This is a genomic window from Mesorhizobium sp. M7A.F.Ca.MR.148.00.0.0, assembly GCF_003997735.1.
Taxonomy (GTDB): Bacteria; Pseudomonadota; Alphaproteobacteria; order Rhizobiales; family Rhizobiaceae; genus Mesorhizobium.
Window position 1 is genome coordinate 57,343 of sequence record NZ_RZTB01000004.1, and the last position, 57,671, is coordinate 115,013.

At 61.7% G+C, this 57,671-nt stretch carries 47 protein-coding genes, 1 tRNA gene and 1 pseudogene (1 of these 49 running past the window's edge); 26 read left to right on the forward strand and 23 right to left on the reverse strand.

The window, feature by feature from the left end; genetic code table 11:
* The first annotated feature begins 3 nt into the window (after window positions 1-3).
* The gene (locus tag EOB49_RS02695) at window positions 4-432 is read left to right on the forward strand and encodes a SufE family protein (RefSeq protein WP_127292519.1); all 429 of its coding nucleotides are present in this window, start codon (window positions 4-6) and stop codon (window positions 430-432) included.
* Window positions 433-599: 167 nt separating this feature from the next.
* Here EOB49_RS02695 and EOB49_RS02700 read toward each other — a convergent pair whose 3' ends face one another.
* Together EOB49_RS02700 and EOB49_RS02705 are read right to left on the reverse strand one after the other, a co-directional pair.
* Window positions 600-1,025 carry a MucR family transcriptional regulator gene (locus EOB49_RS02700; protein ID WP_013532660.1) on the reverse strand — a complete coding sequence of 142 codons (426 nt, stop codon included), beginning with the start codon at window positions 1,023-1,025 and terminating at the stop codon, window positions 600-602.
* Between the two features lie 443 nt (window positions 1,026-1,468).
* The gene (locus EOB49_RS02705; RefSeq protein ID WP_127380100.1) at window positions 1,469-1,837 is read right to left on the reverse strand and encodes an SH3 domain-containing protein; all 369 of its coding nucleotides are present in this window, start codon (window positions 1,835-1,837) and stop codon (window positions 1,469-1,471) included.
* A 180-nt stretch (window positions 1,838-2,017) separates the two neighbouring features.
* On the opposite strand from EOB49_RS02705, the gene EOB49_RS02710 reads away from it, so the two are divergent.
* The 3 genes from EOB49_RS02710 (at window position 2,018) to EOB49_RS02720 (ending at window position 5,325) form a co-directional block, all read left to right on the forward strand.
* Complete coding sequence (locus EOB49_RS02710; protein WP_127380070.1) at window positions 2,018-4,141, forward strand: S9 family peptidase; 2,124 nt, start codon at window positions 2,018-2,020, stop codon at window positions 4,139-4,141.
* On the forward strand, window positions 4,138-4,764 hold the full coding sequence (locus EOB49_RS02715; RefSeq protein WP_127380071.1) for a LysE family translocator: 627 nt from the start codon (window positions 4,138-4,140) through the stop codon (window positions 4,762-4,764). Before EOB49_RS02710 ends, EOB49_RS02715 begins: the two co-directional genes overlap by 4 nt.
* Before the next feature lie 156 nt (window positions 4,765-4,920).
* Window positions 4,921-5,325: an SET domain-containing protein-lysine N-methyltransferase gene (locus EOB49_RS02720; RefSeq protein WP_127321379.1), complete on the forward strand. Its 405-nt coding sequence runs from the start codon at window positions 4,921-4,923 to the stop codon at window positions 5,323-5,325.
* Here EOB49_RS02720 and EOB49_RS02725 read toward each other — a convergent pair.
* The 4 genes from EOB49_RS02725 to EOB49_RS02740 form a co-directional block, all read right to left on the reverse strand.
* Window positions 5,322-6,272 (reverse strand): cytochrome c, encoded by a 951-nt coding sequence (locus EOB49_RS02725; RefSeq protein ID WP_127380072.1) that lies wholly within the window; start codon window positions 6,270-6,272, stop codon window positions 5,322-5,324. The two genes, EOB49_RS02720 and EOB49_RS02725, sit on opposite strands and share 4 nt — an antisense overlap.
* A gap of 9 nt (window positions 6,273-6,281) precedes the next feature.
* A complete protein-coding gene (locus EOB49_RS02730; protein ID WP_127269954.1) occupies window positions 6,282-6,719 on the reverse strand; it encodes a cytochrome c in 438 nt (145 codons plus the stop codon).
* A gap of 157 nt (window positions 6,720-6,876) precedes the next feature.
* Entirely contained in the window at window positions 6,877-7,476 is a 600-nt protein-coding gene (locus tag EOB49_RS02735) for a superoxide dismutase (RefSeq protein WP_013532667.1), read from the reverse strand.
* Window positions 7,477-7,582: 106 nt separating this feature from the next.
* Window positions 7,583-8,461: a branched-chain amino acid aminotransferase gene (locus EOB49_RS02740; RefSeq protein ID WP_127269956.1), complete on the reverse strand. Its 879-nt coding sequence runs from the start codon at window positions 8,459-8,461 to the stop codon at window positions 7,583-7,585.
* A gap of 157 nt (window positions 8,462-8,618) precedes the next feature.
* Here EOB49_RS02740 and EOB49_RS02745 point away from each other — a divergent pair, with 157 nt between their 5' ends.
* Both EOB49_RS02745 and EOB49_RS02750 read left to right on the forward strand, forming a co-directional pair.
* Window positions 8,619-9,281: a haloacid dehalogenase type II gene (locus EOB49_RS02745; RefSeq protein ID WP_027035819.1), complete on the forward strand. Its 663-nt coding sequence runs from the start codon at window positions 8,619-8,621 to the stop codon at window positions 9,279-9,281.
* A 170-nt stretch (window positions 9,282-9,451) separates the two neighbouring features.
* Window positions 9,452-10,276, forward strand: a complete 825-nt coding sequence (locus EOB49_RS02750) for a L,D-transpeptidase (protein ID WP_127269960.1) — start codon at window positions 9,452-9,454, stop codon at window positions 10,274-10,276.
* 160 nt (window positions 10,277-10,436) lie between these two features.
* On the opposite strand, the gene EOB49_RS02755 is transcribed toward EOB49_RS02750, so the two are convergent.
* Window positions 10,437-11,147, reverse strand: a complete 711-nt coding sequence (locus EOB49_RS02755) for a FadR/GntR family transcriptional regulator (protein WP_127269962.1) — start codon at window positions 11,145-11,147, stop codon at window positions 10,437-10,439.
* A gap of 284 nt (window positions 11,148-11,431) precedes the next feature.
* Here EOB49_RS02755 and EOB49_RS02760 point away from each other — a divergent pair, with 284 nt between their 5' ends.
* The 5 genes from EOB49_RS02760 to EOB49_RS02780 all read left to right on the forward strand — a co-directional run bounded on the left by EOB49_RS02760 (window position 11,432) and on the right by EOB49_RS02780 (window position 16,617).
* Complete coding sequence (locus tag EOB49_RS02760; protein ID WP_127269964.1) at window positions 11,432-12,535, forward strand: substrate-binding domain-containing protein; 1,104 nt, start codon at window positions 11,432-11,434, stop codon at window positions 12,533-12,535.
* Window positions 12,536-12,702: 167 nt separating this feature from the next.
* A complete protein-coding gene (locus tag EOB49_RS02765; protein ID WP_245472416.1) occupies window positions 12,703-13,743 on the forward strand; it encodes an ABC transporter permease in 1,041 nt (346 codons plus the stop codon).
* Entirely contained in the window at window positions 13,700-15,298 is a 1,599-nt protein-coding gene (locus EOB49_RS02770; protein ID WP_245472418.1) for a sugar ABC transporter ATP-binding protein, read from the forward strand. Before EOB49_RS02765 ends, EOB49_RS02770 begins: the two co-directional genes overlap by 44 nt.
* A complete protein-coding gene (gene attM / locus EOB49_RS02775) occupies window positions 15,295-16,083 on the forward strand; it encodes an N-acyl homoserine lactonase AttM (protein WP_127268346.1) in 789 nt (262 codons plus the stop codon). Before EOB49_RS02770 ends, attM begins: the two co-directional genes overlap by 4 nt.
* Before the next feature lie 57 nt (window positions 16,084-16,140).
* Window positions 16,141-16,617: a nuclear transport factor 2 family protein gene (locus tag EOB49_RS02780; protein ID WP_236382862.1), complete on the forward strand. Its 477-nt coding sequence runs from the start codon at window positions 16,141-16,143 to the stop codon at window positions 16,615-16,617.
* 89 nt (window positions 16,618-16,706) lie between these two features.
* On the opposite strand, the gene EOB49_RS02785 is transcribed toward EOB49_RS02780, so the two are convergent.
* On the reverse strand, window positions 16,707-18,254 hold the full coding sequence (locus EOB49_RS02785) for a helicase HerA-like C-terminal domain-containing protein (protein ID WP_127319087.1): 1,548 nt from the start codon (window positions 18,252-18,254) through the stop codon (window positions 16,707-16,709).
* Between the two features lie 328 nt (window positions 18,255-18,582).
* On the opposite strand from EOB49_RS02785, the gene EOB49_RS02790 reads away from it, so the two are divergent.
* The 4 genes from EOB49_RS02790 to EOB49_RS02805 all read left to right on the forward strand — a co-directional run bounded on the left by EOB49_RS02790 (window position 18,583) and on the right by EOB49_RS02805 (window position 22,823).
* Window positions 18,583-20,025, forward strand: coding sequence for a methylmalonyl-CoA mutase subunit beta (locus EOB49_RS02790; protein ID WP_127327180.1), 1,443 nt, complete (start codon window positions 18,583-18,585; stop codon window positions 20,023-20,025).
* Window positions 20,022-22,145, forward strand: coding sequence for a methylmalonyl-CoA mutase (scpA, locus tag EOB49_RS02795; RefSeq protein ID WP_127380073.1), 2,124 nt, complete (start codon window positions 20,022-20,024; stop codon window positions 22,143-22,145). The genes EOB49_RS02790 and scpA overlap by 4 nt, the downstream gene beginning before the upstream one ends.
* A gap of 70 nt (window positions 22,146-22,215) precedes the next feature.
* Window positions 22,216-22,437, forward strand: a complete 222-nt coding sequence (locus EOB49_RS02800) for an AbrB/MazE/SpoVT family DNA-binding domain-containing protein (RefSeq protein ID WP_127319081.1) — start codon at window positions 22,216-22,218, stop codon at window positions 22,435-22,437.
* Window positions 22,434-22,823, forward strand: coding sequence for a type II toxin-antitoxin system death-on-curing family toxin (locus tag EOB49_RS02805; RefSeq protein WP_127380074.1), 390 nt, complete (start codon window positions 22,434-22,436; stop codon window positions 22,821-22,823). Before EOB49_RS02800 ends, EOB49_RS02805 begins: the two co-directional genes overlap by 4 nt.
* Here the strand turns inward: EOB49_RS02805 and greA are convergent.
* Window positions 22,820-23,293 (reverse strand): transcription elongation factor GreA, encoded by a 474-nt coding sequence (greA, locus tag EOB49_RS02810; protein WP_127319077.1) that lies wholly within the window; start codon window positions 23,291-23,293, stop codon window positions 22,820-22,822. The genes EOB49_RS02805 and greA overlap by 4 nt on opposite strands.
* A 120-nt stretch (window positions 23,294-23,413) precedes the next feature.
* Here greA and EOB49_RS02815 point away from each other — a divergent pair, with 120 nt between their 5' ends.
* Window positions 23,414-24,790, forward strand: a complete 1,377-nt coding sequence (locus EOB49_RS02815) for a TIGR03808 family TAT-translocated repetitive protein (protein WP_127380075.1) — start codon at window positions 23,414-23,416, stop codon at window positions 24,788-24,790.
* Here the strand turns inward: EOB49_RS02815 and EOB49_RS02820 are convergent.
* Both EOB49_RS02820 and EOB49_RS02825 read right to left on the reverse strand, forming a co-directional pair.
* Entirely contained in the window at window positions 24,783-25,787 is a 1,005-nt protein-coding gene (locus EOB49_RS02820; protein ID WP_127380076.1) for an asparaginase, read from the reverse strand. The genes EOB49_RS02815 and EOB49_RS02820 overlap by 8 nt on opposite strands.
* Window positions 25,788-25,812: 25 nt before the next feature.
* Window positions 25,813-26,979 (reverse strand): acetyl-CoA acetyltransferase, encoded by a 1,167-nt coding sequence (locus EOB49_RS02825; RefSeq protein ID WP_127267966.1) that lies wholly within the window; start codon window positions 26,977-26,979, stop codon window positions 25,813-25,815.
* A 202-nt stretch (window positions 26,980-27,181) separates the two neighbouring features.
* Between EOB49_RS02825 and betI the strand changes: the two genes are divergently transcribed.
* Genes betI through betB form a run of 5 tightly spaced genes read left to right on the forward strand, consistent with a single transcriptional unit; the run spans window position 27,182 to window position 33,464 of the window.
* Window positions 27,182-27,772, forward strand: coding sequence for a transcriptional regulator BetI (betI, locus tag EOB49_RS02830; RefSeq protein WP_127322783.1), 591 nt, complete (start codon window positions 27,182-27,184; stop codon window positions 27,770-27,772).
* A complete protein-coding gene (gene betC / locus EOB49_RS02835; protein WP_127380077.1) occupies window positions 27,769-29,298 on the forward strand; it encodes a choline-sulfatase in 1,530 nt (509 codons plus the stop codon). Before betI ends, betC begins: the two co-directional genes overlap by 4 nt.
* Window positions 29,298-30,299 carry a threonine/serine dehydratase gene (locus EOB49_RS02840; RefSeq protein ID WP_127380078.1) on the forward strand — a complete coding sequence of 334 codons (1,002 nt, stop codon included), beginning with the start codon at window positions 29,298-29,300 and terminating at the stop codon, window positions 30,297-30,299. Before betC ends, EOB49_RS02840 begins: the two co-directional genes overlap by 1 nt.
* Window positions 30,292-31,944: a choline dehydrogenase gene (gene betA / locus EOB49_RS02845; protein WP_127380079.1), complete on the forward strand. Its 1,653-nt coding sequence runs from the start codon at window positions 30,292-30,294 to the stop codon at window positions 31,942-31,944. Before EOB49_RS02840 ends, betA begins: the two co-directional genes overlap by 8 nt.
* Window positions 31,945-32,000: 56 nt before the next feature.
* Window positions 32,001-33,464 carry a betaine-aldehyde dehydrogenase gene (betB, locus tag EOB49_RS02850; protein ID WP_127380080.1) on the forward strand — a complete coding sequence of 488 codons (1,464 nt, stop codon included), beginning with the start codon at window positions 32,001-32,003 and terminating at the stop codon, window positions 33,462-33,464.
* A gap of 7 nt (window positions 33,465-33,471) precedes the next feature.
* Here the strand turns inward: betB and EOB49_RS02855 are convergent, their stop codons facing one another.
* Window positions 33,472-35,712 (reverse strand): mannose-1-phosphate guanylyltransferase/mannose-6-phosphate isomerase, encoded by a 2,241-nt coding sequence (locus tag EOB49_RS02855; RefSeq protein ID WP_127380081.1) that lies wholly within the window; start codon window positions 35,710-35,712, stop codon window positions 33,472-33,474.
* Between the two features lie 11 nt (window positions 35,713-35,723).
* The gene (locus EOB49_RS02860) at window positions 35,724-37,244 is read right to left on the reverse strand and encodes a phosphomannomutase/phosphoglucomutase (protein WP_127380082.1); all 1,521 of its coding nucleotides are present in this window, start codon (window positions 37,242-37,244) and stop codon (window positions 35,724-35,726) included.
* Between the two features lie 200 nt (window positions 37,245-37,444).
* Between EOB49_RS02860 and EOB49_RS02865 the strand changes: the two genes are divergently transcribed.
* From EOB49_RS02865 to EOB49_RS02885, 3 genes are all read left to right on the forward strand, one after another.
* Window positions 37,445-37,521 (forward strand) — tRNA-Pro (locus EOB49_RS02865).
* Window positions 37,522-38,521: 1,000 nt separating this feature from the next.
* Entirely contained in the window at window positions 38,522-38,965 is a 444-nt protein-coding gene (locus EOB49_RS37285; RefSeq protein WP_245472421.1) for a hypothetical protein, read from the forward strand.
* Between the two features lie 226 nt (window positions 38,966-39,191).
* Window positions 39,192-39,536: a hypothetical protein gene (locus EOB49_RS02885; protein ID WP_127380084.1), complete on the forward strand. Its 345-nt coding sequence runs from the start codon at window positions 39,192-39,194 to the stop codon at window positions 39,534-39,536.
* Window positions 39,537-39,569: 33 nt separating this feature from the next.
* On the opposite strand, the gene EOB49_RS02890 is transcribed toward EOB49_RS02885, so the two are convergent.
* The 4 genes from EOB49_RS02890 to EOB49_RS02905 all read right to left on the reverse strand — a co-directional run bounded on the left by EOB49_RS02890 (window position 39,570) and on the right by EOB49_RS02905 (window position 45,000).
* A complete protein-coding gene (locus tag EOB49_RS02890) occupies window positions 39,570-41,189 on the reverse strand; it encodes an ABC transporter ATP-binding protein (RefSeq protein ID WP_127380085.1) in 1,620 nt (539 codons plus the stop codon).
* Between the two features lie 16 nt (window positions 41,190-41,205).
* Complete coding sequence (locus tag EOB49_RS02895) at window positions 41,206-42,327, reverse strand: ABC transporter permease subunit (protein ID WP_127380086.1); 1,122 nt, start codon at window positions 42,325-42,327, stop codon at window positions 41,206-41,208.
* Window positions 42,320-43,243, reverse strand: coding sequence for an ABC transporter permease subunit (locus EOB49_RS02900; RefSeq protein WP_127322904.1), 924 nt, complete (start codon window positions 43,241-43,243; stop codon window positions 42,320-42,322). The genes EOB49_RS02895 and EOB49_RS02900 overlap by 8 nt, the downstream gene beginning before the upstream one ends.
* 164 nt (window positions 43,244-43,407) lie before the next feature.
* Window positions 43,408-45,000, reverse strand: a complete 1,593-nt coding sequence (locus EOB49_RS02905; RefSeq protein ID WP_127380087.1) for a peptide ABC transporter substrate-binding protein — start codon at window positions 44,998-45,000, stop codon at window positions 43,408-43,410.
* A 412-nt stretch (window positions 45,001-45,412) separates the two neighbouring features.
* Here EOB49_RS02905 and EOB49_RS02910 point away from each other — a divergent pair, with 412 nt between their 5' ends.
* Both EOB49_RS02910 and EOB49_RS02915 read left to right on the forward strand, forming a co-directional pair.
* Complete coding sequence (locus EOB49_RS02910) at window positions 45,413-45,826, forward strand: TadE/TadG family type IV pilus assembly protein (RefSeq protein ID WP_185928987.1); 414 nt, start codon at window positions 45,413-45,415, stop codon at window positions 45,824-45,826.
* The gene (locus EOB49_RS02915; protein WP_027035852.1) at window positions 45,827-47,608 is read left to right on the forward strand and encodes a TadG family pilus assembly protein; all 1,782 of its coding nucleotides are present in this window, start codon (window positions 45,827-45,829) and stop codon (window positions 47,606-47,608) included.
* 11 nt (window positions 47,609-47,619) lie between these two features.
* Here the strand turns inward: EOB49_RS02915 and EOB49_RS02920 are convergent, their stop codons facing one another.
* The 6 genes and pseudogenes from EOB49_RS02920 to glgB form a co-directional block, all read right to left on the reverse strand.
* A complete protein-coding gene (locus EOB49_RS02920) occupies window positions 47,620-49,242 on the reverse strand; it encodes an alpha-glucosidase family protein (protein WP_127380088.1) in 1,623 nt (540 codons plus the stop codon).
* Window positions 49,229-51,229 (reverse strand): glycogen debranching protein GlgX, encoded by a 2,001-nt coding sequence (glgX, locus tag EOB49_RS02925; RefSeq protein WP_127380089.1) that lies wholly within the window; start codon window positions 51,227-51,229, stop codon window positions 49,229-49,231. Before glgX ends, EOB49_RS02920 begins: the two co-directional genes overlap by 14 nt.
* Before the next feature lie 208 nt (window positions 51,230-51,437).
* Window positions 51,438-53,066, reverse strand: a complete 1,629-nt coding sequence (locus tag EOB49_RS02930; protein WP_127380090.1) for an alpha-D-glucose phosphate-specific phosphoglucomutase — start codon at window positions 53,064-53,066, stop codon at window positions 51,438-51,440.
* Window positions 53,067-53,069: 3 nt separating this feature from the next.
* Window positions 53,070-54,515 (reverse strand): glycogen synthase GlgA, encoded by a 1,446-nt coding sequence (gene glgA / locus EOB49_RS02935; protein ID WP_127380091.1) that lies wholly within the window; start codon window positions 54,513-54,515, stop codon window positions 53,070-53,072.
* 3 nt (window positions 54,516-54,518) lie between these two features.
* A pseudogene (gene glgC / locus EOB49_RS02940) lies at window positions 54,519-55,792 on the reverse strand (glucose-1-phosphate adenylyltransferase).
* A gap of 35 nt (window positions 55,793-55,827) precedes the next feature.
* A protein-coding gene (gene glgB / locus EOB49_RS02945) for a 1,4-alpha-glucan branching protein GlgB (protein WP_127380092.1) crosses the window boundary here: on the reverse strand, window positions 55,828-57,671 show its 3' portion. It continues 370 nt past the right edge of the window; 1,844 of the gene's 2,214 nt are visible here — the last part of the coding sequence; its start codon lies beyond the right edge, outside the window — the gene reads right to left on this strand; its stop codon occupies window positions 55,828-55,830.

A 57,671-nucleotide genomic window follows, 5' to 3' on the forward strand; every position in this document is an offset into this window, starting at 1 on the left:
ATTATGACCACCACGATCCAGACGATCCGCGACGATTTTTCGTTCCTCGAGGAATGGGAAGACCGCTATCGCTATGTCATCGAACTCGGCGAGGCGCTGCCGCCATTTCCCGACGAGCAGCGCAGCGCCGCCAACAAGGTGCCGGGATGCGTCAGTCAGGTCTGGTTGACCACCGAACGCGGGGCTGGAGCCGACCCAGTCATCACCTTCACGGGCGATTCGGACGCTCACATCGTGCGTGGACTGGTTGCGATCATGCTGGCGCTGTTTTCCGGCAGGACCGCCAGCGAAATCCAGCAGACCGATGCGGAAGCGACATTGAAAGAACTCGGCCTCGACGAACATCTGTCGCCGCAGCGCGCCAACGGCCTTCGCTCGATGGTCAAGCGCATCAAGCGCGACGCCGAGGCAGCGCTCAAGCAGACCGCCTGACACCTTCATACCGGATCCGCGCCTCGCGGCGCAAAAATCAAACGGCGCCCGAAGGCGCCGTTGATGTCGATCCGATCTGGCTTATTTTGACGCAATTCCCAAGGGAGAGCTCTATGCGCTTTCCCGGGAAAACCGTTTCACTTTTCCTTGAATTGCTCTGGCAGCGATTACCGCGCTTTGCGCTTGCGGCCGAGGCCCATCTTCTTGGCAAGCTGTGACCGGGCAGCCGCATAGTTGGGTGCAACCATCGGATAGGTCGGGTCAAGGTTCCACTTTTCGCGATACTGGTCCGGTGTCAGGTCATAGTGGGTCATCAAATGGCGCTTCAGCGACTTGAACTTCTTGCCGTCTTCAAGGCAGACGATGTAGTCGTCATGAACCGACCGCTTCGGGTTGACCGCCGGCTTCTGCTTGTCGGCAGGCGGCTGTTCGGCGGTTCCGCCCACACGCCCGAGCGCAGCATGGACATCGGATATCAGGTTCGGCAATTCGCCGACCGGCACGGGATTGTTACTGACATAGGCGGCCACCACATCGGCGGTCAATTCGATCAGCGCATCGCTGTTTCTGGAAGGTGTTTCGACAATATCCATGGTCTTCGGGCCCCAACAAGAGTTACATCGATCTGCGCCCTTTTTTACAAGCAGGGCATCGCACGAATTTTGTGCAGGTAGAGTTTCTACGATTCGTGTCGCGGGCACATCAATGAGCGCCCAGACCAAGTAAGTCAATTCGGCCCTTACGCTATATTGAACGATATTGATCAATTATTCCGCGATCAGCTTCAATCTTTCGTGCATTGTGTAATTTATCGATATTTCGTGCGCTCGCCGGCAACGGCTGACGCAACGTCAGCTCACCGTTACATTCGCGGCATCTCACGAAATGGGTTTTAATGTTTGATTTTGCTTGGCTATCGCCGGGCAATATTGGTTGTTCGCATTCGTCCACAAAACCACAGGTTGCCGCGGTCATACGTAAGCAATCAGGCGACATGCCTGTCATCCTGCGGATCGGCTGATTGCTGCCGGATCAATCAATGCGGCGTGATGTATTTACCATACGCCCAGCCGGTGACGAATTTGCCGTTCTGGGCCGGATCATGCCAGACTTCGCACCAGCGAAAACGAATCTTTTGTTCCTGCTTCCATGCCGGCTGGTTGGCGATGTCGAGCAGGTTAATTCCGCCGGTGCATCGCCCGGTCATCTGCAGAACGGTCCCGTTCGGATATGCGGCCTGCTTCTGGGATGCGCCCGAAGGGTATTTGCGCACATTGAGCGTGTCGCCGAACGGCACATTGGCCACTTGCCAAGCCGCAAATACGGTCGCATGAGACTGGCCGGCAAAGGCCAGAGTTAGTGAAGCAACGGCGAAAGCCGCAGCAGTCCGAGGCCAAATAGTCATCATCTCTCCTCCCGGCTCATCTCCTGGAGCCGACACAATCCATACGCTGTGGCTCTTGAACCTGCCCTGAGCGGCGTGTTCATTCGCCGTTCAAGATATTTCTCCATTTGAGATGGTCCATTCAAGATACTGGCCTATTCAAGATACTGGCCCGTTCAAGATACTGCAAAGCGAGACGCAATGACCAAGACATCCATATTTCCGATCGTCAGCCCGCCTACGCCCGAGAAGCGGCCGGTTTCCGACACGCATCACGGCATCACGCGAACCGACGACTATGCCTGGCTGCGGGCCGACAACTGGCAGGAAATGTTTCGCGACCCGTCATTGCTCGATACCGGGATCCGCGCAGAACTCGAGGCGGAGAATGCCTACCAATCAAAGCTGATGGCCGACACGGTCGAACTGCAAAAGCAGCTTTTCAAGGAGATGAAGGGCCGTATCAAGGAAGACGATTCTTCCGTACCGATGAAGGACGGACCCTATGCCTACGGCTCGTCCTTCAAGCTTGGTGGCGAGCAGCCGCGCTATTTCCGTATGCCGCGCGACGGCGGTGCCGAGCATATCCTGCTCGATGGTGACGCGGAGGCCGCGGGCGAGGCCTATTTCCGTCTTGGCGGCGTCGACCATTCGGCCGACCACGCAAGGCTGCTGTGGGCATTCGACGACAAGGGCTCCGAATTCTACACGCTTCGCGTGCGTGACCTTGCCGACGGCAGGGAGCTTGAGGACCAGATCCCCGACACCGGCGGTTCAGGTGTCTGGAACGCCGGCAATGACGGCTTCTTCTATACACGTCTCGATCCCAACCACCGCCCGTCGAAGGTGCTGTTCCATGCGCTTGGCGACAGCCCGCAAAGCGACCGGCTGATCTATGAGGAAACCGATCCCGGCTTCTTCATGAACGTCGACGGCACCCGCAGCAACGAGTGGATCATGATCGGCATCAACGATCACGAGACCTCGGAATACCGCCTGATGCGCGCCGACGATCCGTTTGCCGAACCGAAACTGGTGTCGCCGCGCGAGATTGGCCTTCAGTACGAGTTGGAAGAAGGCGGCGATATCTTCTTCATCCTGACCAATGCCGACGGCGCCAAGGACTTCAAGATCATGACGGCACCAGCGGGCGATCCCGTGCGCGCCAACTGGCAGGAACTGGTGCCGCACGAGCCCGGCCGGCTGATCCTGTCGGTGATCGGCTTCAGGGACCACATGGTCCGGCTCGAACGCAAGGAGGGCCTGCCGCGCATCGTCGTGCGCGACCGCAACAGCGGCGAGGAGCATCTTTTGTCCCTCGACGAGGAGGCCTTCTCGCTCGGCCTGTCGGGTTCCTATGAGTACGACACCGAGATCATGCGCTTTTCCTACTCGTCGATGACGACGCCGGCGCAGGTGTTCGACTACAATATGCGCACCCGCGAGCGGGTATTGCTGAAGACCCAGGAAGTGCCGTCCGGCCATGATGCGAACCACTATGTCACGCGGCGGCTGATGGCGCCGGCCAGCGATGGCGAACTGGTGCCGATCTCGCTTTTGCACCATCGCGACACGCCGCTGGACGGATCCGCACCTTGCCTGCTTTACGGCTACGGCTCCTATGGCATCACCGTGCCCGCCGCCTTCAACACCAACTGGTTCTCGCTGGTCGACCGTGGCTTCGTCTTCGCCATCGCTCACGTTCGCGGCGGCAAGGACAAGGGCTATGGCTGGTACGATGACGGCAAGCGGGAGAACAAGATGAACACGTTCACCGATTTCATCGCCGTCGCGCGCCATCTGGTGACGGAGCGTTACACGGCGCATGACCGTATCGTCGCCCAGGGCGGTTCGGCCGGCGGCATGCTGATGGGTGCCGTCGCCAACATGGCGCCGGATTGTTTCGGCGGCATCGTCGCCGAGGTTCCCTTCGTCGATGTCCTCACCACCATGCTCGATGCGACCCTGCCGCTGACGCCGCCGGAATGGCCCGAATGGGGCAACCCGATCGCGTCCGCCGACGACTACCGGACCATTGCCGCCTACTCGCCCTATGACAATGTCGCTGATCACGACTATCCGCCGATCCTGGCGCTGGCCGGTCTCACCGATCCGCGCGTCACCTATTGGGAACCGGCCAAATGGGTGGCCCGGCTGCGCGACCGCAAGAGCGGGGACAATCCGGTTCTGTTCAAGATCAACATGGATTCCGGCCATGCCGGTGCCTCCGGCCGGTTTTCGCGGCTGGAGGAGATCGCCTACACCTATTCCTTCGCGCTGAAGGTGATGGGTAAGGCGCAGCCTACGGGAGAAATCGACCGATGATCGATCTCGCTACACTGATTGCTTATGTCGCGGTTGTGCTCGGCTTCGTCTTCATCCCCGGCCCGGCCACGCTCCTTACCATAGCGCGGGCAACGAGTTCCGGAACCAAGGTTGGCATCGCGACCGGCGCCGGGATCGCTGTCGGCGACATCTTTCACACCGTCATGGCCATGATCGGCATATCGGCGATCATCGCCGCATCGGCGACGCTGTTCAGCGTCATAAAGTACATCGGCGCGGCCTACCTGGTTTATCTCGGCATTCGCGCGATCATGGAGAAAACACCAGCCGGCCCGGCTGCCGGCGCGCTTGCGATCTCTGCCGGGAAGGCGTTTCGACAGGCTGTCCTGACCGAAGTGCTCAACCCCAAGACCGCTCTGTTCTTTCTTGCCTTCCTGCCTCAGTTCGTGCGGCCTGAAAACGGGACGGTGATGCTTCAGATGACCGTGTTGGGGGCCATCTTCGTCGTACTGGGCCTTTTCAGCACGGTCGTCTTTGCCGTGAGCGCTGGCCGGCTCGGCACGTTCCTGCGCCGAAATCCGTCGGTGTTACGATGGCAGGGCAAAGTTGTCGGCGGCATCTACTGCGCTTTGGGCGTCCGTCTGGCGCTGCAGCAACGCTGACTCCAGACGATGATCGACGCGCCTTCCGAAGAGGCTGCGTGATCAGGGCTTTTTAGGTTCCCGTTGCTCATTTTCACTCGCAATTGCGATGACCGCGCGCTACCCAGTGCGCGGTTTTTCCCGGCCCGACAGCCTCCAATCGCGTAAAGGTCCATTATGCTGCTCGTCGACGTCTATCTCGACAAATCGCCTATCCAGGGAATCGGCGTCTTTGCCAAGAACCACATTCCTCGCGGCACTCTGATCTGGAAGCTGGACCCAAGGTTCGATCGGCTCATCGAGGTCGAGACTTATGAACGTGCGGCCGGTCCGGTGAAGAGCTATCTCGATCGCTACTCCTATCCCGACCGCCGCGATCCGAACTACATCGTCTTCGAAGCCGACGACGCGCGCTACATGAACCATGCCGACGAGCCGAACTGCGACGTCTCCTCACCGGAGGAGAGCTTTGCGCTGCGCGACATCGCGCCTGGCGAAGAGCTGACCTGCAACTACAACCATTTCTTCGAGACGGGTTTCGATTTTCTCGGCGACCGCCACCTGTCCGAAGACTCGGTCTAGTTTGCCGTCTTCTTGCGGGCCGGATAGCCGTTTGGATGCGCCGGTATCGCCTTCAAATAGGCGGCGATGGCCGCACGGTCCTGCGGCGTCAGTTCGGCCATGTTCCGTTGGACATCGACCATGGCGCCGCCGACCGAATCGAAATCGGGCGTGAAGCCGGTTTCGAGATAGTTGGCGATATCGGCCTCCGACCATTCGGCGAGACCGCCCTCGCCCGATGTGATGTTCGGCACGACGCCATTGCCTTCGGCGGCCACGGCGCCCGCCAGCCACTCGTTCTTCTTCGTGCCGCCCGCAAGATCGCGCGGCGTGTGGCATTCGCCGCAATGGCCTGGCCCTTCGACCAGATAGCGGCCTGCCATCACCGGATCAGGCTTGCCTTCGGGGAAGGCAACAACCGGCTGATCGCTGAGATAGAGCAATTTCCACAGGCCGATGCCGCGGCGAATATTGAAGGGAAAACCGAGCGAATTGCCCGCTGCCTTGCCGGCGACGGCCGGCAACGTCTTCAAGAAGGCATAGAGATCGCCAATGTCAGCCGGATTCATGCGCCCGTAGGATGCATAGGGAAACGCCGGATAGAAATGCTCACCAGAAGGCGACACGCCCTTCAGCATGGCATTGGCGAGGTCCTCGACAGACCATGCGCCGATACCGTCCCTGGGATCTTGCGAAATGTTGGGCGGCACGAAGGTTCCGAACGGCGTCTTGAGTTCAAGGCCACCCACGAGTTGAAGCCGGGCGTCGCCCTGTGAGCCCGGCTTTGCATGGCAGGATGTGCAACCGCCGGCATAAAAGATGCGCTTGCCCCTGGCTGCGTCGCCAGGACCGAGCTTGGCCAGGGTTTCCCTGTCGAGCCTCACCGGCGCCGACAGGACCCACCCGGCAACCGCGCCGACGCCGCCCAGAATGACGACGGCGCCGACAAGTTTCTTCAGCCATGCCATGGCTGGTGATCAGCCCTTCTTGATTCTGTAGCCTTGATGGCAGGTGCCGCAATCCGAGCCGATAGCGCCGACTTGCGCCTTCAGCGCGTCGGCATCGGCGGGAGCCGCAGCGACCGCGGCCTTCACGTCTGCGAGATATTTGTCCTCGGCTGCGTTGAAGCCAGCCATGTCTTGCCAGATCTTCGGCGAGGCCGTGGTATCGCCGGTGTCGCTGCCGGCCGGAAACAGCGCATCGGCATCGAATTTTTCCGCATTCGCCTGCAACGCCTGAAGTTGCGTCAGCACAGCCGCGGCATCAAAGGGCTCCTCGCCCTTGACAACTTTCGACAGGCCGCCGACGATCTTTCCACGTTCCTTCATCAGTGCCTGCCGGTCGAGGACCGGGTCGGCAAAAGCCGCCGAGGCCGCGAGTGCGAGCATAGAGATGGCTATAACAAGCTTTCTCATTCAATTGGCTCCATGATGAAGGCATTTCGGGACAGGACGTTAACGGATGCCGTAGGAGGAAAATTCCCTCCCCGGACGACTTTTGCCAGATCTTTGCTTTTTATGGGACACTGAAAAAGAAAAGCCCCGGGTGATACCGGGGCTTCCTGGAAATCGATCACTTCGCCTTTTCGTACAATTCAAGGACATGGTCCCAGTTGATCAGGCTGTCGACGAACGCCTCGAGATATTTCGGCCGGGCGTTGCGATAGTCGATGTAATAGGAATGCTCCCAGACATCGACGCCGAGGATCGGCGACGCGCCATGGACGAGCGGGTTCTCGCCGTTCGGCGTCTTCGAGATCGCCAGCTTGCCATCCTTGACGGAAACCCAGGCCCAGCCGGAACCGAACTGGGTCGTGCCGGCGGCAATGAAGTCGGCCTTGAACTTGTCATAGCCACCGAGATCGCTATCAACTGCCTTCTGCAAGGCGCCCGGCAGCTTGTTGCCGCCGCCGCCTTTCTTCATCCACTTCCAGAAATGGATATGGTTGTAGTGCTGGGCGGCATTGTTGAAGAGGCCGGCATTCTTGCCGAACGACTGCTTGACCACCTCTTCGACCGACAGATCACCCAAGCCTGCCTCGGCGGCGAGCTTGTTTCCGTTATCGACATACGCCTTGTGGTGCTTGTCGTGGTGATATTCCAGCGTCTCTTTCGACATGTAAGGCTGCAAGGCCTCATAGTCGTAAGGCAGAGCGGGCAATTCAAAGGCCATGGATAGTACTCCCTCGTGGAAAAATCCGGTGTCGATACCGGAGTAAGATAGGTCTGGAATGGATTGGGACAACTCCGGATGAAGCGTCGGTCGCCTTTTTATCCGCTCAAGCAGCGGAAGTCGAATGCGCCCAATCCCAATAGAGTTCGCGGGCCTTTTTGGCCACCGGCCCGGGTTGCAGATTGCGATCCTCGATACGCGTGACCGGCACGACCTTGGAATGGTTCCCGGTCGAAAAAATTTCGTCCGCTTCGAGGAAATCGCGCACCGACAGCGTCTTTTCCGTGGTCTTGAACCCATACTCGCCAAGCAGCGTTATCGTGCGCGAGCGGGTGATGCCGGACAGGAAGGTGCCGTTCGGCGCCGGTGTAAAGACATGACCGTCCTTGACCAGGAAGATGTTCGAGGTGCCGGTCTCGGCAACGTTGCCCAGCATGTCGAGCACCATTGCGTTGTCGAAGCCGCGCATCTTGGCTTCGAGAATGGCCCGACCGTTGTTGGGGTAAAGGCAGCCGGCCTTGGCGTTGGTCGGCATGGTTTCGATGGTCGGACGCCGGAACGGCGACACGGTCACCGAAAAGCCAGTCGCCGGAATCATCGGCGATTCATAGAGGCAAAGGCAAAAGCGGGTAGACGCCGGATCGGCCGGGACGCCCATATAGCCGCCATGCTCGGCCCAGTACATCGGCCTGATATAGACCGCCGTCTTGCCGTCGAACTTCTTCAACCCGTCCCATGTCAGCCCGACGATTTTGTCGGCGCTCATGTTCGGCTTCAGGCCGAGTGCGATCGCCGAAGAATTCACCCTGGCGGCATGGAGGTCGAGATCCGGCGCCACGCCTTCGAACCAGCGGCCACCGTCGAACACGCTGGTGCCGAGCCACATGGCGTGGCTGCGCGGCCCCAGAATGGCGACGTTGCCCTCGTGCCAATCACCATCGACGAAAGTCCATGTCGCGGATTGCGCCGCAGCCGCCAGTGTCATCGTGTGGTCCCGCCTCAATCGGTCTCGTGTGACGGCCATTGGAAGATGCTTTGGCGGGCGCCGTCAACCGGCATCATGGAGTTTTGTTGAGGCCAGTGCCGGGGCGCAATGCAATCAAAGCTTGCACCTTGTCGCACCTGCCCTCAAAACTGTTGTCATGCAATACGCCGCCTATGTCTTCGACGCCTATGGCACGCTGTTCGACGTGCATGCCGCCGTGCGTCGTCATGCCGACCGGATCGGGCCGGACGGCCAATTGTTGTCCGAGATCTGGCGCGCCAAGCAGCTCGAATATTCCTGGGTGCGCACGCTGATGGGCGCCTATGCCGATTTCTGGCAACTGACCGAACAGGCGCTCGATTTCGCCTTGCGCAAGGTTCCCTCGGCCGACCCCGGTCTCAAGGCGATATTGCTGGATGCCTACTGGCGGCTGGATTGCTATCCGGAAGTGCCGGCCGTGCTCAAGGCGCTCAAGGCTTCGGGAGCGAGGCTGGCGATCCTGTCCAACGGCTCGCCCGAAATGCTCCAGGCGGCGGTCAAGTCCGCCGCGCTCGACCAGGTTCTGGATGACATCTATTCCGTCGATAGGGTGCGGCGCTTCAAGACCGACCCGGCGGTCTACGATATGGTCGCCACCGGCTGGCGCCTCTACCCCGGCGCGGTTTCCTTTCAGTCGTCCAATCGCTGGGACATTGCTGGCGCCACCAAATTCGGTTTTCGCACGGTGTGGATCAACCGCTCCAACCAGCCCGAAGAATACCGGGATTTTCCACCGGCCCTTATCCTGCCGTCGCTCGAAGCCCTTGTGCCCGGCAGCTAGGAAACCTGTGTCTCTGGCGCCACAGTAGCAGTCTGGTCACAGCTTCGCCTTTGTTTGCCCACGTTCGGGCCAGAATCGGAACCGCCTATCGCCCCAGGTGTTGTCAGGCACCCGCGCAACTGTCGGCGAATTCACGTTTTGTTGCGATTTGAGACTTAAAGAAGGCAACCATGTCCATTACCGAAATCGAATCTTTTCGCCTGAGCCGTCGCGGCTTTCTCAACGCCGCAGCCCTGGGCGCCGCTTCGATCGCGGTTTCCGCATGCGCTACCACCGGGCCGGGTCCGGTCGAGCCGCCGCCACCAACCTATGTCGAGCCGCCTCTGGCCGATTATGTGACGATGTACGCCGCTGTCAGCGACGGCGGCTTCGATTTGCCGGCCATCCCCGTCGACAAGATCGATCCGCAGTTCCTGCGTCAGATCGTTCCCGACCCGACGGGACAGAAGCCGGGAACCATAGTCGTCGATACCACCGGCCACTTCCTTTATCTGGTTCGTCCAGGCGGTCAGGCGATACGCTACGGCGTCGGCCTTGGCCGCGCCGGCTTCGAATGGTCCGGCGACGCCGTCGTTCAGTGGAAGCAGAAATGGCCGAAGTGGACGCCGCCGGATGAAATGATCGCCCGTCAGCCGGAATTGAAGCCCTATAGCGCCGACAATGGCGGCATGCCCGGCGGCCTGAAGAACCCGCTCGGCGCACGCGCGCTCTATCTGTTCCAGGGCAATGTCGACACGCTCTATCGTCTGCACGGCTCGCCGGAGTGGCGGTCGATCGGCAAGTCGGTGTCGTCAGGCTGCGTGCGACTGATGAACCAGGATATTATCGACCTCTATGACCGCGTGCCCTCGAAGACGCCGGTCGTCGTGACCAGCGACGCCAGCCAACCCATGGTGGCGACGGCCAACCGACAGGCGATCCCGATCGACGCCGGCGTGCCGGACGGTTCGGTGCTGCTTGGACCGGTCAAGGCGATCACGAATTCAATCTTCTGAGCTGCGGGGCGTGACGAGGGTTTGCCCCCTGAGGAGCTTTAGCTGTTCCTCAGCGGGCGCCAATGTAGCAACCTTCATGGACCCTGCAGAGATTGCCGTCGCGCCGTGCAGGACGTTCACACCCTGATCTCACTGGGGAGCGCACTTTAGGCGAACGGGCTCACTTCAGTCCCAGATGCAAGGACAGTCGATTTGCAGCTCCTCGAAGGTGCTTTTCCGCAGCTTTGCGAGCCTCTTGTGGATTCCCCTCCGCGATCGCGTTGAATATGGCGATATGCTCTTCCTGAACTTGGGAGAGTAGGGCATTTCGCAGCGAACTGGCGCGAGCCTTTCGGATAAAATTCCGTACATGCGACTCCAGGAAATTGGACATTTCCTTGAAATGCGGATTGCCGCAGGCATCGACGATCTCTCTGTGAAAGGCCATATCCTCCTCAACGCCGGCTTCATCGTTGTCGAACGCCCGCTGGATGGCATGTAATTGCATTTCAATCGCCGCAAGCTGCTTTGCTGAGCGCCGTTCGGCAGCCAAAGCTGTTGCAGCCGATTCCACCGCCATCAGAAGCTCGATGATGTTTTCAACATCCAATGCATCGGTCAGATCAACACCGGCCAATCGAAACGCCATCTCCTTCGTCTCGATTACGAACGCCCCTAGACCCTGCCGGGTTGCAACGAGTCCATCGCGTTTGAGGATGCCGATTGCTTCCCTGACGATCGGCCGGCTCACACCATATTTTTCCGATAGCTCGTGCTCCGTTGGCAGCTTGTCGCCCTTGGCGTGTGCGCCCGAAGTGATGTCACTCCTGATCCTCGAGGCTACGGAATCGGCAAGTGAAGGTCCTCGTCTAACCTTTTCATCATAAACCATACGGTGCTCCAACCATCGTCGCTTTCGGACGGCACATCTAAGCTGTTGTGGCTCTGTTGTACCCACGCTGCCGCGAATTTTCTTTTGTCAGAATAGCAGATTTAACTTGTCAGGCAACCTGACAATATGGTTCATTGGCAACTGCGGCATGCGGTACCAACGCCTTGCTGGTGCGCGAACGCTGAGATGTCGTGTCGGCAACGGTCCGAAGCGTGAGAACGCTCAGTCGCTGAGGTGACCGGTCGGGTCTTCGCAAGAACGGATAGAGAAACGGGAGGAAGCGCATGAATATTTTTGATGATCCGCAACGGTTACGCCGGCTTGCACAAGAGGCCACCGAATACACCGATTTCAATCGCCGGACTCTTCTGAAGAGTGTGGGCGGTCTGATCGGCGGCGCGGCGCTTGCAAGCACATCGATACTTGCCAGCGCCGAGGAAATAACGCCGCCCGCTGCCGGCAAGAAGGTGCGCATTGGCGTCCCGCTGACCTACGGGCCGTTCAATCAGCCGTGGCGCCGTGGCTGCTGGCAGATCGTCAAGGCGGTGCTCGATGCCGGAGGCGAGGTCGTCACGATTCGCGGCGAGCCGACAAAGCCAAGCGAACAGTCCGCCGAGCGGGCGCTGCTCGACCGCGGGATCGACGCGCTTGTGATGGGGATCTACTCGCAAGAATCCGAAACCGCCTATATTGCGGACGAGGCGCACAAGAGAGGCATCAAGACGGTCGGCTTCACCATTCCGGTCAAGAATTCACCGGCCGTCATGGACGATGTCTGGGGAACTGCGACCACGCTCGGCTACTTCGTTCAGAACTATACCGGCCGCCAGGGCACCTTCGCCCAGACCGCGGAACAGCGTGGTTATTTCACGCCGTTCGACATGGAAGTGGACATGTTCGAACTCATGTGCCGCTACGAGCCGCGCATGAAGGTGCTGCCCTTCATCGACGGCGGCCAGGGCACGACCGATGAGATTTCGGTCGGCCGTAAGAACATGCTGTCGCTTTTGCAGGCCCATCCGGAGCCTGGTTCGCTTGCGGCCTTCATCTCGTGGTGGTGGCCATTCACGCTCGGCGCGGCGCAGGCGCTGAAACAGATGAACAGGGACGACGTTCCGCTGTTCAATCACTACCTGTCGACCCAGTTCCTTGAAGCCTGGGCGGCCAAGCAGGTGCCGGTGGTCTTCAGCTGCGACTCGCCCTTCCCTGAAATCGGCCGCAAGACCGGCGAACTCGCGGTTAAGCTCGCGCGAGGCGAGGACGTGCCAAATATCGTCTACCGCATCCCCGTGATCACCAAGACGCCGGATCAGGCGAGCGAGGCCCTCGCCGAACTCAAAAGCTGGGACGAGCAGGCAATCGCCCTGCTGAAACAGTACGGCGGCTAGACGCGAGCTGGCATACGGCGAGCAGAGCGTTGCCGCCGTATGCCCCGCTTTCAGCAGAATGCGACTCGTGCCGAAGGGTGCCGGGACCCAATCCATTTGGTGACGGCAATCGCGTGGCACTGAACCGTACCCTTGCATCTGATCAACGAACGACTGGAATCTAAAAAGTGACGCATGTGGAGCAGGAAAGCCTTGCCAAGGCGAACACAGCCAAGGGCACTGCCGTCAACGCAGTGCCAGCGGGAAGACGCGAATCCGCCGTCATGCGGTTTCTCAGGCAATGGGGAACAATCATCGTCCTGGTCGTGGCCGCCGTTGGATTTTCCATAGCCTCGCCCTACTTCGCCACCGCTTCCAACTTGAACAACATCCTCTTTTCGATGATCGTCAGTGCGTTGGTCTCTATGGGATTGACCTGGGTCGTGATCGCGGGGAGCTTTGACCTTTCGATCGGTCTCACAGTGACGACGTCATCAATCTTCGTCGCCTTTCTGATCCCTATCACCGGCCCTTGGCTTGCAATCGTGTTTGCTCTGCTTGCCGCATGCCTGATCGGTGTGGTGAACGGGCTTCTGGTGACCTATGGACGGCTATCGGGCATTGTCGTCACGCTTGGTGTGATGTTCGTGCTCGATGGGATCAACGTTTTTATCACGGGCGGTTATCAGGTCCCTGTTAGCTACGACGAAACCGCATTCCTTTATCTCGGCCAGGGTAAGCTCGGAATCGTCGGCGTGCCCGTAATCATCCTGGTAGCGGTGTTCATCGTAGCCCTCATCGCCGCAGCGCGGACACGGATCGGCCACTACATCGCGGCGGTCGGCGACAATCCGATGGCGGCGTTCTACTCCGGGATCAACGTTTATCGATGGGTCATCCTCGCATTCGTGCTTTCGGCATTGATGTCGGGGATTGCGGGCGTGATCGTGACCGCTATCTCATCCTCGGCGCAACCGGTCGGTGGCGAGGGCTACCTCCTCGAGGCCTTCGCCGCGGTGTTCCTTGGCGCAACCGTGCTTGGAAAGGGCAAGCCACATCTGTTTGGCACTCTCGTTGGCGTCTTTTTCCTGTATATGGTGGATTCCGGGATGAATATGGTCGGCTTCCCCTTTGCCGCCCGCCACATCTTCCAGGGACTGGTGCTCATCGTCGCGGTTGGAGCAAATGCGCTTCTCAACCGTGAAGAAGTCCATTTCAAGTTTATCTGAGGTGACGGCGATGAACGCGACACCACTGGTTGAACTGAAGAATCTCGAGAAGGAGTTCGCCGGCACCAAAGCGTTGAAGGGCGTGAGCCTTAGCTTTCTGCGCGGCGAGGTGCACGGCCTGCTTGGTGAAAACGGTGCGGGCAAGTCGACCCTCATCAAAATCTTGACGGGTGTCTATGCCCCGAGCGCCGGTGAGATTTTCCTTGAAGGGTCACCGGTCAGGGTTTCCAGCCCGCCGGAAGCCCATCGGCTGGGCCTCGGAGCGGTCTATCAGGACGCAGAACTGGTATCCAGCTTCACGGTTGGGCAAAATATCCTTCTTGGCAATGAGCCTGGGAGGATCGGTATAAGCGACCGCACGATCCATGACGAAGCTGCGGAGATTCTGTCGCAAATGGGCATCGAGCTCGACGTGCGGCGGCTTGCCGGCGCACTGTCCGCAGCCGAGATGCAACTCGTCACCTTGGCGACCTTGTTCCATCGGCGCTACAAACTGATCGTTCTTGATGAGCCGACAGCTCGCCTTTCGGCAGCGGAATCGGAAGTTCTTTTTCGGATCGTCGATGGCTTCAAAGCGCAGGGGATAGCCATCGTTTACATCTCCCATCGGCTTCGAGAGGTCCAGCAGATCTGCGACCGCGCCACGATCCTTCGAGGGGGACTTGTTTCCGGAACCCTTAATCGTGGCGAGGTCACCGAAGACCGCGTTACTGAACTCATGGTGGACCGCAGCCGCTCTGAGCTTGCGACCTACAATGATGGCAATAGCGTCCGTCCAGAAGTCCTGGTTGAGGTTGCTGGCCTCGGCACGGCGCAGTTGGCGCCCCTCAGCTTCAAGATACAAGCCGGAGAGGTGCTGGGCTTCACCGGTCCCGTTGGCGGCGGGATGGAAGATGTCGCACGGGCGCTTGGCGGCATCAGCCGGCATTCCGGCACGGCAAAGGTGGGGGGCAAAGCGGTCAATCTGGCCACCCCGATCACTGCACGTCGTTCAGGCATCGCGCTGATCCCCGAGGACCGGCGCAAACAAGCCCTTTTTCCCGCACTCTCGGCTGCCGAAAACATCTGCCTGCCGGTCCTGCATTCGCTGCAACATTTTTTGATGATCCGGCCCGGCACCATGAAAAGATATGCAGAAGCCGTGCTGGACCAGCTTGCGGTGCGCCCACGCGCTTCCTCCACGCAGGTGCGCTTCTTCTCCGGTGGCAACCAACAGAAGCTGGTCATCGGCAAATGGATGAGTGCGAAAGCCACCGTCTATATCATCGTGGAGCCGACCAACGGCGTCGATGTCGGTGCGATCAAGGAAATCTACGATATCATACTGCAACTTGCCCGCGATGGCGCCGCAGTCCTGCTCATTTCGTCGTCCTTGAACGAAATGCTCGCGCTCGCCGATCGGATCATGGTCATCCATGACGGCAACTGCGTCGCGGAGGCACCGAAAAAGAGCTGGACATATGACGACCTTCTGGCCGTCACCCTGAGCGGCAAGTCGCGACACACGGCGTCGCCGCCGCACGTCACCCGTTCAACAGAAGAGGAAAGCAGATGAGCACGGATATCAGGCTCTACATGTTCCAGACTGGGCAGATTCGACAGAAAGAGGTCGATATCAAGCTTGGCTACAGCCAGGACGAGTTCTTCACCCCAATCCCCTGGTACCTAATCGTCCATCCCAAGGGAAACATCGTTATTGACGGCGGCACAGCGGTTGAAGCAGCGCGTGATCCCGTTGGCTGGTGGGGCGACACCACCAAGAAATACTATCCTATCATGGATCCCGAAGAAGGCTGCGTGAACCAACTCGGCAAGATCGGAATGAAGCCCGACGATATCAAGTTCGTGCTGCATTCGCATTTGCATCTCGATCACTCCGGCGCCTGCGGCAATTTCCCAAAAGCCCGCCATCTCGTGCAGCGGCGGGAGATTGCATGGGCGTTCGCCGCCGACTGGTTCATGCAAGGCGGCTATATCAAGAAGGATCTGACCAAGGATGGCATCAACTGGGACGTGATGGAGGGCGAGGACCAGTATGATGTCTTCGGCGATGGCAGCGTGCAGACTTTCCTGTCTCCGGGACACACCCCCGGCCACCAGTCCATCATGGTACGGCTGCCCAACACCGGTTCGATCCTTCTCGCAATCGACGCCGCTTACACGATGGATCACTGGGAAGAGAAATGCCTGCCCGGCGCGCTGACGTCCGCGCAGGAAGCCGCTGCTTCCGTCAGAAGGCTGCGGCGCATCGCCGAGAAAGAAAACGCGATTGTCGTGCCAGGCCACGACATGGAAACCTGGAAGAAGTTCAAGAAAGCTCCGGCGGAATACTATGACTAGGTTCCGCTGAAATATGCGGCCGGCGGAAGATCGCCGGCCGCACCGCTAAAAACCAAAATGGTCCTTCAAAATCAGTTGCGCGCGCGGACCGCCTCAACAAGGCGGCGCGGTACGCGTGGCGGGTTGCACGAGAGTATTTACCAGATGCACAAGGCTGCTCTCGATCAAATCCAGCAGCGCTGGAACGAGGCCTCCGCGCCATGGGATAAGAAATTGCTCTCCCAGATTTATACGCAGGACGCTCTTTTTTTCGGTCTACTGCCTAGGTTGTACGTCGGACGATCTGAAATAGAGGAGTATTTTGGAAGCTATCAACTCATACTAGAAAAAGTGAATTTAACGCTTGTCGACCAGAATACGAGATCGTTGAGTCGAGGTCTGTTCGCGGCGCAAGGGTTTGGCGATATCGTTAATTACTATCGTGACGGCTCTGTCGTAAAAAATAGGGTCAGGACTTCGTTCGTTGTTTCAAGAATCAATGGTGACTGGCAGATTTATCTGCACCATTTCTCTGAGCTGATCCGGGATAAATAAAGTCTACGGACAGTGGCGAGGCTCGCCAGGAACCGCGCTGAGCAACGGGTGTTCTACTCGCGCGACGGGTGGCGCATAGCTGCCGCTCCTTACCTGCCCCTCGACAGACTCCCCAATATCCCGCGCACGATTGCCCGGCCGACCGACGAGCCAACCGAGCGCACCACCGACTTGATCGCCGCCTCGGCCACCGTCTGGCGGTTGGAGGGGCGCGGTGCAGATGTGCGCCTGCCACCGGATTGCGGCGCGGGATCGTCATTGCCGAAGCCTGGAATGGTCCAGCGCGAGCCGCCGCTGCCGGCCTGCTGGGCCTGCTCTTCGGCATCGTGCGCGTCCTTAGCTTTTTTTTGCAGCATTTCGAAAGCCGATTCGCGATCGACGGCCTGATCGTACTGGCCGGCGACCGGGCTTTCCTGGATCAGCTTTTGTCGCTCGGCTGCCGTTATCGGTCCAAGGCGCGACGACGGCGGGCGGATCAGGGTCCGCTGCACCATGGACGGGACACCCTTGGCCTCCAGCGTCGAGACCAGCGCTTCGCCCGTGGCAAGCTGGGTAATGGCGGTCATGCAGTCGAAATCGGGATTTGGCCGGAACGTTTCGGCCGCCGTCCGGACTGCCTGCTGCTCACGCGGCGTATAGGCGCGCAGCGCGTGCTGGACGCGATTGCCGAGCTGGGCCAGGACTTTTTCAGGGATATCCAACGGGTTCTGCGTGACGAAATAGACGCCGACGCCCTTCGAGCGGATCAGTCGGACCACTTGTTCGACGCGATCGATCAGCACCTTGGGTGCTTCGTCGAACAGAAGATGCGCCTCGTCGAAAAAGAACACCAGCTTCGGCTTGTCGGGGTCGCCGACTTCCGGCAGCACCTCGAACAGTTCCGACATCAGCCATAGCAGGAAGGTCGCGTAGAGCCGCGGATTCATCATCAGCTTGTCGGCGGCAAGCACGCTGATGGCGCCGCGTCCGTCGCGGGTGGTGCGCATGATATCGGCGATACGCAGTGCCGGTTCGCCGAAGAAATTTGCGGCTCCCTGTTGCTCCAGGACCAGCAGCGTGCGCTGGATCGCCCCGACCGATGGCTTCGTCACGTTGCCGTAGCGCGAGCCGATCTCGTCGGCACGCTCGGCGATGTTGGCCAAGAGCGCCTGCAGGTCCTTCATGTCGAGCAGCAGCAGACCTTCCTCGTCAGCCAGGCGGAAGGCGATGTTCATGATGCCTTCCTGCGCCTCGGTCAGGTTCATCAGGCGCGACAGCAACAACGGCCCCATTTCCGAGACCGTGGCGCGGATCGGATGACCCTGTTCGCCGAACAAGTCCCAGAAGATGACGGGGAATTCCTGGAAGTTATAAGGATCGAGCTTGACCTGTTCGGCCCGCTTGACGAGGAAATCCTGTGCCGTGCCCATCATCGCGATGCCCGACAGATCCCCCTTGATGTCGGCGCAGAACACAGGCACGCCGGCGTTGGAAAATCCTTCGGCCAGGATCTGCAAGGTGACTGTCTTGCCGGTACCGGTGGCGCCCGTCACCAGGCCATGACGATTCCCATATCGTAGCAACAGCTGCTCGGCACGCTGATAGCTGTCGTCGGGCTTGCGGCTGGCGCCGATGAAAATACTGGTGTCGTCAGCCATATGTCCGGTCTCCGCAAACTGATGTGTCTAAAGCCAGTGGCCTTGCCGCAGGTATAGTGAGGCCATTGCACAGCGACAATGCCATTCGTCCAAATCGGGGCCATTCGTCCAAATCCGGGCCATTCGCCCAAATCGCCCCATTTGTTCAAATCGGGTTTTTGGAGCTTGCGGATTTTGCCGCTGTTTGGCAATCGTCGTCCATGCGGATTGACCTATATCTGATGGATCGAATCCGGTCTCTGAAAGCGCATTGCATTGCGATATCGGACCGGGGACCGTAGACTGGACCGCTCCCGGCTGGTGCGGCCGTATGAAACGAGGAGGACGGATGGGCGCCGGAGCCTTGATCCAGGACGTGGAACCCGAAAACATCGAGCGCCAGCGATGGCTCGCCTTGGCGGAAAAGGCTTTGGCAGGCGCTTCCTTCGAGGAAAGGCTGGTCTCGCACAGCGACGACAACATCCGTATCGAACCGCTCTACGACCGCAGCACTGCGGCGGAACCGATCGTGCGCGCAAACCCGAAATCGTCATGGATCGTCAGCCAGCGGGTCGACGATCCCGACACCAACCGCGCCAGAAGCCAAGCGCTGGAAGATGTGGCACAGGGTGCCACGGGATTGTCGCTGGTCTTCGAGGGGGCGCCGAACGCGTTCGGATACGGCTTGCCGAGAACGGCGGAGGCGTTGGAGGCGGTGCTGGACGGCATACCGCTCAACCGCATCCAGGTTCGCATCGACGCCCATCCCTGGAGCCGCGCCGTGGCCGACTGGCTGGTCGCTTTCCTGAGCAAGCGGCGGTCGGACCCGGCAAAACTCAACCTCTCCTTCGGCATCGATCCAGCAGCGATCTTCGCGGGAACGGGTCGGCTGCGCATGTCGATCGAGGCGCTGCGGGCCTCCATGCCGCAGTCGCTGGCGCATTTCTTCGCGATGGGCGTTCCGGGCGTGCTGCTGGAAGCTGACGGGCGCGTGTTCCACAATGCCGGCGCCACGGAAGCGCAGGAACTTGGCATCATGCTGGCTTCGGCTGTCTCCTACCTCAGAATGTTCGAGACGGCGCGGCAGCCGCTTGTCTATGCCGCACCTCATATCGGTTTTGCACTCAGCGTCGACCAGGACCAATTGCTGTCGATAGCCAAGATGCGGGCGCTGCGCAGGCTCTGGGCGCGGGTGCAGGAGGCTTGTTCGATCCCGACATCCACGGCCAGTATCCATGCCGAGACGTCGTTTCGCATGATGACGGCGATGGACCCGGAGACCAACATCCTGCGCACCACCATTGCATGCTTTGCCGCGGCGTGCGGCGGCGCCGATTCGATCTCCATCCTGCCGCACACGATCGCGCACGGTCTGCCGGCGGGTTTTGCCCGTCGTGTTGCCCGCAACACGCAGCTGATCATGGCCAATGAAAGCCATATCGATCATGTCACCGATCCCGCCTATGGTTCCGGCGCTGTGGAAGCGCTGACCGCGGAATTGTGCGAACTGGCCTGGGCGGAGTTGCAGACGATCGAAGCCGAGGGCGGTGTCCTGTCCAGCCTTCAGGACGGACACATCCAGAAGCGCGTCCACGCAGCGGCGGAGCAGCGCAATGCAGCCTACCGCACAGGTGAACGGGCCATCATCGGCACCACGCTCTATCCATCGAAGAACGAACGCCCCGTCGAGACGCTGGCGGCGGAACGGCGACCGGCCTTCACCGAAGGCGTTGCCGTCTGCGAGCCGCTGTTTCCAGTCCGCATCGACCAATCGATCGGAGCCGGCTCTTGATCCCGGACTTCGGCCAGATCGGCTGGGTCCCGCCACGCCGCACGCCTGTCGAGGTCAAAGGCCAGCGGACCACGCCGGAAGGGCTCATTGCCAAGCATCTGTACAATCAAAGCGATCTCAAGGGGCTGCCGCATCTCGACACCTATCCCGGCCTGCCGCCCTTCGTGCGCGGCCCCTACCCGACCATGTATGTCCAGCAGCCCTGGACGATCCGGCAATATGCCGGTTTCTCGACGGCCGAAGATTCCAACGCCTTTTACCGGCGCAACCTTGCCGCCGGCCAGAAGGGGCTGTCGGTCGCCTTCGATCTCGCCACGCATCGCGGCTATGACAGCGACCACCCGCGCGTTGCCGGCGATGTTGGCATGGCGGGCGTCGCCATCGATTCCATCCTCGACATGCGGCAGCTCTTCGACGGCATTCCGCTCGACGAGATGACGGTATCGATGACGATGAACGGCGCGGTGCTGCCGATCATGGCGCTTTACATCGTCGCCGCGGAAGAACAGGGCGTTGCGCAGAAGGATCTCGCCGGGACCATTCAGAACGACATTTTGAAGGAGTTCATGGTCCGCAACACCTACATCTATCCGCCAAAACCTTCGATGCGGATCGTGTCGGACATCTTCTCATACACATCGAAGAACATGCCGAAGTTCAATTCGATATCGATCTCCGGCTATCACATGCAGGAGGCCGGCGCGACGGCCGACCTTGAGCTCGCCTACACGATCGCCGATGGCATCGAATATGCCCGCGCCGGCGTCGCGGCGGGCCTCGACATCGACCGCTTTGCGCCTCGCCTGTCCTTCTTCTGGGCCATCGGCATGAATTTCTTCATGGAAGTCGCCAAGCTGCGGGCCGCGCGCCTGTTGTGGGCGACCCTGATGCAGAAGAATTTTTCGCCCAAGGACGAGCGCTCGCTGTCGCTGCGCACCCATTGCCAGACTTCTGGCTGGTCGCTGACAGCGCAGGATCCCTACAACAACATTGTCCGCACCATGATCGAGGCAATGGCTGCAACGCAGGGCCACACCCAGTCGCTGCACACCAATTCCTTCGACGAGGCGATGGCGCTGCCGACCGACCACTCGGCGCGGATCGCCCGCAACACCCAGCTCATCCTCCAAAAGGAATCCGGCACCACGCGCGTCATCGATCCATGGGGTGGCTCCGCCTATCTCGAGCGGCTGACGCATGATCTGGCGGCGCGCGCTCTTGCCCATATCGAGGAGGTCGAGGCGCTCGGCGGCATGGCGGCGGCGACCGAACAGGGCATTCCCAAGCTGCGCATCGAGGAAGCCGCCGCGCGCACGCAGGCGCGGATCGATTCCGGCGAGCAGATGCTGGTCGGCGTCAACGCCCATCGGCCCGAGACCGACATCGAGGTCGACGTGCTGAAGATCGACAATGCCGAAGTCAGGGCCCGGCAATTGTCGAAGCTGCAACGGCTGAAGGGCACGCGCGACGTCGCCGCCGTCGAAAGCGCGCTCGATGAGCTGACCCGTGCCGCGCAAGGCAATGAAAACCTGCTGGAATTCGCCATCCGAGCCGCGCGCGCCAATGCCACGGTCGGCGAGATTTCATTCGCGTTGGAAAGGGCGTTTGGGCGCCACGTCGCCACGGTACAGACCATTTCCGGGGTCTATCGGAAGGCGCTTGGCGATCATCCCGTGGTCGACGGTCTGCAGGACAAGCTTGACGCCTTCGAGAAGAAGACCGGCGGCAAGCCGCGCATCCTGGTCGCCAAGATGGGACAGGACGGCCACGACCGCGGCCAGAAGGTCATCGCCACGGCCTTCGCCGATCTCGGCTTCGACGTCACCGTCGGCGCGATGTTCCAGACACCGGAGGAGATCGCGAGACTAGCGGTTCAACAGGACGCCCACATCGTCGGCGCCTCGTCGCTGGCGGCGGGACATCTGACGCTGATCCCCGAACTGCGCGACGCGCTGAAAAAGCTCGGCCGCGGCGACATGCTGATCGTCGCCGGCGGCGTCATTCCACCGCAGGACTATGATGCCGTGCTGCAAGCCGGCGCGGCGGAAATCTTCCCACCGGGCACGGTCATTCCGGAGGCGGCGGATCGTTTGCTGGACCGGCTGCTGGCGGTCCGCTAGGCTTGTTATAATATCTGTTGCAACTTCTCGCCTGTCGAGTTATAATCGGCGTTGCAACAGGATATCTGTCATGAACACGACCATTCGCAAGATCGGCAATTCGGAAGGTGTGATCCTGCCCAAGGATCTGCTCGATCGTCTGAACATGAAGACAGGTGATCAGCTCCAGATCGTCGAAACGGACAAGGGCATTGCCCTTGAGCCGATGGACGACAGTTTCGAGCGGCAGATGGAAGCTGCTCGCAAGTTCATGGACAAATACAAGGTCGCGCTTCAGAAGCTCGCCGAATGAGCTGGGAGTTCCTTACCCGGCGTGCGGTTGAAGCGATGCATGCCGAGCAGTTGCGCAGGCATGGCGGTGCTCAAGGTTTGAGAGATGAAAATGCTCTCGAATCTGCGCTCGCGCGTGCCGAGAACAACGCCAACTACGAAAACCCTTCGGTTGAAGACCTAGCAGCCGCCTATGTCTTCGGCATCGCAAGAAATCATGCCTTTGTCGACGGCAACAAGCGCACGGCCATAGTTGCAGCCGGTGCATTTTTGATCGTGAACGGCCATGTCCTGACAGCCGACAACGGCACGCTCTACGAATTCGTCATGGCCCTTGCTTCAGGCGAGATCGATGAAGCCGGAGCCGCGGCGTTCTTCCGCGACCATGTCGTCAAGATCGAGGATTAGCTCTCGGAAAGCTTGACGATTTCCCATTCCTTGCCGTTGACGCTGGCCAAGTCGCCGATCTTCTTGCCGAATAGGGCGACCGCCATCGGCGAAACATGCGAAATGCTACCCTTGGTGGGATCAGCCTCGTCTTCGCCGACAATTTTCCAGTGGACCTTCCTGCCGTCGTCGCCCTCGATCGTGACGCCCATGCCGAAGCGCACCACGTCGCTGCCCGGCTCCGGTACGGAGAGTTCGGCGCTTTCACGCCGGGCGGTCCAATAGCGCAGGTCGCGCGACACGACCGCGATGCGCTCGCGGTCTGCTTTCCGTTCGGCCTTCGCCAGTATGTCGCGCAGATCGGCGAGATTGTCCTCGATCTGCGCCAGGCCGCGTTCCGTCACCAGATTGCGATGGTGGCTGACCGGCCGTTCACCGACGCCGGCGATGGCGTTTTCGCTGTCTTCCTCGCGGGTGAAAGCTCTGCTCATTTCCTGAACTTAGGCGCGCAGAGGCTGCTCGACAAGCCATCGTAGCGGTCTCGGTGGGAGAGACATAACGGCTGGCACGATTCCTGCGATATCAGGCTTGAACGCTGGGATTCTGTGCCGATGTTGAACAGACGAACGCTGCTGACCGGGACCGCAGGCTTTGCCGTCATGGGCCTTGCGCTCGGCAAGGCGGTGGCCGCAAGCTTGAGCGGCATCGAGAAAGCCTCGATGCGCGGCTCGATCAATGCCACAGAACTCGGCGTGCAGCCCGGCACATCAGACGATCAGAGCAAGGCCTTCGCCAAGCTGCTGCGTGACGCCAATGCCCGCGATATGCCGGTGTTCCTGCCGCCCGGCACCTATGTCGTCTCCAATCTTTCACTGCCCGGCCGCGTACGTCTTTCCGGGGTGCCGGGCGCGACGCGCGTCGTTTACGGCGGTGACGGCCACCTTTTCATGGCCGAACAGGCTGACCATATCGAACTCAGCGGTCTGGTCTTTGATGGTTCGAACCGCACGATGGGCGATTACACGCAAGGGCTGCTCGATCTGCGCCGTATCGCGCACCTCGCCATCGACAATTGTCAGATCACCGGCAGCGGCAAGAACGGACTGGCGCTGGAACACGCGATCGGCCGGATCGAGCGCAGCGAGATATCGGGCGCCGCCGATGCCGGCATTTACTCGGTCGAGGCTGGCGGGCTGTCCATTACGGGCAACACCGTCTCCGATTGCGCCAATGGCGGCATCCTCATGCACCGCTGGCAGGTGGCCGAAGACGGCACCATGGTCACCGGCAACCGCGTCCAACGGATCCAGGCACGCAGCGGCGGAACCGGGCAGAACGGCAACGGCATCAATGCCTTTCGCGCCGGCAATGTCGTCATCTCGGGCAACATCGTCTCGGACTGCGCCTTCTCGGCGATCCGCGCCAACAGCGCCAGCAACCTGCAGATATCGGGCAACACCTGCTCGCGCTCGGGCGAAACGGCGGTCTATTCCGAGTTCTCGTTCGAAGGCGCCATCATCAGCAACAACATCGTCGACGGCGCCGCCAACGGCATCTCGATCGTCAATTTCAACGAAGGCGGCCGCATGGGCGTCTGCTCCGGCAACATCGTGCGCAATCTGTCGACCAGCGGTCCCTACCCCGCCGACTCGCCGGGATTTGGCGTCGGCATCGGCGTTGAGGCCGACACCACCGTTTCCAACAACGTCATCGAGAACGCGCCGCTTTATGGCATGCAGATCGGCTGGGGTCCCTACCTGCGCAATGTCGTCGCTACGGGCAACATCATCCGCAAGGCCGGAACCGGTATCGTCGTGTCCGTGGTCGAGGGTGCCGGCACGGCGGTCATTTCAGACAATATCATCGACGGCGCGCTCAACGGTGCGGTTGTCGGCCAGCGCTGGGCCGAGCCCGCAACGGGCGACCTCGCCTCGTCAAACGATACCGGCTATGCGCATCTGACCGTCGAGCGCAATCACGTCAGTTGAGGGCTGCCGTCGGCCTCAGCGCCCCGACCTTGGCACCGTTGCGGTTTTCGATGGGCGTGTTTGCCAACTCGCTCAGCTTGAACGCCAATGCCTCGTCGGCGCGCAACAGTTTGGCGAGGACGGTGGCAATCATGGCTTCGCCGGCGCGGCCGGCGCCATCATCGCATTTGAGCGCGATGCCGAGACCAAGCTCCGGAATTGCCGCACAATGGACGCCCTCGGCGCCGCCTTTGGTGAAAATCCGCCCTGGTGCGGCCTCCATCAGTGCGACGTCTTCGCGGCCTGTGCCGGCAACGAAGAACGGCTCGGCCATGCAGGCGGCCAGCAGCCGCCTCGCGGCCTTGGCTCGCTCGGGGCCAAAACCTGATGTCGTGGCCATGCGGGCAAAGCCGATCGCAAAGCTCCTGAGCGGCACCGCATAGGTTGGGATCGAACAGCCATCGATGGCCCGCTGGTCCTCACCATGGACAGCGCCCGTCACCGATTGCATGGCGTCGCGCACCAGTTCCTGCAAGCCATGTCCCGGCTTGACATAGCCACGATGCGCAATGCCGGCGTGGACGCAGGTGCAGAGGAAGCCGGAATGCTTGCCGGAACAGTTGTTGTGCAACGCGTTCGGTGAACCGCCGGCGCGGGCGAGCGCAATCTCGGCTTCATGATTGGACGGCCAATGCGTGCCGCATTCGAGCGCTGATCCGTCCAGCCCGGCCTTGGCCAGCATGGATCGCGCAAGGTCGACATGGGCCGGCTCGCCCGAGTGGGACGCACAGGCGAGCGCCAGTTCGCGGTTGCCGAAGCCATAGGCATCGGCCGCACCGCTTTCGACCAGCGGCAGTGCCTGGATCGCCTTGACCGCCGAGCGCGGAAACACCGGCTTGGCTGTGTCGCCGATCTCCCAGACGGGCTTGCCATCGCCATCGAAGACCGCGACTGAGCCGCGATGCGCGCTCTCGACGATCGCGCCGCGCAACACTTCGATCAGAACCGGATTTGTCATGAACCCTCCCGTAAATGCGGGCGGTTTACCTGATCCGGTCGAGAATGGAAACGTAGTTGGCGACCGCCGCACCGCCCATATTGAAGATGCCGCCAAGCTTGGCGCCCGGCACCTGGATGCCGCCGGCCTCGCCGACGAGCTGCATGGCGGTCAAGACATGCATCGACACGCCCGTGGCGCCGATCGGATGGCCCTTGGCCTTCAGCCCGCCGGATGGATTGACCGGCAGGCGGCCATCCCTGGCCGTTGTGCCGTCCAGCGCAAGCTTTGCCCCCTCTCCCGGCTTGGCAAGACCCATCGCCTCGTATTCGATCAGTTCGGCTATGGTGAAGCAGTCATGCGTCTCGACGAAGGACAGATCGTCGAGCGTCACGCCGGCTGATTTCAACGCCCGGTTCCAGGCCTGTTCGCAGCCTTCGAAGGTCAGGATGTCGCGCTTCGACATCGGCAGGAAATCCTGCACATGCTCGTTGGCGCGGAAGGCAACGGCACGGCGCATCTTCAGCGCCGTGGCGGTGTCGGCAAGGATAAGGGCGGCGGCGCCGTCGGAGACCAGCGAGCAGTCGGTGCGCTTCAGTGGGCCGGCAACGAACGGGTTCTTCTCGCTCTCCTGGCGGCAGAACTCGTAGCCGAAATCCTTGCGCATCTGTGCATAGGGGTTGTCGACGCCGTTCTTGTGGTTCTTGGCGGCAATCATGGCCAGTGCATCCGACTGGTCGCCGTAGCGCTGAAAATAGGCCTGCGCGATCTTGCCGAAGACGCCGGCGAAACCCGCCGGTGTCTCGCCGTCCTCGGGCAGATAGGACGCCTTGAGCAGGTTCTTGCCGATCTCCGGGCCCGGCGTCGTCGTCATCTGCTCGGCGCCGACCACCAGCACGATGCGGGCGGCATTGGCGTCGATGGCGCGGATGCCCTGACGGACCGCGGCCGATCCGGTGGCGCAAGCGTTCTCGACGCGCGTCGCCGGCTTGAAGCGCAGCCGGTCGTCGGCCTGAAGCACCAGGCTGGCGGTAAAATCCTGCGCCGAAAAGCCGGCGTTGAAATGTCCGAGCACGATCTCGTCGACCTCGTCGGGACCGATGCCGGCATGGTCGAGCGCGTCGGTTGCCACCTTGACGATCAGATTTTCGAGCGTTTCGCCCTCGAGCTTGCCGAAGCGCGAATGCGCCCAGCCAACGATGCATGCGGTCATGGCGGTCTCCATCCTTGGCGCCAGCCTACATGTGGGCTCACGGCGCATTTCGCCTTTATTGTTCAAATATAAACAATCCTGCCCACTTCGTGAAGGGCGGGAGGCGGACAATCGCATGGTACAGCCAAGATCGCGGTCGATTTTTTTGTTGATTGACGCGTCAATAAAAAATAATCCTGTTTTCTCAAAGGATCATCGCGAGATGCCGAAAGTCGGAATGGAACCGCTGCGCCGCAAGGCGCTGATCGACGCGACGATCTCGGCGATCGGCGAGCGCGGCTCGCTCGACGTCACCATGTCCGAGATCGCCGGACGCGCCGGGGTTTCGTCGGCTCTTGCCCATCACTATTTCGGCGCCAAGGACGAGTTGTTGCTGGCGACGATGCGGCACATCCTGGCCGAACTGACCATCGACATGCGACGCGCCCTTCAATCGGCTGGTACCGCGCGCCAGCGCGTTTCGGCGGTGGTCGCCGTCAACTTCTCCGACATCCAGTTCCAGCCGGAAACCATCGCCGCCTGGCTCGCCTTCTATGTCGAGGCGCAGAAATCATCGGCCTTGCGCCGGCTGCTCAGGGTCTATGCGCGGCGGCTGCACTCGAACCTGATGAGCGGGCTTGTCGGCATCCTGCCCAGGGCCGAGGCCGACCGCGCCGCCGAAGCGACCGCGGCGATGATCGACGGGCTCTACATCAGGCGGGCGCTGAAAGACGGCGTGCCTGATGCCGCGACCGCAATCGCGCTGGTCGAGGACTATCTCGAAACAAAACTTGGCGAGCGGCGCAAACAGTGACAACGAAGCGACCCAATTTTCTGATCGTCATGGTCGACCAGCTCAACGGAACCTTGTTTCCGGACGGCCCGGCGGATTTTCTGCACACACCGCATCTGAAAGCGTTGGCTGCGCGTTCGGCGCGCTTTGCCAACAACTATACGGCGTCGCCGCTCTGCGCACCGGGCCGTGCCTCGTTCATGAGCGGGCAATTGCCGTCGCGCACCGGCGTCTATGACAACGCCGCCGAATTCGCCTCATCGATCCCGACCTTCGCCCATCATCTGCGCGCCGCCGGCTACTACACCTGCCTGTCGGGCAAGATGCATTTCGTCGGGCCGGACCAACTGCACGGTTTCGAGGAACGGCTGACGACCGACATCTACCCTGCCGATTTCGGCTGGACGCCGGATTACCGCAAGCCCGGCGAGCGTATCGACTGGTGGTATCACAATCTGGGCTCGGTGACCGGCGCCGGCGTTGCCGAGATCACCAACCAGATGGAGTATGACGACGAGGTCGTGTTCCTCGCCACGCAAAAGCTCTATCAGCTTTCGCGCGAACAGGACGATGCGAGCCATCGGCCCTGGTGCCTGACCGTCTCGCTGTCGCATCCGCACGATCCCTATGTCGCGCGCAAGCAGTATTGGGATCTCTACGAGCATTGCCAGGCACTGGACCCGGAAACCGGGTTCATCGCGCATGACGAGCAGGACGCGCATTCCCGGCGGCTGTACCACGCCAGCGACTATCCTTCTTTCGAGATCACGCCGGAACAGGTGCGTCGTTCGCGGCAGGGCTATTTCGCCAACATCTCCTATGTCGACGACAAGCTGGGCGAGATCCTGGATGTTCTCGAGCGCACCCGCATGGCCGACGACACAATCATCCTGTTCTGCTCGGACCACGGCGACATGCTCGGCGAGCGCGGCCTATGGTTCAAGATGAGCTTCTTCGAGGGCTCGGCGCGCGTGCCGCTGATGATTGCCGGCAAGGGCGTTCACGCCGGGCTGATCGAGACGCCGGTTTCCAATCTTGACGTGGCGCCGACGCTTTGCGACCTCGCCGGCATCGACATCGCTGCAATCGCGCCGTGGACCGACGGCCAGTCGCTGCTGCCGCTCACCAAGGGTATTGAGCGCACCGCGCCGGTGCTGATGGAATATGCGGCCGAAGGGTCCAACGCGCCCTTGGTTGCGATCCGCGACGGCAGATACAAATTCGTCCATTGTGAACTCGATCCGCCGCAACTGTTCGATCTCGAAGCCGATCCGCTCGAACGGGACAATCTGGCCGACGACGCGGCCAATGCGGGCCTGGTGGCGGCATTCATGGACAAGGTCCAGGCGCGCTGGGACATGGCCGGCTTCGACGCCGCTGTCCGCGAAAACCAGGCGCGCCGCTGGGTCGTCTATCCGGCGCTGCGCAACGGCGCCTATTACCCCTGGGATTTCCAGCCGCTGCAAAAAGCGTCCGAGCGCTACATGCGCAATCACATGAACCTCGACAATCTCGAAGAGAGCAAAAGGTATCCGCGAGGCGAATGATGTCAGACCTTCTCGTCCCCTCCCTCGACCACCTCAAGCAGGCCTATGCCGTCACCTCCAGGGCGACGCAGATCACACCGCTGCTGGAATCGGCGGCACTGGCCCGCGAGACGGGTGCGGCCCGCGTCTTCATCAAGCCGGAATCGCTGCAATGGGCCGGATCGTTCAAGGTGCGCGGCGCCTATTGGCGCCTGAAGCAGCTTTCCACTGATGAGGCCAGGAAAGGCGTCGTCGCCTACTCCTCCGGCAATTTCGCGCAAGGGCTGGCGGCTGCCGGCCAGGCGCTCGGCATTCCCGTTACCATCGTCATGCCGATCGACGCACCGACCGCCAAGCGTGATGCTACGGCCGGCTATGGCGCCCGCGTCGTGCTGACCGACCATGGCGAACGCGCGCGTGAGGAAGTCGCCGCCGCCAAGGCACGCGAGATCGCCGAGACCGAAGGCTTGGCCCTGCTGCATCCATTTGACGATCCGGAGATCGTTGCCGGCCAGGCGGGCGCCGGCCTCGAAGCGCTTGACCAACTCGAAGCCAAAGGCGCCAGCGCCGATCTTTTGTTCTGCTCGGTCGGCGGCGGCGGATTGATCGGCGGCGTTTCGCTCGCCTTCCACTATCTGTCGCCCGCCACTGAGATCATCGGCGTCGAACCGGAAGGTTTCAATGGCATGGGCTCGTCACTGGCACATGGCAGCATCGAGACGATGCCGATCGGCCCGAAGTCGATCTGCGACGGACTGATGTCGCGACGGCCGGGCGACGCGCCTTTCGCGGCGGTCAAGACCGCCGGTGTTCGCGGCATCACCGTCGACGACCAATCGGTGCGGCGCGCCATGCGGATCGCCTTCGAGCGCATGAAGCTGGTGCTGGAGCCGTCTGGTGCTGCCTCGCTCGCGGCACTGCTTGGCGGCAAGGTGGATGTGCAGGGCAAGACCGTCCTTGTGGTGGCTACCGGCGGCAATGTCTCGCTCGCCGATTTCATGGCGCATATGAACCATGCTTGAAGCGGATTTCGTCATCATCGGCTCCGGCTCGGCCGGCTCGGCCATGGCCTATCGCCTGTCGGAAGACGGCAAGCATTCGGTCATCGTCATCGAATTCGGCGGCAGCGATATCGGGCCGCTGATCCAGATGCCGTCGGCGCTGTCGATCCCGCTCAACATGAGCCTCTACGACTGGGGTTTTGCCAGCGAGCCGGAACCGCATCTCGGCGGCCGCGTGCTGGCGACACCGCGCGGCAAGGTTATCGGCGGCTCGTCCTCGATCAACGGCATGGTCTATGTGCGCGGCCACGCCCGCGATTTCGACCATTGGGCCGAAGAGGGTGCGGCCGGCTGGGGCTTCGCCGACGTGCTCCCCTATTTCAAGCGTATGGAAGATTCGGACGGCGGCGAGGATGGCTGGCGCGGCCACGGCGGGCCGCTGCATGTGCAGCGCGGCTCGCGTAAAAATCCGCTCTATGGCGCCTTTGTCGAGGCTGGTCGCCAGGCCGGGTTCGAACTGACCGAAGACTACAATGGTTCCAAGCAGGAAGGTTTTGGGCCGATGGAGCAGACCATCAGCGGCGGTCGCCGCTGGTCGGCGGCATCGGCCTATCTGAAGCCGGCGCTGAAGCGCAAAAATGTGAGTCTGGTCAAGGGCTTTGCGCGGCGCGTGATTATCGAGAATCAACGCGCCATCGGCGTCGAGATCGAAGCTCACAAACAGATTCAGGTCGTTAAGGCGCGACGTGAGGTGATCGTCGCCGCATCGTCGATCAATTCGCCCAAGATACTGATGCTGTCCGGCATCGGCCCGGCCGAGCATTTGCGCGAAAACGGCATTCCGGTGGTGGCCGACCGGCCCGGTGTCGGCCGCAATCTGCAGGATCATATGGAGCTCTACATCCAGCAGGAATCATTGCTGCCGATCACGCTCAATTCGGTGCTGAACCCGTTCTCGAAAGCACTCATCGGAGCGCAGTGGTTGTTCCTCAAGACCGGGCTTGGCGCCACCAACCACTTCGAAGCGGCAGCCTTCGTGCGCTCGCGCGCCGGCGTCGACTACCCCGATATCCAGTACCATTTCATCCCGGCGGCAGTCCGCTATGACGGCAAGGCGGCTGCGAAATCGCACGGCTTCCAGGCGCATGTCGGACCGATGCGCTCGAAGTCACGCGGTTCGGTGACGCTGCGTACGCCGGACCCGAAATCCAAGCCGGTGATCCGCTTCAACTACATGTCGCATCCAGACGACTGGACGGAGTTCCGCCACTGCATCAGGCTGACGCGCGAGATCTTCGGGCAGTCGGCGTTCGATCCCTATCGGGGCAAGGAAATATCGCCGGGCAGCCACATGCAGTCGGACGACGAGCTCGACATCTTCATCCGCGATCATGCCGAGAGCGCCTACCATCCTTGCGGCACTTGCAAGATGGGCCGCGCCGACGACATGATGAGCGTCGTTGATCCGGAATGCCGGGTCATTGGCGTCGAAGGCTTGCGAGTCGCCGATTCCTCGATCTTCCCGCGCGTCACCAACGGCAATCTCAATGCGCCATCGATCATGACCGGGGAGAAGGCTTCCGATCACATCCTTGGCCGGACGCCGCTGGCGCCGTCCAACCAGGAACCATGGATCAATCCGCGCTGGCAGGCGTCGGACAGATAGAGCATGATCGTGACTGCACGATCATGCATGCCGCGAAGACGATTTGGAGACCTCCCATGCGCGCCCAGCCCACGGCATCGCACTATGTCAACGGACGCTACATCGAGGACGAAGGCGGCGCGCCGCTGCCGGTCATCTATCCGGCAACCGGTGAGACCATCGCCATGCTGCGTTCGGCGACGCCGAACGTGCTGGAACTCGCCGTCGAGGCAGCACGCGCTGCGCAGCCCGCCTGGGCGCGGCTGAAGCCGGTCGAGCGCGGGCGCATCCTGCGCCGCGCCGCCGACATATTGCGCGCCCGCAATGCCGACCTCGCCCGCATCGAGACACTGGATACAGGCAAGGCGATCCAGGAAACGCTGGTGGCGGACGCCCCATCGGCAGCGGACTGCCTTGAATATTTCGGCGGTGCGGTTGCCGCCTACAATGGCGAGTCGGTCGATCTCGGCGGACCCTTCGCCTACACAAGGCGCGAAGCGCTCGGCGTCTGTGTCGGCATCGGCGCCTGGAACTACCCGATCCAGATCGCCGGCTGGAAATCGGCACCGGCGCTCGCCATGGGCAACGCCATGGTGTTCAAGCCATCGGAAAACACGCCGCTTTCAGCACTCGCACTGGCCGAGATATACAGCGAGGCCGGGCTGCCTGACGGCCTGTTCAACGTGGTGCAAGGCTATGGCGATGTCGGCGCCGGGCTCGTCGGCCACGATGTCGTCGCCAAGGTCTCGGTGACCGGCTCGGTGCCGACCGGCCGCAAGGTGCTGTCGCTCGCCGGCTCGAAGATGAAGCACGCGACGATGGAGCTTGGCGGCAAGTCGCCGCTGATCGTGTTCGACGATGCCGACGTCGAGAACGCCATTGGCGGCGCCATGCTCGGCAATTTCTATTCGACCGGGCAGATCTGTTCCAACGGCACGCGCGTCTTCGTGCAGAGCGGCATTCACGACCGCTTCGTCGAGCGTCTGATCGAGCGGACCAAGAAAATCCGCATCGGCGACCCGCTCGACCCCGAAACCCAGATGGGACCGCTGGTTTCCAAGGCGCAGCACGACAAGGTAGTGGGCTATATCGAGATCGGCAAGCAGGACAGAGCAACGCTTGCCTGTGGCGGCAACGTGCCTTCGCTGCAGGGTTTCCAGGGCGGATTCTTTGTCGAGCCAACGGTGTTCACCGGCGTCACCGACACAATGCGCATCGCCCGCGAGGAGATTTTCGGGCCTGTCATGAGCGTGCTGAAATTCGACGGTGAGGACGAGGTGATCGACCGCGCCAACGACACCGAATTCGGCCTTGCCGCCGGCGTCTTCACGCGCGACCTGCCGCGCGCCCACCGCGTCATTGCCGAGCTGCAGGCCGGCACCTGCTGGATCAACGCCTATAATCTGACGCCGGTCGAAATCCCGTTCGGCGGCTTCAAACAGTCGGGCATCGGACGTGAGAATTCATTGGCGGCGCTGGCACTCTATTCGCAGCTGAAGTCGATCTATGTCGATACCGGGGATGTGGCGAGCCCGTACTGATCAAGTCCTACGCCTTCGGATCGGCCGTCCCATCCAGATACTGGGTCAGCGCACAGACCAGGTGGTAGAAGATGCTGGCCGGCACGTCCGATGCCAGTGAGCGGCCGCGCTCGTCGATGCGGTCGATCCACAGGCCGAGCGGCGCCGGGTCGATGTGCCAGCGAAACAGCCGGCCGACGCGCGCTTCGATCTCGGGCTTCAGGTCCGGCCCGCCCGAACCATCCAGCGCGATAGCCGCCTTCACCGCTTCGGCCTGCGGCCAGCTGCGTGATATCAGGTCGAGCGGCAGGCCCTGCCGCGAGACGGCGCCATAGGCAAGGCCGGTGGCGCGGTTGAGGCCATTGGCAGTGGCCGACGCGTAAAGTTTTCTGGCAAAGCCGCTCAATTCGGCCTGGCCGCTGCGTCCAGCGAAATCGACCAGCAGCGAGGCCCACTCGAAATGGTGGCCAGGCTCGGTCCATGACCCTTTCTCTCCTGCGGATGGCTTCCATTCGGCATCGAAATACTCGCCAAGCGTCCAGCTTTCCGGATCGAAGAAATGACTTCGGAAGAGGTCGATGATGCGCGCTGCGCGGCGCAGATGGGCGCGCTCGCCAGTCGCCTGATGCCAAGCGAGGAAGGCCTCGAGCAGATGCATATGCGGGTTGGAGCGGCGCTCGCCTTTGCCGTCCGATGTCTCGAGGAAGCCGGTCATGCGGCTGTCTTCGAGATGCGCATCGAGAAAGGCGAAGGTTTCCTCGCCGAGGCGCAAGGCGTCTGGATTGCCAGACATATGCGCATGCGCGAGCGCCAGGAGCACGCAGGAATGATCGTAGGCATCCTCGGTGGCGTCGGCGACCGAACCGTCGACATTCAGCGTCCGAACCCAGCCGCCCTTGTCGGTGCGGCCCTTGCCGGCCATGAAGGCGATGCCGTGGCTGATCAGCCGGTCGGCCGGACCGTCCCAGCCGCGCGCTCGGGCGACGGCGAAAGCATAAACCTGCCTTGCCATGGTGCGCATGCGCTTGGGCTTCATCAGCGGCGAGGCGTCCAGGCCGAGCGCTTCGTGAAAGCCGCCATGGCGTTCGTCGACCCCCGATGTCGACCACAGCGGCAAGGTCTCCTGAAACAGCCAGTGATGCACGCGCCGGCGCCAGGCGCCGCTTTCGATAACGCGGTCATGCGCCGGCGTGAACCTGGTTTCCAGGCGACCCGATTTTTCGAGCTGCTCGACGATCTTCTTGACGTGCTGGCTGTGGCTGACCGGGGCGACGAAAGTGGCATCCGATGTCGAAACGATGGCGATGTCCTTCATGCCGATCGCCGACAGCAGGCGGCCGTCACTGCGAATGTAGGAATTCTCGCAATCGATGGCGACGACATCGCCGATGATGACATTGCCCCGGTCGTCTGCGGGGCCGACATCGAGCAGCGACTGCCACGAACCGAGATCGTTCCAGCGGAAGCCGGCCGGCACCATGGCAATGTCTTTTGCCCGCTCCATGATGGCGTAGTCGATCGAGTTCGACGGAATGGCGGCGTAGAGTTCTAGCGGCATGTAAAGGCCGGACAGATCCGATGTCGCTGCCTTGTAAGCTGCTTCGGTGGCCTGCCAGATATCCGGCTGGAGCGCTATGAAGGCCTCACGCATGGTGCTGGCGCGAAACAGGAAGATACCGGTGTTCCAGTAGAAATTTCCGGCCTTGAGATAGCTCTGCGCAGTCTCAATATCCGGCTTTTCGACGAAGCGCGATACATCGAAGATGCCGCCGCTTTCGGCTGCGACCTCGATATAGCCGTAGCCGGTCTCGGGCTGTGTCGGCTTGATGCCAAACACCACCAGCCGTCCACTACGCGCTGCCTCGGTGCCGGCTTCGACGCTCTGCCAGAACTGGCGCGGGGTTGATATCTCATGGTCAGACGGCACCACCAGCACCAGGCTGTCGCCGAATTCGGACAGCGTGCGCAGTGTCGCCAGTGCGACGGCAGCAGCTGTGTTGCGCCCGGTCGGCTCGAACAGCGGACCGCCGCCGGCGAGGTCGAGGCCGGCAAGATCGGCGTGGACACGATCGGCATGGCGCTCCGCGGCGATCAGGAAGATCGGCGTTTCGCCTTCCGGCCGGGCGGTCAGCCGACGCAAGGTCTTGGCCAGCATCGAGCCGTCGCCAGACAGATCGTGGAACTGCTTGGGGTTGTCCTCGCGTGACAGCGGCCACAACCGCGAGCCGACGCCGCCGCTCATGACAAAACTGACAATACGCTCGGTCATTCAACTACCATTCAAAAGGTCTGGTTGTAGGCGCCCACCTCGGGGCTGCGGCGCAGCACGGCGTCGACAGCCTCGAACATCTCCCGCCGACGCTGCGACGACACCGGGCTTTCGACGACCACGACCAGTTCCGGCTTGTTCGACGAGGCGCGCACCAGCCCCCAGGTGCCGTCATCCGCGACGACACGCACGCCGTTGACGGTGACCAAGTCTACGATCTTCTGGCCAGCAAAAACCATTCCGTCCCGCTTCATGGCCTGAAAGTCGGCAACCACCCGCTCGACCACGCCATACTTCACATCGTCCGCGCAGTGCGGCGACATGGTCGGCGTGCCGAAGGTCAGCGGCAGCGCGCGGTAGAGATCGGCCATCGAACTGCCGGGACTGCGATCCAGCATCCGGCAGATGGCGATGGCGGTGACCAGCCCATCGTCATAACCCCGCCCGATCGGCGGGTTGAAGAAGAAATGGCCCGACTTTTCGAAACCGGCGACGGCGCCAAGCTCGGCGACACGGCGCTTGATGTAGGAGTGGCCGGTCTTCCAGTAATCGGTGACGGCGCCGTTGGCGCGCAGCACTGCGTCGGTGTTGAACAGGCCGGTCGACTTGACGTCGACGACGAAGGTCGAGCCCGGATGCTGGCTGGAGATATCGCGCGCCAGCATCACACCGACCTTGTCGGCAAAAATCTCATTGCCCTCATTGTCGACGACGCCACAACGGTCACCGTCGCCATCGAAGCCAAGGCCGACATCGGCTCCCGTCTCCAGCACCTTGTCCCTGATGGCATGCAGCATCTGCATGTCCTCGGGATTGGGGTTGTAGCGCGGAAAGGTATGGTCGAGTTCGACATCGAGCGGGATGACCTCGCAGCCGATGCGCTGCAGCGCTTGCGGCGCGAAGGCGCCGGCGGTGCCGTTGCCGCAGGCGGCGACCACTTTCAGCTTTCGCGTGATGCGCTTGTCGCGGGTCAAATCGTCGAGATAAGTGGCGCTAAAATCGCGGATGAAATCGTAGGAGCCGCCGCCGACGAGATCGAAATCACCAGCCAGCACGATCGCCTTCAGCGCGCTCATCTCTTCCGGGCCGAAGGTCAGCGGCCGCGCAGCACCCATCTTGACGCCAGTCCAGCCATTTTCGTTGTGCGAAGCGGTGACCATGGCGACCGAGGGCGTATCCAAAGCGAACTGGGCGAAATACGCCATCGGCGACAACGCCAGTCCGATGTCCCTCACCCGTGCGCCTGCGGCCATCAAACCGGACACCAGGGCCAGTTTGATCGACAGCGAATAGGAGCGGAAATCATGCCCGGTGACGATATCTGGACCGGCGCCGAGACGGCGGATAAGCGTGCCAAGCCCCATGCCGAGCGCCTGGACGCCGATCAGATTGAGCTCCGGCAGTTGCGCGGAGCCGGGATGGCCGAACCACCAGCGCGCGTCATATTCGCGAAAGCCGGACGCCTTGATCAGCGCTTCGGTTTCGAATTCGAAACTGTTGGGCCGGGCGTCGCCAACGATGCTGAAGGACAAGACTGGAAACTCCGAATGGCAGAAATTACGAATTGTCGAGGGCTGCGGCTTAGCACACAAGGCTTTAGGCCACGTTTATTCCGGAAGGGAATCCGGGCCTTTCGGGCAATGCTCGACGAAAGCCGACGAAATGCGACAGAAGTGCCGCCGTGCCGCTTGCAGGAACCAAGTGTGGCGGCTATAAGCCCGCGGTCTGGTCACGGAGTGTAGCGCAGCCTGGTAGCGCACCTCGTTCGGGACGAGGGGGTCGCAGGTTCAAATCCTGCCACTCCGACCAGAAAAAACAAAGAGTTAGCGCATCCCGACTTCGGCGCTCCACCTGCCCCTCAAGCGAGACTACTCGCGTCCCCCGTCAGTCGGATGGGCGAGTTTCTATTCGCCGTGCCTCTGTGACTCGGCCGACAGCGATGCCTGTTGCACTGGACAGTAACCAGACGGTCCAACCGGCCGCCTGATGCTTTCATGCGTGCGCTCGCGGACAGATTCTGGAAAGATCCTGACGGATACGCGCGTTTCCGCTCAGCGGAGGCCAAAAAAGCTCAAGATCGCTATCACGATGACTACAGCTCCAACGAGCCAGATGATGTTGTTCATGATCTCTCTCCTGTTGCCTGGGGAAGCCCGCGCCTCTGGCGGAGAACGCGGGCCGACCAGCCTCTGCCGACTGATCTGCAGCAGACACCAAATCGTGATCCGGCTGCGAGAAATAAACCATCAGGCACGCCTAATGTTCCGTCGTGCGTCCCATGATCATAGGCGCCGGCATCATCACCACGACAGCACTGTCGTGACAGGTTTCGTCCTAACCCATCGGCACCATCCCGTGGTGATCGAACGACGGGTACCGACGCAGGGATCCGGCCCGATTCTTGATGGGAGTCGGGTCTTGATGGGAGTGGGGCCACGAGAGGCCTGTGGCACGCATCCCAATCATGCCCGCAACCAGACTTAAGTCCAGCCCCTGCCCGACCGAAGTCCAGGTTGGAAACGCTTGCCCTTGCCCCAAATTCGGGTGGTGGGCGAAAAATGATCAATGAAAAACTAAAGAGCAGCAGCATGTCGAACCGTGAGACCAAGAAATCCCATGCCCTGGGCATGCGCTTGACAGAGATCAAAGCCAGGATGCAGGAAGCCCAGATTACCGAAGACGAGATGAAGACCTTCCAGAGGTCGCGGCCATCATGGAGGGCGACGAGGGCCGAATCGAGATTGACGACCTGATTGCCGCGTCATTCCTCACCGACACGACGCTGAACAGCCAGAAGCGTTAAGCGACCATGCCGACGATTAGCAGACTTTTTGATTCCCCCGCCGATGCGGCGCGGGTCGCCAGCGACTTGGTGGCGGCCGGAATTCCTCGCGTACAGATCGCCATCATCGGGCCTTACAATAACGAGGCGGGATCTCTTAGGGTTTCCGCTTTGGGATCGTTACTTGGCGCTGCCGCCGGCGTGTTGGCCTGCCTGAGCGCCGTTGCGGCCTATGGCACCAATCCTGTTGCTGCGAGCGTGCTGCCAACAGCGGTGGCGGGCGCGGTCTGTGGCAGCGTTGCCGGCGGTCTGTTTGGAACATTCGCCATGGCCGCCATGAAGGCGGATGATCAAGACGTTGCCGAGGGGGTGGTTCTGGTGATGGCGCATGTCGATGAAAATGACGCCGACATCGCTCAGACAGTGCTCGGCGGTTGCCCACCGTCGACGTTCGTGGCCGAAGCAGCGTAGGAAGGGCCCGCCCGACGTCGTCGGGACGGGCTCTCTGCGTTCACCAGTGATTGAACCCAACACGCGCCAGATAGCAATTCGAGTGGCAGAGAATGTTCCTGCGCCGGACGCAAAGGCTGGCCGGTGGCAGGTTTCATGGCGGGCCGCATATTTTGACGAAAAGGTCCGTCGGCTTTAGGGTCGATGGACCTGATGGAGTCAGCGAAAACGGCGGGCCGAGTGCAACATGAATTTGAATTCAACCACAGCCCCGCCCTTGATTCTTGTGATGACGCTGGTTCTCTTCGCTGGCTGTTCATCGCTCGGCAGAACCGTCGATGCAGCGAAATACGATTCGATGACGTGCACCGACCTCAACAGGGCGATGGGAGACCTCGCCCGTGACATCTCGCAAACGGCAATCACGCGCGGCAAGGTGGCCAACACCAATGTTCCACGCTGGCTGCTCGGCGGCTCACGCGTGAAGACGGCGGTAGCCAACCGTGAAACAGCCAGGATCGACCGGCTTAAGCAGCAACAGGATGCCATTGCCGCTGTGCGAGGACGCAAGTGCCCCAGGTCCGCGAATTGAGCGGACAGCCAATGCCTCGGTGCGGAGCCCGGTTCAGGCGCTCAGGCGAAATCGCGTCACGTCGATCGCCGCGGCCATCAGCGTCTGTGTGTAGGCGTGCCGCGGATCGCTGAAGATAGCCTCAGTCGGCCCTTCCTCGACGATCTTGCCCTGTTTCATGACGATGATGTAGTCGGCCATGGCGCGCACGACCGACAGATCGTGGCTGATGAAGAGATAGGACAATTCGTGGTCCGCCTGCAGCTTGCGCAGCAGTTCGACGATCTGTTTCTGCACAGAGCGATCGAGCGCCGAGGTCGGCTCATCCAATACCACCAGCCTGGGCTTCAGGATCATGGCGCGAGCAATGGCGATGCGCTGCCGCTGGCCGCCGGAGAATTCGTGCGGGTAGCGATTGCGTGCGTTGGGGTCGAGGCCGACCTCGCGCAAGGCGTCGACCGCGCGTTGATCACGCTGCTTGCCCGAAAGATCAGGCTCATGCACCAGAAGTCCTTCGGTGATGACTTGGCCGACGGTCATACGCGGCGACAGCGAGCCGAACGGGTCCTGGAAGACGAGCTGCATCTGGCGCCGCAGCGGCCGCATCGCCTGCCTGTCGGCTTGGGAAATGTCGCGATCGCCGAAACGGATAAGCCCGTCGCTCGGCAACAGCCGCAGCAAGGCGCGGCCGAGCGTCGACTTGCCCGAGCCGGATTCACCAACGATGCCGATGGTCTGGTTTCGCTGCAGCCGGATCGAGATGTGATCGACGGCACGCAGCATCAGCGGTTCACCAGCAAGAAACCCGCCGCCAATCCTGAACGTCACTTCGACATTTCTACCTTCGAGCAGCACCGGAGCATTGGCGGGCGGCGGCGCCTTGCTGCCGGCCGGCTCGGCCGCCAGCAGCATTTTCGTGTAGGCATGCTGGGGATGGACGAAGATGGCCTCCGCCTCCCCCTCCTCGACAACCTCGCCCTGGCGCATGACATAGACCCGGTCGGCAAAGCGGCGGACGATGCCAAGATCGTGGGTGATGAAGACGATCGCCATGCCGAGCTTGCGCTGCAATTCGGCCAGAAGCATCAGGATCTGCGCCTGGATGGTCACGTCGAGCGCCGTCGTCGGCTCGTCGGCGATCAATATGTCAGGGTCGTTGGCGAGCGCCATCGCGATCATCACACGCTGGCGCTGGCCACCGGACATTTCATGCGGATAGGATTTCATCCGCCGCTCGGGATCGGGAATATGCACCAGCCGCAGCAGCTTGAGCGCCTCTTCCCGCGCCTCGGCGGCATTCAGGCCCCGGTGCCGGCGGATCGGCTCGATCAACTGATTGCCGATCGAATAGAGCGGATCGAGCGAAGTCATCGGCTCCTGAAAGATCATGCTGATCTTGCGGCCACGAACCTGGTTGAGCTCGGATTTGCTGAGCGTCAGAAGATTGCGGCCGCGATAATCGACGCTGCCTGTCGCTTCGCCATTCGATGCCAGCAGGCTCATCGCCGCCATCATCGTCTGGCTTTTGCCGGACCCGGATTCGCCAACCACGGCAACGGTCTCGCCCGCATTGACGTGGATGCTGATGCCCTTCACCGCCTCGACTGCGCCGTCGAGCGTGCGGAAGCGGACACGCAGATCCTTGACGCTGAGGATCGTTTCGGAAGCAGCCATCTTAGCGATCCCCATCTTATCGATCTCTCGGGTCCAGTGCGTCGCGCAGGCCGTCGCCGACGAAGTTCAGCGCGAACAGCGTCGAGACGAGGAAGAAGGCGGGAAACAGGAGCAGCCAGTTGGCGGTGCCGATGTTCTTGGCGCCGACCGAGATCAGCACGCCCCAGCTGGTCATCGGCTCCTGCACGCCGAGGCCGAGAAACGACAGGAAGCTTTCCAGGATGATGACCTGAGGCACCAGCAGCGTCATGTAGATCACCACCGGGCCGAGCAGGTTGGGGATGACGTGGCGCAGCAGGATACCGCGCTGGCCGACACCCATGGCTTCCGCCGCCTGGACATATTCCTGCCGGCGGATCGACAGCGCCTGGCCGCGCACGATGCGCGCCATGTCGAGCCACAGCACGGCGCCGACCGCCAGGAACATCAGCACGAAGTTGCGGCCGAAAAACACTACCAGCATGATGACGAAGAAGATGAAGGGCAAGGAATAGAGCACGTCGACGATGCGCATCATCACCTCGTCGACCTTGCCGCCGGCAAAGCCGGCAGCGGCCCCGTAGACCACGCCGATGACCACCGCCACGACACCCGCGAGCAGGCCGATGGCCAGCGATATACGCCCGGCCATCAGCGTGCGCGACAACAGATCCCGGCCGGTGTTGTCGGTGCCGAACACGAAATATTGCTGCTTGATCGAGGCGCTCATCGTCACTTCGAGACCGTCGGGCGACTTGCTCTCGATCTTGGTGTCGTCAAAGGCATCGGAACGGTCGAGATAGCGTATGTTGCGATCGTCGATCGGCCTGGTCGACTTGACGGTGACGAAGACCTGGTTGCCTTCCTGCCGCCACTCCTTGATGTCGACCCGCATGCGCTTGATCGCTTCGGTAAGCGCCGTCTCGATCATGTCGGCCTTCGGATAGGCTGACAGGCTTGGCGGCATACGCACATAGTCGGCATAGATGGTGGTGTATTGATGCGGCACGAACCACGGTCCGAACACGCTGACGACACCGATCAGGGCAAGGTAGTACAGGCTGAACATGGCGGCGCGATTGGCCTTGAGCCGCGCCCAGGCATCCCCCCAGAGCGAACGGCCAATGACGGTGGGGGCTGTGGCTGCGATGTCAGTCATAGCGCACCCTCGGATCGACGACCGCGTACATGACGTCGACGATCAGGTTGAAGACAATGGTAAAGATGGCGATCACCACCACCGTTCCCATCACCAGCGTGTAGTCACGATTGAGCGCGGCATCGACGAAATAGCGGCCGACGCCTGGAATGGAGAAGATCGTCTCGACAATGACCGAGCCGGTCAGCAATGCCGCCGCCGCCGGACCGGTGAAGGAGACGATCGGCAGGATGGCACCGCGCAGCGCGTGCTTGACCACCACCGACCAATCGGACAGGCCGAGCGCGCGCGCCGTGCGGATGTGGTGGGACCGCAAGGATTCGATCATCGAGCCACGCATCAGCCGGGCGACGATGGCGATCTGCGGCAGAGCGAGCGTCAACACCGGACCGACCTTGTTGATGAAAGCGCCATCGCCCCACCCACCGATCGGCAGCAGCCTCCAGGTCAACCCGAACAGGAGTTGGATCACCGGCGCGATGACGAAGGTTGGGATGGTGCTGCCGGCCGTCGCCAGCGCGATCACCGTATAGTCGCCAAGCTTGTTCTGGTTAAGCGCCGCAATGGTGCCGAGCACACAACCGAGCAGCAGCGCCAGGACGAGCGCCGAGGCACCGAGCTGAACCGATATAGGCAGGCCCTTGGCGAAGAGTTCGGTGACGGTGAAGTCCGGCATGTTGTAGCTCGGGCCGAAATTGCCGCGCAGCAGATTGCCGAGATAATGGACGAATTGCAGCCAGAGCGGATCGTTGAGGCCGAACTGGGCTTCGAGATTGGCCCTGATCTCGGGGCTCAGCCCCCGCTCCTGGTTGAATGGGCCGCCCGGCGCGACGCGCATCAGGAAAAACGCCATGGTCACGATGACGAACAGCGTCGGGATGGCGGTCAGAAGCCGCCGTAATACGTATCGCAGCATCGGTGCCCCGCTTGACCCAGAGCAACGCGCGTCCAGCTGGACGGTTGCGCTCTAGCCTTCAAATCTTCGCACCGACATGCCGAAAATCGATTCCGGTTCCCGGGCCGATGCGATGGCAAACCAGCACCGCCGCGCATCTCGTTGCGCGGCGGCCCGGCTAAGGATCAGTCCTTGCTGATGAAGCGGGACGGATGGATGTCCATCACATTGTCGTCGAAGCCATGCAGCTTCGAGGAAACGATGTCGTGGAAGCTGTAGTAGAGAAGCGGAATGTTACCGACGTCATCGACAAGGATGCGCTCGGCCTCAGTGAGGTCCTTCATGCGCTCTTCCGGTTTGCCGCCGGCAGCCGCAGCCTTGTCCATGGCCGCTTCATATGCCGGGCTGACATAGCTCGAATAATTGTTGCCGCTGGCCTTGCGGGTGATGCCGAGGAAGGTCTCCGGATCCTTGTAGTCGGCGATCCAGGCGGCACGCGCCACGTCGTAGTCGCCCTTCTGCTCGAGGAAGGAGTAGTGGGTCTTGGTGTCGGTGTTGACGAGCGAGACGTCGATGCCGAGCGGCTTCAACTGTTCCTGGATGGCGACGGCCGTGTTCTTGTGGTTTTCCGAAGTGTTGTAGCGGATCTCCATCTTCAATGGATGCTCGGGCGTATAGCCGAGTTTCTCGAGGGTCTTCTTGGCAGCGTCCTCGCGGTCGATCTGCGACATGTCGGCGTATTTGGCCATTGCCGGCGTGTAGCCCGCGATGCCCGGAGGCACCATCGAATAGCCAGGCAGCATCGAGTTCTGCCAGACCTTCTCAGCGAGGAAGTCGCGGTCGATCGCCATCGAGATGGCGTTGCGCAGTTCGACATTGTCCCACGGCGCCTTGTCGGTCTTGATCGCATAATAATAGGTGCCGAGATAAGGTCCGACGCGGACCTGGTCGCCGAACTTGGTCTTGAGATCAGCGAGTTGTTCGGTCGGCAGGTCGCCGTAGCTGTCGAGTTCGCCGGCCTCGAAGCGCTTCATCGCCGATGAGCGGTCTTCGGTCGGGATATAGTTGACGACGTCCATCTTGACGGTCGCGGCGTCCCAGAATTTCGGATTCTTGACCAGCTTCATGTGGTCGTTGGGAATCCACTCGGCCAGCGTATAGGCGCCGTTCGAAACGAGATTACCCGCCTTGATCCAGTCGGCGCCGAGCTTGTCGATCGAAGCCTTGTTGACCGGATAGGTGGCCTGGTGGGTCAGCATCTCCAGGAAGTAAGGCGTCGGCGCCTTCAGCGTGACTTCGAGGGTATTTGCGTCAATCGCTTTGACACCCATATCCTCCGGCTTGCCCTTCTTGGTGTTGACGTCCTCCGCACCCTTCACCGGGTACAGCATCGAGGCGTATTCGGCAGCGGTGGCCGGATCTTCCAGCCGGCGAAACGAATAGACGAAGTCGTCCGCCGTCACCGGGCTTCCATCCGACCAGAGGCCATCCTTGCGCAGCTTGAAGGTGTAGACAGTGCCGTCGTCGGACACTGTCCAGCTTTCGGCCGCGCCTGGGATGAGGTTCGTTTTCTGGTCATGCATGACCAGGCCCTGGAACAGGTCGCGTATGATATCGGCTTCGTAGACGGTCGAGGTCTTGTGCGGATCGACCGTCTCCGCTTCGGCGGCGCTGCCTCTGTTATAGACGGTCTCGGCGAAAGCCGGCGTGTAGAACGTGCCGGCGGCCAGCGCCATGGTCGTGGCGAGCACCGTCGCCTTCAGCATGTTTTTCAGCATGAAGTTCTCCCTGTCGGCGCTGCCGTTCGCGCGCCTAGTAAGTGTTGACGCCCTGGAGTCGATATCTGACCCCTTTGAGCGCGCCGCTGGTTCCCGTCCTGCGGCTCGTGCCCAGACACTAACGCGGGGAATTTTTATTTCAACAGACTCTCTGGGTCACCCAAAGTAAGGCGGACGAAAGCTATGGCGTGGCCACTGAAACACCAGCCGAAACCAGAAGCTTGACTTGGTTTCTTCACCTCGACGCCATTTTTCACCGCGAATCGGAGCCATGCCAGTTTGCCGGAATGTCTTAATGCGTTCTTAAGCAACCTGGGGTTACATTATGAGTACCTTCTATATGGTTCGAACTTCAGATCTCGTGGCGGCTATGAGTAACAGAGCAAGTAAATTGCCCAAAATCCGTCAATTAATGCGGAAATTTCAAGAAGAACACGGCACTTCTGCGGTCGAATTTGCCTTGCTTTCACCGATTTTCATTCTTCTTCTACTCGGAATGGTTGCATATGGTATATACTTCGGCGCCGCCAACTCGATCCAACAGATCGCCGCGGATGCCGCCCGCACGGCAATTGCTGGGTTGAACCAGACCGAACGCCAGACCCTCGTAGCCAGCTTCGTCACCAACAATGCCGGCGGATATCCCTTCGTGGATGTCAGCAAGTTGACCTACCAGGCCAACGACAGCACGGCTGATGGAAGCCAGTTCGTGGTTTCCATCCAGTACGACGCCCGCAACCTGCCGATCTGGAACCTTTTCCCGGGCATAGCCATGCCCGGGACCACGATCAAGCGCCAGTCAACGATCAGGGTCGGGGGCATTTGAATGCTGCTGCATGCGTGCAATGGGATCGGTCGGCTTGCCCGGTTGATGCTGAGTGACAGGAAAGCGAACTTCACCGTCATGGCGGCATTGAGCGCGCCGGTGGCGCTGGCGCTGGCCGCGGTGGCGATCGACGAAGCCTCGATCTACACCGAGCGCCGCGAAGCCCAGGCAATGGTGGACCTGGCGGCGATCACTGCCGCCTCGAACATGACCAAAGTCAACACAGCGGTTGTCACCACACTGACCGACAACGGCATGCCAGGGGTTGTCGTTCAAAGCTCAGGACAGACGATCGAGCCGGCGGCCGGCAAAACCGTCGTGACGGTCACGCCCGGGCGATATGTGGCATCCGGCGCCAATGTGGGCCAGCGTTTCCAGGCCAGCGTAACACCCTACAATGCCGTCCGTGTCACCCTGAAGAAGATCCCGGCCCGCTATTTCGCGAGTTCGCTGATCCCCACTCCCGTCATCGGCACCCAAGCCATCGCCAGCATGACGCCGCAGGCGACGTTCTCGGTCGGATCGAGGCTCGCAAGCCTCAATGGCGGTATCCTCAACGCGCTTCTCGGCGGACTTCTCGGCAGCAACATCTCGCTCAGCGTCATGGACTACAACGCGCTGCTCTCCGCCGATGTGAGCGTGCTCTCCTTTGTCGACGGCCTTGCCACACAGCTGAACCTGACCGGCGTGTCGTATTCGGATGTGCTGGCATCGAAGGCGACCGTCGGCCAGATCGCCACTGCCATGGCCAATGTGCCCGGGCTTGGCAACACGGCCAAGGTCGCCCTGCAGACGATCGCGTCCAAGTCGACCGGTACGGTCCAGATCCCGCTCAGTCATCTGGTCGATCTCGGCTCCGTCGGCAAGTTGGGCCTCGGGCAAAGGCCCGCCGGCCTCGGCGTCGACGCCAGCGCCTTGGGAATGCTGACGGCCGCCGCCGGGCTGGCAAACGGTTCAAAACAGGTCGACGTCGCCCTAGGCGCCACCATTCCGGGCGTGCTGTCGACCACGCTCGCCATCGCCATCGGCGAACCGCCGCAATCCTCGCCGTGGCTGGCGGTTGGAGAAGCCGGCACCGTGGTTCGCACCGCGCAAACGCGCATCAAGCTGCTGGTCACGGTCGGCGTCGGCAATCCAAACCTGGGCGGCGGTATCAGCCTGCTGTCAGTCAAGCTGCCGCTGAATGTCGAAGTGGCCTACGCCGAAGCAAAGCTGACCGACATCAGTTGCCCGACCGGCCCCGACAGCCTGAAGGTTACCATTGCCGCGAAGCCCGGCATCGCGGCGGTGAACCTTGCCGCCAGCGATGCCGATAACAGCCCCACCGCCTTCGCGGATTTCAGCAACCCGCAGTCGTTCTCCGACGCCAACATCGCGGATGTCAGCCTCAATCTGTTGCTGTTAAAAATCCCGCTAATACTGGTGAAGGGTTCGGCGGGTGCCGACATCACCAACGTCAGCCCGACCAACCTGGTCTTCAACAAAACCGAGATCGCCGCCAAAACCATCAAGACGACGCCAACACGGGACATTACCCAGACCCTGACAACGTCACTGGTCGACAAGTTGTCGCTTTCCGTCAATGCGCTTGGTATCCTCGGGCTTGACATAACGGCGTTGCTCGGCACCGTGAAGCCAGCTGTGACGACGCTTTTGAAAACCGTAACGGCACCAGTCGACACATTGCTTTACAACCTGCTCGATACGCTCGGCGTGCATCTCGGCGAGGCCGATGTCCGGGTCACCGGCGCGACATGCGGACGTGCCGTGCTGGTGCAGTAACGGTCCGGGTATCAGTCGAGCCTGCCAAAAAAGACTCCGAGCGCTGGCAGCAAAAGCTCGGTCGTGACGATCGCGGCATTGCCATCCAGCCGTGCAACCGCTCCGATGTCCCCGGGCAACGGCCAATTGGCCGGTCCTCCAGCGAAATTGAAGACACAGAGCAGTCTTTCGCCGCCGCCCTCGCGAACGAAAGCCAGCACGTCACCCTCGGCGTCGAGAAAGCGGATCGAGCCTGATACCAGCGCCTCATGCTCCCCGCGCAAGGCCAGCGTGGTCCGATAGGACTTCAGCACCGAGGCCGTGTCGGCATTCTGGACGTCGACCGCGCGGGTGCGATGGCTGGCCGGTATCGGCAGCCAGGGCCTGGCCGTGGAGAAGCCTGCATTGTCGGCGCCGGCCTCCCAGACCATTGGCGTGCGACACCCATCCCTGCCCTTGACGCCTGGCCAGAAGCGGATGCCGACGGGATCGCGCAGATCCTCATAGGCCAGCTCCGCCTCCTCCAGGCCCAGCTCCTCGCCCTCATAGAGGCAGATCGAGCCGCGCAGGCAGGACAACAGCATGATCGAGAATCTTGCGACGGCGTCGGGATCGCTGCCCGGCCTTGTCCAGCGGCTGACATGGCGCACCACGTCATGGTTGGAGAACGCCCAGCAGACCCAGCCGTCGGAGACGGCCGCCTCGAAGGCTTCGACGCAGCCACGCACATGCGCGGCCGAGAACTGCGGACCGAGCAGGTCGAAGGTGTAACACATATGCAGCTTGTCGCCGCCTGAGGTGTAAGCCGCGAGCGTCTGCAGCGAGCGGCCTTCATCGCCGATTTCGCCAACCGCGGCGCGGTCGTCATATTCATCGAGCAGCGCCCTGAAGCGGCGCAGGAACGCCAGGTTTTCCGGCTGCGTCTTGTCGAATAGATGCTCCTGGTAGAGGTAGGTGTTGGTCTCGCCGTTGGTGCCGGCGACACTCGACGCCAGCGGCGGATTGCTGCGCAGCCAGCGGTCGTGGACATAGTAATTGACCGTATCGAGCCGGAAGCCGTCGACGCCGCGCTCCAGCCAGAACCGCACCGTGTCGAGAAGCGCGTCCTGGACCTCCGGGTTGTGGAAATTCAGGTCGGGCTGCGAGGCAAGGAAATTGTGCATGTAGTATTGCCGGCGGGTCGAATCCCATTCCCAGGCCGGGCCACCGAAGACGGAGAGCCAATTGTTGGGCGCGCTGCCGTCGGGCTTGGTATCGGCCCAAATGTACCAGTCAGACTTGGGGTTATCGCGGCTGGCGCGGCTTTCGACAAACCAGTTGTGCTTGTCGGACGAATGCGACAGCACCTGGTCGATGACGATCTTCAGGCCGAGACGATGCGCCTCGGCGACCAGCGCATCGAAATCCTCGAGCGTGCCGAACATCGGATCGACATCGCAGTAATCCGACACGTCGTAGCCCATATCGGCCATCGGGGACTTGAAGAAAGGCGACAGCCAGACTGCGTCGACACCAAGCGAGGCGACATGGGCGAGCCTCGACGCAATGCCGGCGAGATCACCGCTGCCGTTGCCGGTCGTGTCCTGGAAGGAGCGCGGATAGATCTGGTAGATGACGCAACCGCGCCACCATCCGGTCTTGTCACTCGCCGCCATTGCGCTTCTCCCCTGTACCGGCTTGCGCTCGTTCGATCATGAAGATCACCGCCCGTCCCGATATCGGTCGCGAGTTGTCCGCCGCATCCGGCGCTTCGATGGCTGGAGCCCAGAAGAATCCGTCTCGTTCAGGCAAGGTGAACATGCAGGCCCGGCGATCGCCGTTGATGATGACGGCAAGGCGGCTGACGCCACCCAGGATCATGACGAGGCGGTACCGCTGCGGGTCCTGCCAGCACTGTTCATCGAACGGCGCGCCTGTCTCGGTCAGCCATGCGACGTCCGGCATCCCCGAGCCCGCCTGCGGCTGGCCAGTTAGGAAGCTTGTGTCGAAGAGCGCCTGCATCGACCGGCGCAGCCTCAAGAGTTCCTCCGTGTAGCGCTCCAGCACCTGGTCACGGCCGGCCCAGTCGAGCCAGGTGATCTCGTTGTCCTGCGCATAGGCGTTGTTGTTGCCCTGCTGGGTCCGGCCGAACTCGTCGCCTGCCGTCAGCATGATGGTGCCGCGTGAGGCAAACAGCGTGGCGAGCAGCGCGCACTGATCGTTCTGGCGAGCCTCCCATACGGCCGGATCGTCCGCATCCCCTTCGACGCCGCTGTTCCAGGACAGGTTTTCATTGTGACCGTCGCGGTTCTGCTCGCCATTGGCTTCGTTGTGCTTGCGCTCGTAGCGCACGATATCGGCGAGCGTCATGCCGTCATGGGCGGCGATGAAATTGACGGTCCGACTGGCGTTTTGCCTGTTCGTTGCGAACACATCGGACGAACCGGCAAGCCGGGTCGCCAGCGCACCGACCATGCCGGCGTCGCCGCGCCAGAAGCGCCTGACGTCATCGCGATACTTGTCGTTCCATTCGAGGAAGGGCGGCGGGAAATTACCGAGCTGATAGCCGTCGGAACCGATGTCCCACGGCTCGGCGATCAACACGCGATCGGCCAGCAGCGGGTCGTCGCGCATCGCTCTCAGCATCGGCGCCTCGGCATCGAATGTTCCTTCAACCCTGCCCAGAATGGGCGCCAGGTCGAAGCGGAAGCCGTCGACGCCGGCATCCCTGACGAAATGGCGCAGCGTGTCGAGGACCATCTCCTGGACGACAGGATGATCGCAAGCGACCGTGTTGCCGGTGCCGGTATCGTTGGCCAGCCCGCCGTCTGATGAGTGCCGGTAGTAGGCCTGGTTGTCCAGGCCGCGCAGCGACAACGTCGGGCCAAGCCAGTCGCTCTCGCCGGTGTGGTTGAAGACGAGGTCGAGGATGACGCCGATGCCGGCCTCGCGCAGCACGGCGACCGTGTTTCGCAACTCCATGATGCCGCCTGGCGCCAAACGCGGATCGAGGGCCATGAAAGTCACGGGATTGTAGCCCCAGGCGTTGCGCAGCCCGAGCGGCGGCAAATGCCGCTCGTCGATCGATGCGGTCACCGGCATCAGTTCGACCGCGCCAACCCCCAGTTTTTTCAGATGCTCGATAACCGCCGGGTGAGCAAGTGCGGCGACTGTTCCGCGCATTTCGGGAATGTCCGGATGCAGCATGGTGAAGGCGCGCACCGGCACTTCGTAAATAAGGCCGCCCGGCTGGAATAGCGGCGGGGCAGCCTGCACCGGCTTCGGCAGCGCAGCGGCAATCGCCTTCGGCATCAGCGGCGCGGTATCGGCGCCCTCGCCCCGGCGCTGGGCCAGCCGCCAGTCATAGACATAGGACCTGTCGATCTCGACGGCATATGGATCGGTCAGGAGCTTGGCGGGATCGAACCACAGTCCGCGTTCCGGCGCGTAGTCGCCATCGGCGCGAAAGCCGTAGCGGATGCCCTGGCCAAGGCCCGCAACGAACAGCGCATGGACGCCCTCACCTTCCGGCTGCAGTTCGAGCCGTTCGATTTCCCGGTTGCCCTGCTCGTCGAAGATCGAGACCCAAAGCCGACGGGCGGCCTGCGACCAAGCGGCAAAGCGGATGCCTTCGCGGGTGACGGTGGCGCCGAGCTGGGTCATGCAGTCTCCCCCTTCGCCCCTTGTGGGAGAAGGTGTCGCCGAAGGCGACGGATGAGGGGTGTTCCAGCTTGGCAAGGACAGGGATCCTTCGCGCACCCCTCAACCGTCTCGGCCCTACGCGCCGATCCACCGCCCTGGGGCGAGCCACGGGTCTCGCCCCGTCCTTCGAACCCCACAAGGGGAGAAGGAAAGACGCGCACCGCCAACGTCAAGTAATCACGCTTGGCTCGGCGCGGCCGGTATGGCTGTGAATCCCGGCAATATCATCGGCTGCGGCAATCAGGTCGGCAAGGGCGGCCTGGGTGTCGAGGTCGTGCCTCGATTTGTCCGGCTCGTAGCGCTCGATATAGACGCGCAGGGTCGCGCCCGACGTGCCGGTGCCGGAGAGGCGGAAGACGACCCGCGAACCACCTTCGAACAGCACCCTGATGCCCTGATGCTCGCTGATCGAACCGTCGACCGGATCGCGATAGGCAAAATCGTCGGCGCTGGCGATTTTCATGCCGCGCACGCTGGTACCCGGCAGCGCGCCGAGCTTGGCGCGCAGTTCGTCGACCAATGCGTTGGCGCGGTCGCTCTCAACCTCTTCATAATCGTGCCGCGAATAGTAGTTGCGACCGTAGGTCGCCCAGTGCTCAGTGACGATCTGCTTGCAGCTTTCGCCGCGCGCGGCAAGGATGTTGAGCCACAAAAGCACCGCCCATAGGCCGTCCTTTTCGCGGACATGGTTGGAGCCGGTGCCCGCACTCTCCTCGCCGCAGATCGTCGCCATGTCGGCATCCAGCAGATTGCCGAAGAACTTCCAGCCGGTCGGCGTCTCATAGAGGGCGATGCCGAGTTTTTCAGCGACGCGGTCGGCAGCGCCACTGGTCGGCATCGAGCGGGCGATGCCCTTCAAACCGGCCTTGTAGCCGGGCGCCAGGCGGGCATTGGCGGCGAGCATGGCAACTGAATCCGACGGGGTAACGAAAATGCCCTTGCCGATGATCAGATTGCGGTCGCCGTCGCCATCCGAGGCAGCGCCGAAATCCGGCGCGTCCGGTCCCATCATCTCGTCATAGAGGTGCTTGGCATGGACGAGGTTCGGATCCGGGTGATGGCCGCCGAAATCCGGCAGCGGCTTGAAATTGCGGCAGGTGCCGTTGGGCGCGCCAAGCCGGTTCTCCAGGATCTCCTTGGCGTAGGGGCCGGTCACCGCGTGCATGGCGTCGAAGCGCATGCGGAAGCCGGATTTGAACAGTTTGCGCAGGGCATCGAAATCGAACAGGCTTTCCATCAGTTCGGCATAGTCGACGACCGGGTCGATGATCTCGACCGTCATGCCGGCGGCCTTGACCGTGCCTGTTGTGTCGATGTCGATCGGATCGATATCGGCGATCTTGAAGCTTGAGATCGTCTTGGTTTTCTCGAACATCGCGTCGGTCAGCTTTTCGGGCGCCGGGCCGCCATTGCCGGCATTGTACTTGATGCCGAAATCCTCATGCGGGCCGCCGGGATTATGGCTGGCCGACAGGATGATGCCGCCAAAGGTCTTGTACTTGCGGATGACATGCGAGGCGGCCGGCGTCGACAGGATACCGCCCTGCCCGACCATCACCTTGCCGAAGCCGTTGGCGGCGGCCATGGCGATGGCCTTCTGGATGACCTCGCGATTGTAGAACCGGCCGTCACCGCCAATCACCAGGGTCTTGCCCTTGAAACCGTCGAGCGCGTCGAAGATCGACTGGATGAAATTCTCGGCATAGTGCTCCTGCTGAAAGACAGGCACCTTCTTGCGCAGGCCCGACGTGCCGGGCTTCTGGTCGGAATAAGGCTTGGTGGGGACGGTCCGTATCATGCTTCAGGCAACCCTTTTCGAAAGCAGCGAGCGATAGAGTTCGACATATTTTTCGGCGCTCTTGTCCCACGACACATCGGCCTTCATGCCCTGGCGCTGCAGCGATTCCCAGACCGTCGGACTGGCATGGGCGTCGACGAGGCGGCGGATGGCGTGCAGCAAGGCACCGCCATTGTTGGGCGCGAACTGGAAGCCGGTGGCGACACCGGCAGAGACGGCGGCCTCATTGGCGTCGATGACCGTATCGGCGAGGCCCCCGGTGCGCGCGACCACCGGCACGCAGCCATAGCGCAGGCCGTAAAGCTGCGTCAGCCCGCACGGTTCGAAGCGCGAGGGGATGACGATGGCGTCGCAGCCGCCCTGCATGATGTGCGACAGCCCCTCATCGTAGCCGACGACCACACCGATACGGCCGCGATGCCGGGCGGCAGCGGCAAGCAGCGCGCCTTCGAGACCGGCATCGCCCGATCCGAGGATGGCCAGCCGCGCGCCAGTGGCAACGATGCCGTCGATCACCAGCGCCAGTATGTCCATCCCCTTCTGCCAGGTCAGCCGGCTGACGACGCAGACGATCGGGCTGTCGTCACGCTCAAGGCTGAAGCGGTCCTCCACGGCAGTCCTGTTGGGCGCGCGCGCCTTCAGTGTGCTCGCCGTGTAGGGGGACACCAGATACTTGTCGGTTTCCGGATCCCAGATGCCGGTGTCGATGCCGTTGACGATGCCATAGAGATCGCTGGAGCGCATGTTGATGAGGCCGTCGAGACCCATGCCGAATTCCGCCGAGCGGATCTCCTGCGCGTAGGTCGGGCTGACCGTGGTGATCGCCCAGGCGGCCTGCAGGCCAGCCTTGAGGAAGCCGACACCACCATAATATTCGACGCCGTCGAGCGCCATCGCCGCCGCCGGCAAGCCGAGCTCGCCGAAAATGCCGGCGCCGAACTGGCCCTGGAAGGCGAGATTGTGGACGGTCATCATCGAGGGAATGCCAACTGCCTTGCCGTAGCGCATGTAGGCCAGGGTCATCGCCGACTGCCAGTCATGGGCATGGACGATGTCGGGTTGGTAGCCAGAGATGGCGCCACCGGCGATGTCGCCGCCGACCTGGCTCAAGGCCGCGAAACGCCGCCAATTGTCTGGCCAGTCCACGCCGGTGGCGTTGCCGTAGGGACCGCCGGGACGGTCGAACAGATGCGGCGCATCGAGCACGAACAGTTCGAGCCCGGCGAGTTGGACTGAATGGACGGAGGCCTTGCCGCCCTGCAGCAAGGGATATTGCAGAACCGCCCGCTTCTTCTTGAAGGCGGCCATGACGGTCGGAAAGCCCGGGATGAGCGTGCGCACGGTCACGCCCTTGGCCGCCAAGGCGATGGGCAGCGCGCCGGTCACGTCGGCAAGCCCTCCGGTCTTGATCAGCGGAAAGATCTCGGGCGTGACCGACAGAACCTGCATGCGTTAGAGCCCTAACTTGTCGATCATGTCCTGCGTGACCAGGCAGATGCCCTTTTCGGAAACGCGGAAGCGCTTGGCGTCGAGAATAGGATCTTCGCCGACCACCAGCCCTTCCGGTATCCTAACACCATGGTCGATGACCACGCGCTTCAACTTTGCGTTCCGGCCGACATGAACGTCGGGCAGCATGACGACTTCTTCCAGCGTCGAATAGGAATTGATGCGCGCGCCGGTGAAGATCAGGCTTTTTTTCTTTTTTTCAGCGAAGCCCCCGAGACGATGCAATCGCCCGAGACAAGCGAAGACACAGCCGAACCGCGGCGGCCATCCTCGTCATGCACGAACTTTGCCGGCGGCTTCAATTCGGCATAGGTCCAGATCGGCCAGTCGCGGTCGTAGAGATCGAGCTCGGGCGTGATATCGGTCAGGTCGATATTGGCTTCCCAATAGGCATCGACCGTTCCGACGTCGCGCCAGTAGGCTTCGTTCTCGGCGGTCGAGCGGACGCAGGATTTGGCGAAGCGATGCGCGATCGCCTTACCGTGCTGGACGATATAGGGGATGATGTCCTTGCCGAAGTCGCGGCTTGAGCCCGGCTCGGCCGCATCGCGGCGCAACTGCTCCATCAGGAATTTGGTCTTGAAGACGTAGATGCCCATCGAAGCCAGCGCGAATTCCGGCTTATCGGGAATGCCGGGCGGATCGGCGGGTTTTTCGACGAAGGCGATGATGTTGTCCTTGGCATCGACATGCATGACGCCGAAGCCGGTGGCTTCCATGCGCGGCACTTCGAGGCAGCCGACGGTGACGTCGGCATTGGCGTCGACGTGCTGGCGAAGCATCATCTCGTAGTCCATCTTGTAGATGTGGTCGCCGGCCAGGATGACCATGTATTCGGGGCCGTAGGCCTCGATGATGTCGATGTTCTGATAGACGGCGTCGGCGGTGCCTTCATACCACTGCGTTTCTGAGACGCGCTGGCTGGCCGGCAGGATGTCGAAACTCTCGTTTCGTTCAGGGCGCAGGAAGTTCCAGCCGCGCTGCAGATGGCGGATCAGCGAATGTGCCTTGTACTGGGTGGCGACGCCGAGGCGTCGAATGCCGGAGTTAAGCGCGTTGGAGAGCGCGAAATCGATGATGCGCGTCTTGCCGCCGAAATAGACGGCCGGCTTGGCACGCCGGTCGGTCAGTTCCTTGAGGCGGCTCCCACGGCCGCCGGCCAATACATAGGCCATGGCATCGCGCGCCAGCGGCTGGGTCCGTTTCAAGTCTGCCATTTCTACCCTCCCAAGTTACTCGATATCGACATGGCTCAGTCGGCAACGAGTTCAAGCATGATCGTCGACAGCGGCGGCAAAAGCATCGTCGCTGAGATGTTTCCTCCCTCCGCCCGCGCCTCGACCATGCCGCCATTGCCCTTGCCGGAACCGCCATATTCCGAAGCGTCGGTGTTGATGATCTCGCGCCATTTGCCTGATGTCGGCAATGGCACGCGATAATTGTCACGCGGCACCGGCGTAAAATTGGAAATGACGGCCACCGGGCTGCCGCCCGGTGCGCTGCGCAGCCAGGCAAAAACCGAATTCTGGCTGTCATCGACGATCAGCCAGGAAAACCCTTCCGGCTCACAATCACGGCCATGCAGTGCCGGGCGCGAACGGTAGAGATAGTTGAGATCGCGCACCGTCTGCCAGACGCCGCGATGCGGCCGGAATTCAAGCAGGTTCCAGTCGAGCGCGCGCGCCTCGCTCCATTCGCGGCGCTGCGCGAACTCCTGCCCCATGAAAAGCAGCTTCTTGCCGGGATAGCCCCACATGAAAGCGTAGTAGGCGCGCAGCGTCGCAAACTTCTGCCAGTCGTCGCCGGCCATCTTGCCAAGCAGCGTGCCTTTGCCGTGCACAACCTCGTCGTGCGAGAGCGGCAGCACGAAATTCTCCGAGAAGGCGTAGGTCAGGCCGAAGGTGAGGTCGTTGTGGTGGTGTTTTCGGAAGATCGGTTCCTTGGAGAAATACTCCAGCGTGTCGTGCATGAAGCCCATATTCCACTTGAAGCCGAAGCCCAGCCCGCCTTCATGCACCGGTGCCGAGACCTTCGGCCAAGAGGTCGATTCCTCGGCGATGGTCATCACGCCCGGATGGTGGCCGTAGACCTCCTTGTTCATCTTCTGCAGGAAGCTGACCGCCTCGAGATTCTCGCGGCCGCCTTTCTCGTTGGGGATCCATTCGCCGGCCTTGCGCGAATAGTCGAGGTACAGCATCGAGGCGACCGCATCGACGCGAAGTCCATCGACATGGTATTTCTCGGCCCAGAACAACGCATTGTTGACCAGGAACGACATCACCTCGCGGCGGCCGAAATTGTAGATCGCGGTATTCCAGTCGGGATGAAAACCCTTGCGCGGATCGGCATGTTCATAGAGCGCGGTGCCATCGAAATTGGCCAGGCCGTGCTCATCGACCGGGAAATGCGCCGGCACCCAGTCGAGAATAACGCCGACGCCGGCACGGTGGGCGCCGTCGACGAAGCGGGCAAAGCCGTCCGGATCGCCGAAGCGGGCCGATGGCGCGTAGAGGCCGGTCGTCTGGTAGCCCCAGGACGGGTCATACGGGTGTTCGGAGATCGGCATGAATTCGATATGGGTGAAGCCGGTCTCGACCACATAGGGGATGAGCCGGTCGGCCAAATCGTCCCATGACAGGAACGTACCGTCGTCGCGAAGCTGCCAGGAGCCGGCATGGACCTCGTAGATCGAGATGGCTTCGCGCCGGTGATCGGCATTGCGCCAGAAATTGCGGTGCGCGTCATCGCCCCACTCATGCGCCGGCGGCGCGGCAACGACCGAAGCGGTGGCCGGACGCAGTTCGGATTTGAAGGCGAACGGATCGGCCTTGAGCGGCAGCCTGACGCAGTCGGGGCCGATGATCTCGTATTTGTAGGGCCGGCCGGCACCGATATCGGGAATGAACACTTCCCAGATGCCGGTGTCGCGGCGATCCCGCATCGAGTGCCGGCGGCCGTCCCATTCGTTGAAATCGCCGACCACAGAGACACGCCGCGCATTGGGAGCCCAGACGGCGAAATGCACGCCCGTGGCGCCTTCGTGCTCGATGACATGGGCGCCGAGCTTGTCGAACAGCCTGAGATGCGATCCCTCGG

Coding starts and splice junctions, on each gene's coding strand:
- EOB49_RS02695 (WP_127292519.1), top strand. CDS start 4: ATGACCACCACGATCCAGACGATCCGCGACGATTTTTCGTTCCTCGAG.
- EOB49_RS02700 (WP_013532660.1), bottom strand. CDS start 1,025: ATGGATATTGTCGAAACACCTTCCAGAAACAGCGATGCGCTGATCGAA.
- EOB49_RS02705 (WP_127380100.1), bottom strand. CDS start 1,837: ATGACTATTTGGCCTCGGACTGCTGCGGCTTTCGCCGTTGCTTCACTA.
- EOB49_RS02710 (WP_127380070.1), top strand. CDS start 2,018: ATGACCAAGACATCCATATTTCCGATCGTCAGCCCGCCTACGCCCGAG.
- EOB49_RS02715 (WP_127380071.1), top strand. CDS start 4,138: ATGATCGATCTCGCTACACTGATTGCTTATGTCGCGGTTGTGCTCGGC.
- EOB49_RS02720 (WP_127321379.1), top strand. CDS start 4,921: ATGCTGCTCGTCGACGTCTATCTCGACAAATCGCCTATCCAGGGAATC.
- EOB49_RS02725 (WP_127380072.1), bottom strand. CDS start 6,272: ATGGCATGGCTGAAGAAACTTGTCGGCGCCGTCGTCATTCTGGGCGGC.
- EOB49_RS02730 (WP_127269954.1), bottom strand. CDS start 6,719: ATGAGAAAGCTTGTTATAGCCATCTCTATGCTCGCACTCGCGGCCTCG.
- EOB49_RS02735 (WP_013532667.1), bottom strand. CDS start 7,476: ATGGCCTTTGAATTGCCCGCTCTGCCTTACGACTATGAGGCCTTGCAG.
- EOB49_RS02740 (WP_127269956.1), bottom strand. CDS start 8,461: ATGACACTGGCGGCTGCGGCGCAATCCGCGACATGGACTTTCGTCGAT.
- EOB49_RS02745 (WP_027035819.1), top strand. CDS start 8,619: ATGCAATACGCCGCCTATGTCTTCGACGCCTATGGCACGCTGTTCGAC.
- EOB49_RS02750 (WP_127269960.1), top strand. CDS start 9,452: ATGTCCATTACCGAAATCGAATCTTTTCGCCTGAGCCGTCGCGGCTTT.
- EOB49_RS02755 (WP_127269962.1), bottom strand. CDS start 11,147: ATGGTTTATGATGAAAAGGTTAGACGAGGACCTTCACTTGCCGATTCC.
- EOB49_RS02760 (WP_127269964.1), top strand. CDS start 11,432: ATGAATATTTTTGATGATCCGCAACGGTTACGCCGGCTTGCACAAGAG.
- EOB49_RS02770 (WP_245472418.1), top strand. CDS start 13,700: ATGCGCTTCTCAACCGTGAAGAAGTCCATTTCAAGTTTATCTGAGGTG.
- attM (WP_127268346.1), top strand. CDS start 15,295: ATGAGCACGGATATCAGGCTCTACATGTTCCAGACTGGGCAGATTCGA.
- EOB49_RS02780 (WP_236382862.1), top strand. CDS start 16,141: ATGGTCCTTCAAAATCAGTTGCGCGCGCGGACCGCCTCAACAAGGCGG.
- EOB49_RS02785 (WP_127319087.1), bottom strand. CDS start 18,254: ATGGCTGACGACACCAGTATTTTCATCGGCGCCAGCCGCAAGCCCGAC.
- EOB49_RS02790 (WP_127327180.1), top strand. CDS start 18,583: ATGGGCGCCGGAGCCTTGATCCAGGACGTGGAACCCGAAAACATCGAG.
- EOB49_RS02800 (WP_127319081.1), top strand. CDS start 22,216: ATGAACACGACCATTCGCAAGATCGGCAATTCGGAAGGTGTGATCCTG.
- EOB49_RS02805 (WP_127380074.1), top strand. CDS start 22,434: ATGAGCTGGGAGTTCCTTACCCGGCGTGCGGTTGAAGCGATGCATGCC.
- greA (WP_127319077.1), bottom strand. CDS start 23,293: ATGAGCAGAGCTTTCACCCGCGAGGAAGACAGCGAAAACGCCATCGCC.
- EOB49_RS02815 (WP_127380075.1), top strand. CDS start 23,414: ATGTTGAACAGACGAACGCTGCTGACCGGGACCGCAGGCTTTGCCGTC.
- EOB49_RS02820 (WP_127380076.1), bottom strand. CDS start 25,787: ATGACAAATCCGGTTCTGATCGAAGTGTTGCGCGGCGCGATCGTCGAG.
- EOB49_RS02825 (WP_127267966.1), bottom strand. CDS start 26,979: ATGACCGCATGCATCGTTGGCTGGGCGCATTCGCGCTTCGGCAAGCTC.
- betI (WP_127322783.1), top strand. CDS start 27,182: ATGCCGAAAGTCGGAATGGAACCGCTGCGCCGCAAGGCGCTGATCGAC.
- EOB49_RS02840 (WP_127380078.1), top strand. CDS start 29,298: ATGTCAGACCTTCTCGTCCCCTCCCTCGACCACCTCAAGCAGGCCTAT.
- betA (WP_127380079.1), top strand. CDS start 30,292: ATGCTTGAAGCGGATTTCGTCATCATCGGCTCCGGCTCGGCCGGCTCG.
- betB (WP_127380080.1), top strand. CDS start 32,001: ATGCGCGCCCAGCCCACGGCATCGCACTATGTCAACGGACGCTACATC.
- EOB49_RS02855 (WP_127380081.1), bottom strand. CDS start 35,712: ATGACCGAGCGTATTGTCAGTTTTGTCATGAGCGGCGGCGTCGGCTCG.
- EOB49_RS37285 (WP_245472421.1), top strand. CDS start 38,522: ATGCCGACGATTAGCAGACTTTTTGATTCCCCCGCCGATGCGGCGCGG.
- EOB49_RS02885 (WP_127380084.1), top strand. CDS start 39,192: ATGAATTTGAATTCAACCACAGCCCCGCCCTTGATTCTTGTGATGACG.
- EOB49_RS02890 (WP_127380085.1), bottom strand. CDS start 41,189: ATGGCTGCTTCCGAAACGATCCTCAGCGTCAAGGATCTGCGTGTCCGC.
- EOB49_RS02895 (WP_127380086.1), bottom strand. CDS start 42,327: ATGACTGACATCGCAGCCACAGCCCCCACCGTCATTGGCCGTTCGCTC.
- EOB49_RS02900 (WP_127322904.1), bottom strand. CDS start 43,243: ATGCTGCGATACGTATTACGGCGGCTTCTGACCGCCATCCCGACGCTG.
- EOB49_RS02905 (WP_127380087.1), bottom strand. CDS start 45,000: ATGCTGAAAAACATGCTGAAGGCGACGGTGCTCGCCACGACCATGGCG.
- EOB49_RS02910 (WP_185928987.1), top strand. CDS start 45,413: ATGCGGAAATTTCAAGAAGAACACGGCACTTCTGCGGTCGAATTTGCC.
- EOB49_RS02915 (WP_027035852.1), top strand. CDS start 45,827: ATGCTGCTGCATGCGTGCAATGGGATCGGTCGGCTTGCCCGGTTGATG.
- EOB49_RS02920 (WP_127380088.1), bottom strand. CDS start 49,242: ATGGCGGCGAGTGACAAGACCGGATGGTGGCGCGGTTGCGTCATCTAC.
- glgX (WP_127380089.1), bottom strand. CDS start 51,229: ATGACCCAGCTCGGCGCCACCGTCACCCGCGAAGGCATCCGCTTTGCC.
- EOB49_RS02930 (WP_127380090.1), bottom strand. CDS start 53,066: ATGATACGGACCGTCCCCACCAAGCCTTATTCCGACCAGAAGCCCGGC.
- glgA (WP_127380091.1), bottom strand. CDS start 54,515: ATGCAGGTTCTGTCGGTCACGCCCGAGATCTTTCCGCTGATCAAGACC.